General features: G+C 65.9%; 48 protein-coding genes. 24 read left to right on the top strand and 24 right to left on the bottom strand.

All coding sequences use genetic code 11. From position 1 onward, the window contains the following. Positions 1-99 precede the first annotated feature (99 nt). Positions 100-735, bottom strand: coding sequence for a YoaK family protein (locus tag SSA01S_RS07670; protein ID WP_061779913.1), 636 nt, complete (start codon positions 733-735; stop codon positions 100-102). Positions 736-852: 117 nt separating this feature from the next. Here SSA01S_RS07670 and SSA01S_RS07665 point away from each other — a divergent pair, with 117 nt between their 5' ends. Next, positions 853-1,020: a hypothetical protein gene (locus SSA01S_RS07665; RefSeq protein WP_156477708.1), complete on the top strand. Its 168-nt coding sequence runs from the start codon at positions 853-855 to the stop codon at positions 1,018-1,020. Between the two features lie 16 nt (positions 1,021-1,036). Here the strand turns inward: SSA01S_RS07665 and SSA01S_RS19470 are convergent, their stop codons facing one another. Further along, positions 1,037-1,192: a hypothetical protein gene (locus tag SSA01S_RS19470; protein WP_156477707.1), complete on the bottom strand. Its 156-nt coding sequence runs from the start codon at positions 1,190-1,192 to the stop codon at positions 1,037-1,039. A 277-nt stretch (positions 1,193-1,469) separates the two neighbouring features. Here SSA01S_RS19470 and SSA01S_RS07660 point away from each other — a divergent pair, with 277 nt between their 5' ends. The 4 genes from SSA01S_RS07660 to SSA01S_RS20270 are packed head-to-tail and all read left to right on the top strand — an operon-like array spanning position 1,470 to position 7,346. After that, positions 1,470-2,732: an efflux RND transporter periplasmic adaptor subunit gene (locus tag SSA01S_RS07660; protein ID WP_061779911.1), complete on the top strand. Its 1,263-nt coding sequence runs from the start codon at positions 1,470-1,472 to the stop codon at positions 2,730-2,732. Then, the gene (locus SSA01S_RS07655; protein WP_061779910.1) at positions 2,732-5,926 is read left to right on the top strand and encodes an efflux RND transporter permease subunit; all 3,195 of its coding nucleotides are present in this window, start codon (positions 2,732-2,734) and stop codon (positions 5,924-5,926) included. Before SSA01S_RS07660 ends, SSA01S_RS07655 begins: the two co-directional genes overlap by 1 nt. Continuing rightward, entirely contained in the window at positions 5,923-7,104 is a 1,182-nt protein-coding gene (locus tag SSA01S_RS07650) for an efflux transporter outer membrane subunit (protein ID WP_439951136.1), read from the top strand. Before SSA01S_RS07655 ends, SSA01S_RS07650 begins: the two co-directional genes overlap by 4 nt. Beyond that, positions 7,053-7,346, top strand: coding sequence for a TolC family protein (locus tag SSA01S_RS20270; protein WP_501193776.1), 294 nt, complete (start codon positions 7,053-7,055; stop codon positions 7,344-7,346). The genes SSA01S_RS07650 and SSA01S_RS20270 overlap by 52 nt, the downstream gene beginning before the upstream one ends. A 375-nt stretch (positions 7,347-7,721) precedes the next feature. Here the strand turns inward: SSA01S_RS20270 and SSA01S_RS07645 are convergent, their stop codons facing one another. The 3 genes from SSA01S_RS07645 to SSA01S_RS07635 all read right to left on the bottom strand — a co-directional run bounded on the left by SSA01S_RS07645 (position 7,722) and on the right by SSA01S_RS07635 (position 11,014). Continuing rightward, a complete protein-coding gene (locus SSA01S_RS07645) occupies positions 7,722-8,735 on the bottom strand; it encodes an inorganic phosphate transporter (RefSeq protein ID WP_061779909.1) in 1,014 nt (337 codons plus the stop codon). A gap of 11 nt (positions 8,736-8,746) precedes the next feature. Beyond that, a complete protein-coding gene (locus SSA01S_RS07640) occupies positions 8,747-9,430 on the bottom strand; it encodes a DUF47 domain-containing protein (protein ID WP_240954630.1) in 684 nt (227 codons plus the stop codon). 156 nt (positions 9,431-9,586) lie between these two features. Beyond that, positions 9,587-11,014 carry a short-chain fatty acid transporter gene (locus tag SSA01S_RS07635; protein WP_061779908.1) on the bottom strand — a complete coding sequence of 476 codons (1,428 nt, stop codon included), beginning with the start codon at positions 11,012-11,014 and terminating at the stop codon, positions 9,587-9,589. 222 nt (positions 11,015-11,236) lie between these two features. Between SSA01S_RS07635 and SSA01S_RS07630 the strand changes: the two genes are divergently transcribed. Continuing rightward, positions 11,237-13,555, top strand: coding sequence for a TonB-dependent receptor (locus SSA01S_RS07630; RefSeq protein WP_061779930.1), 2,319 nt, complete (start codon positions 11,237-11,239; stop codon positions 13,553-13,555). Positions 13,556-13,639: 84 nt separating this feature from the next. Here the strand turns inward: SSA01S_RS07630 and SSA01S_RS07625 are convergent, their stop codons facing one another. The 3 genes from SSA01S_RS07625 to SSA01S_RS07615 all read right to left on the bottom strand — a co-directional run bounded on the left by SSA01S_RS07625 (position 13,640) and on the right by SSA01S_RS07615 (position 18,055). Then, complete coding sequence (locus tag SSA01S_RS07625; protein ID WP_061779907.1) at positions 13,640-14,323, bottom strand: HPP family protein; 684 nt, start codon at positions 14,321-14,323, stop codon at positions 13,640-13,642. 74 nt (positions 14,324-14,397) lie between these two features. Then, positions 14,398-15,483 (bottom strand): lactonase family protein, encoded by a 1,086-nt coding sequence (locus tag SSA01S_RS07620; protein ID WP_061779906.1) that lies wholly within the window; start codon positions 15,481-15,483, stop codon positions 14,398-14,400. Positions 15,484-15,574: 91 nt separating this feature from the next. Beyond that, complete coding sequence (locus SSA01S_RS07615; protein ID WP_061779905.1) at positions 15,575-18,055, bottom strand: PhoX family protein; 2,481 nt, start codon at positions 18,053-18,055, stop codon at positions 15,575-15,577. A gap of 442 nt (positions 18,056-18,497) precedes the next feature. Between SSA01S_RS07615 and rplJ the strand changes: the two genes are divergently transcribed. Beyond that, entirely contained in the window at positions 18,498-19,019 is a 522-nt protein-coding gene (gene rplJ / locus SSA01S_RS07610; protein ID WP_042483938.1) for a 50S ribosomal protein L10, read from the top strand. 73 nt (positions 19,020-19,092) lie between these two features. After that, positions 19,093-19,467 (top strand): 50S ribosomal protein L7/L12, encoded by a 375-nt coding sequence (gene rplL / locus SSA01S_RS07605; RefSeq protein ID WP_007403895.1) that lies wholly within the window; start codon positions 19,093-19,095, stop codon positions 19,465-19,467. A 98-nt stretch (positions 19,468-19,565) separates the two neighbouring features. Here rplL and SSA01S_RS07600 read toward each other — a convergent pair whose 3' ends face one another. Both SSA01S_RS07600 and SSA01S_RS07595 read right to left on the bottom strand, forming a co-directional pair. Continuing rightward, positions 19,566-20,315: a hypothetical protein gene (locus SSA01S_RS07600; protein WP_061779904.1), complete on the bottom strand. Its 750-nt coding sequence runs from the start codon at positions 20,313-20,315 to the stop codon at positions 19,566-19,568. A gap of 88 nt (positions 20,316-20,403) precedes the next feature. After that, a complete protein-coding gene (locus tag SSA01S_RS07595; protein ID WP_244885614.1) occupies positions 20,404-22,146 on the bottom strand; it encodes a hypothetical protein in 1,743 nt (580 codons plus the stop codon). A gap of 177 nt (positions 22,147-22,323) precedes the next feature. Between SSA01S_RS07595 and SSA01S_RS07590 the strand changes: the two genes are divergently transcribed. Further along, positions 22,324-23,370, top strand: coding sequence for a hypothetical protein (locus SSA01S_RS07590; RefSeq protein WP_061779903.1), 1,047 nt, complete (start codon positions 22,324-22,326; stop codon positions 23,368-23,370). Positions 23,371-23,507: 137 nt separating this feature from the next. Here the strand turns inward: SSA01S_RS07590 and SSA01S_RS07585 are convergent, their stop codons facing one another. The 3 genes from SSA01S_RS07585 to rpoB all read right to left on the bottom strand — a co-directional run bounded on the left by SSA01S_RS07585 (position 23,508) and on the right by rpoB (position 32,509). After that, positions 23,508-23,687 carry a hypothetical protein gene (locus tag SSA01S_RS07585; protein WP_058717488.1) on the bottom strand — a complete coding sequence of 60 codons (180 nt, stop codon included), beginning with the start codon at positions 23,685-23,687 and terminating at the stop codon, positions 23,508-23,510. A 270-nt stretch (positions 23,688-23,957) separates the two neighbouring features. Next, on the bottom strand, positions 23,958-28,244 hold the full coding sequence (rpoC, locus tag SSA01S_RS07580; protein WP_061779902.1) for a DNA-directed RNA polymerase subunit beta': 4,287 nt from the start codon (positions 28,242-28,244) through the stop codon (positions 23,958-23,960). 86 nt (positions 28,245-28,330) lie between these two features. Then, entirely contained in the window at positions 28,331-32,509 is a 4,179-nt protein-coding gene (gene rpoB / locus SSA01S_RS07575) for a DNA-directed RNA polymerase subunit beta (RefSeq protein ID WP_061779901.1), read from the bottom strand. Between the two features lie 397 nt (positions 32,510-32,906). Between rpoB and SSA01S_RS19465 the strand changes: the two genes are divergently transcribed. Together SSA01S_RS19465 and SSA01S_RS19460 are read left to right on the top strand one after the other, a co-directional pair. Further along, positions 32,907-34,139: a hypothetical protein gene (locus SSA01S_RS19465; RefSeq protein ID WP_156477706.1), complete on the top strand. Its 1,233-nt coding sequence runs from the start codon at positions 32,907-32,909 to the stop codon at positions 34,137-34,139. A 23-nt stretch (positions 34,140-34,162) separates the two neighbouring features. Next, complete coding sequence (locus SSA01S_RS19460) at positions 34,163-34,438, top strand: hypothetical protein (RefSeq protein WP_156477705.1); 276 nt, start codon at positions 34,163-34,165, stop codon at positions 34,436-34,438. A 232-nt stretch (positions 34,439-34,670) separates the two neighbouring features. Here SSA01S_RS19460 and SSA01S_RS07565 read toward each other — a convergent pair whose 3' ends face one another. Then, positions 34,671-35,444 carry a metallophosphoesterase family protein gene (locus SSA01S_RS07565; protein WP_061779899.1) on the bottom strand — a complete coding sequence of 258 codons (774 nt, stop codon included), beginning with the start codon at positions 35,442-35,444 and terminating at the stop codon, positions 34,671-34,673. A 28-nt stretch (positions 35,445-35,472) separates the two neighbouring features. After that, positions 35,473-36,561: a catalase family protein gene (locus SSA01S_RS07560; RefSeq protein ID WP_082794989.1), complete on the bottom strand. Its 1,089-nt coding sequence runs from the start codon at positions 36,559-36,561 to the stop codon at positions 35,473-35,475. A 260-nt stretch (positions 36,562-36,821) separates the two neighbouring features. On the opposite strand from SSA01S_RS07560, the gene SSA01S_RS07555 reads away from it, so the two are divergent. The 7 genes from SSA01S_RS07555 (at position 36,822) to SSA01S_RS07530 (ending at position 43,067) form a co-directional block, all read left to right on the top strand. After that, positions 36,822-37,850 (top strand): quinone-dependent dihydroorotate dehydrogenase, encoded by a 1,029-nt coding sequence (locus SSA01S_RS07555; RefSeq protein WP_061779897.1) that lies wholly within the window; start codon positions 36,822-36,824, stop codon positions 37,848-37,850. Positions 37,851-37,896: 46 nt separating this feature from the next. Beyond that, positions 37,897-39,642, top strand: coding sequence for a gamma-glutamyltransferase (ggt, locus tag SSA01S_RS07550; RefSeq protein WP_170171851.1), 1,746 nt, complete (start codon positions 37,897-37,899; stop codon positions 39,640-39,642). Between the two features lie 72 nt (positions 39,643-39,714). After that, positions 39,715-41,502 carry an AMP-dependent synthetase/ligase gene (locus SSA01S_RS07545; RefSeq protein ID WP_061779896.1) on the top strand — a complete coding sequence of 596 codons (1,788 nt, stop codon included), beginning with the start codon at positions 39,715-39,717 and terminating at the stop codon, positions 41,500-41,502. A 197-nt stretch (positions 41,503-41,699) separates the two neighbouring features. Further along, positions 41,700-41,936 (top strand): helix-turn-helix transcriptional regulator, encoded by a 237-nt coding sequence (locus SSA01S_RS07540; RefSeq protein ID WP_061779895.1) that lies wholly within the window; start codon positions 41,700-41,702, stop codon positions 41,934-41,936. Continuing rightward, on the top strand, positions 41,936-42,067 hold the full coding sequence (locus SSA01S_RS20155) for a hypothetical protein (RefSeq protein WP_272867548.1): 132 nt from the start codon (positions 41,936-41,938) through the stop codon (positions 42,065-42,067). Before SSA01S_RS07540 ends, SSA01S_RS20155 begins: the two co-directional genes overlap by 1 nt. Continuing rightward, on the top strand, positions 42,064-42,552 hold the full coding sequence (locus tag SSA01S_RS07535; protein WP_061779894.1) for a hypothetical protein: 489 nt from the start codon (positions 42,064-42,066) through the stop codon (positions 42,550-42,552). Before SSA01S_RS20155 ends, SSA01S_RS07535 begins: the two co-directional genes overlap by 4 nt. Then, entirely contained in the window at positions 42,549-43,067 is a 519-nt protein-coding gene (locus SSA01S_RS07530; RefSeq protein ID WP_061779893.1) for a hypothetical protein, read from the top strand. Before SSA01S_RS07535 ends, SSA01S_RS07530 begins: the two co-directional genes overlap by 4 nt. 67 nt (positions 43,068-43,134) lie before the next feature. Here SSA01S_RS07530 and SSA01S_RS07525 read toward each other — a convergent pair whose 3' ends face one another. Further along, positions 43,135-44,658, bottom strand: coding sequence for a fumarate hydratase (locus tag SSA01S_RS07525; RefSeq protein ID WP_058746844.1), 1,524 nt, complete (start codon positions 44,656-44,658; stop codon positions 43,135-43,137). 144 nt (positions 44,659-44,802) lie between these two features. Here SSA01S_RS07525 and SSA01S_RS07520 point away from each other — a divergent pair, with 144 nt between their 5' ends. The 4 genes from SSA01S_RS07520 (at position 44,803) to SSA01S_RS07505 (ending at position 50,730) form a co-directional block, all read left to right on the top strand. Continuing rightward, complete coding sequence (locus SSA01S_RS07520) at positions 44,803-47,454, top strand: putative bifunctional diguanylate cyclase/phosphodiesterase (RefSeq protein WP_061779892.1); 2,652 nt, start codon at positions 44,803-44,805, stop codon at positions 47,452-47,454. 69 nt (positions 47,455-47,523) lie between these two features. Further along, on the top strand, positions 47,524-47,982 hold the full coding sequence (locus SSA01S_RS07515; RefSeq protein ID WP_061779891.1) for a DUF3429 family protein: 459 nt from the start codon (positions 47,524-47,526) through the stop codon (positions 47,980-47,982). A 338-nt stretch (positions 47,983-48,320) separates the two neighbouring features. Beyond that, entirely contained in the window at positions 48,321-50,237 is a 1,917-nt protein-coding gene (locus SSA01S_RS07510) for a ribonucleoside-diphosphate reductase subunit alpha (protein ID WP_061779927.1), read from the top strand. A 61-nt stretch (positions 50,238-50,298) separates the two neighbouring features. Further along, positions 50,299-50,730 carry an endonuclease domain-containing protein gene (locus SSA01S_RS07505; RefSeq protein WP_061779926.1) on the top strand — a complete coding sequence of 144 codons (432 nt, stop codon included), beginning with the start codon at positions 50,299-50,301 and terminating at the stop codon, positions 50,728-50,730. A 74-nt stretch (positions 50,731-50,804) separates the two neighbouring features. On the opposite strand, the gene SSA01S_RS07500 is transcribed toward SSA01S_RS07505, so the two are convergent. After that, a complete protein-coding gene (locus tag SSA01S_RS07500) occupies positions 50,805-51,056 on the bottom strand; it encodes a DUF2171 domain-containing protein (RefSeq protein WP_058716985.1) in 252 nt (83 codons plus the stop codon). A gap of 56 nt (positions 51,057-51,112) precedes the next feature. Between SSA01S_RS07500 and SSA01S_RS07495 the strand changes: the two genes are divergently transcribed. Together SSA01S_RS07495 and SSA01S_RS07490 are read left to right on the top strand one after the other, a co-directional pair. Continuing rightward, on the top strand, positions 51,113-51,310 hold the full coding sequence (locus tag SSA01S_RS07495) for a hypothetical protein (protein ID WP_061779890.1): 198 nt from the start codon (positions 51,113-51,115) through the stop codon (positions 51,308-51,310). 46 nt (positions 51,311-51,356) lie between these two features. Then, positions 51,357-52,412 (top strand): ribonucleotide-diphosphate reductase subunit beta, encoded by a 1,056-nt coding sequence (locus SSA01S_RS07490; protein ID WP_061779889.1) that lies wholly within the window; start codon positions 51,357-51,359, stop codon positions 52,410-52,412. A gap of 367 nt (positions 52,413-52,779) precedes the next feature. Here SSA01S_RS07490 and SSA01S_RS07485 read toward each other — a convergent pair whose 3' ends face one another. The 7 genes from SSA01S_RS07485 to SSA01S_RS19965 form a co-directional block, all read right to left on the bottom strand. Beyond that, positions 52,780-53,061, bottom strand: a complete 282-nt coding sequence (locus SSA01S_RS07485) for an HNH endonuclease signature motif containing protein (protein WP_061779925.1) — start codon at positions 53,059-53,061, stop codon at positions 52,780-52,782. 145 nt (positions 53,062-53,206) lie between these two features. After that, positions 53,207-53,839 carry an outer membrane protein gene (locus SSA01S_RS07480; protein WP_058753435.1) on the bottom strand — a complete coding sequence of 211 codons (633 nt, stop codon included), beginning with the start codon at positions 53,837-53,839 and terminating at the stop codon, positions 53,207-53,209. A 231-nt stretch (positions 53,840-54,070) separates the two neighbouring features. Beyond that, positions 54,071-54,397 (bottom strand): MliC family protein, encoded by a 327-nt coding sequence (locus SSA01S_RS07475; RefSeq protein ID WP_061779888.1) that lies wholly within the window; start codon positions 54,395-54,397, stop codon positions 54,071-54,073. Beyond that, complete coding sequence (locus SSA01S_RS07470) at positions 54,394-54,735, bottom strand: hypothetical protein (protein ID WP_058753437.1); 342 nt, start codon at positions 54,733-54,735, stop codon at positions 54,394-54,396. The genes SSA01S_RS07475 and SSA01S_RS07470 overlap by 4 nt, the downstream gene beginning before the upstream one ends. 78 nt (positions 54,736-54,813) lie before the next feature. Beyond that, positions 54,814-56,061 carry a multidrug effflux MFS transporter gene (locus SSA01S_RS07465; RefSeq protein ID WP_061779924.1) on the bottom strand — a complete coding sequence of 416 codons (1,248 nt, stop codon included), beginning with the start codon at positions 56,059-56,061 and terminating at the stop codon, positions 54,814-54,816. Positions 56,062-56,195: 134 nt separating this feature from the next. Next, positions 56,196-56,690, bottom strand: coding sequence for a hypothetical protein (locus tag SSA01S_RS19455; RefSeq protein ID WP_156477704.1), 495 nt, complete (start codon positions 56,688-56,690; stop codon positions 56,196-56,198). Continuing rightward, positions 56,690-57,671 (bottom strand): peptidoglycan-binding domain-containing protein (locus SSA01S_RS19965; protein WP_082794988.1); only part of this gene is annotated, 982 nt, incomplete at its 5' end. The genes SSA01S_RS19455 and SSA01S_RS19965, both read right to left, overlap by 1 nt.

The raw sequence follows: 57,671 nt of genomic DNA, 5'->3' as shown, positions 1-57,671 counted from the left end.
CCGGGTCTGATGCCCGACTCTTTCGCTTGTAATTATATTGCTCGGACGTGAAATCCAAGATGGGTCGGGCAAAAAGCGGCCAAGCCGCCCTGGCGCACGTCAGATCGCGGGGCGGAACCGCCATGCGACACCCGCCGCGACCAGCGCCGCCGCCGAGGCCGCGAACAGGGCCGCCGTGCCCCAGACGGGAAAGGCCCATGCGCCCAGCCCCGCGCCGATGAAGAAGCTGGTCCACAACAACAGATAGGGCACCCAGTCCCAGCGCCGCCGCCCGGCGATCATCTGCGCCAGATGCTGGCCGATCTTGACCAGCGTGCCCGTCATATAGGTGACGCCGATGCTGACCTCGCCGCCACGCTCGAAGGTCGCGTTGGCCGCCCCCATCGCCACCACCATGGCGGGCGCGGTCGCATCACCCCACCCAGCCACGCAGCCCAGCAGTAGCGCGACGAACAGCAGGACCAGCGCCTGCCCCGCCACCGGCCAGATCAGGCGGACGAGCGTGCCCACCACGACTCCACCGACGAATAGGATCAGCAAGGTGGCCAAGATGCCCGCCCCACCCGGCATGTCGCCGAAGGGAGATGCCAGCCGCACCGCCAGCATCGTTCCGTTTCCGCTCATGAACGAGACGAAATAGCCGCCCAGTTTCTGAAAACCGATGGCATCGACATAGCCCGCCAGCAGGGCAAGGCCTGCCGCCAGAGGCCAGCTACGTCGATCGGATCGGATCATGCCCGCCCCTTATCAGGGTCGCAGGCGGCATGACCACTGGTGATCGAGCGAATAAACCGATCCCGCATGGATCGGACCGACCGTCCGGGCGTTCAGGCGGCTCGTGGAGGGGATGTGATGGCAGGCGCTTTGGTGGAAATCTGGCTGACCGTCTCGGCGCTGTCATCACTGATAATCATCATGATCGCACTGGGTCACAGCGACATGCGGCGCGAACGCCGCCTGCGGCCCCGCCCCCTTCGCCGCCGCGCACCGATCGCGCGGTCACGACGCGCCCGGCTATAACGCCGCGTCGGTAATCTCAGAACAGATGAAGCAACCGGTCGAGCAGGCCGGGGCGCCGCGAGCGCATTGCCATGTACCGCGCCCGATCCTCTGCCGCACGGCGATACAGGGCATCCAGACGCTCTTCGCGCGGCATATCCGAAATACGCGGCGGCGGCATGTGACTGGCCATCGAACCTTACCCCCAAGGTATTGGTGAAACGTTCCAAATCAACGACGAATCGCTACTTTCGTTCCCAGCGCGTGACAAAGCGGTCATCCGTTCGTCGCAACCCTCATGCCCTCGTCACGACGGGCAATCGGGCCAAAAACAGGCGCATCGGTCAAACCGACGCCCTTCTTCGGCAGCGCAACATGAACGTCTCGTAAGATTTCCGTAAGCGGTGGGTCAGGCCACAGCCCCTATCGCCCGGTGCCAATATTCCAGCCTCTCGCGCCGAAAGAAGCCGATGCACGTCAATCCTGCCGACGAAACGCTGCCCGAAACCCGCCGTCTGTCCTCGGGCCAGCAATGGCGCTGGGTGGGAATCGCCGCCGCCGTGGTGATCGGCGTGCTGATCCTGATCACGGTCATCGGCAAGCTGACCCACAAGGAAGAGGTGCCGCCGCCCCCGCCGCCGCCCGGCACGCTGCGCCTGTCCAAGGACCAGCTGGATGCAATGCCGACGATGCGTGTCGGGCTGGGGGCCTCGGGCGACCAGACCATGGCGACGGGCGCGATCACCGTCGACGGCACCCGTTCGACCCCCGTGCTGATGCCCTATGCGGGCCAGGTGGTGCGCGTGCTGGCCGATGCTGGCCAGGTGGTGCGTCAGGGTCAGCCGCTGCTCCTCATCAAGACCAGCGATTTCGTCGACGCCCGCTCGGGCCTCTTCTCGGCGCGCGCGGCGTACCAGAACGCGCAGGCACAGCTGGTCGCGGCGCAGCGCAACGCCGACCGCCAGCAGCAAATCTATGAGACCGCCGGCGGCGCGCTGAAGGATTATCAGCAGGCCAAGGCCGACCTCGCCGCCGCACAGGCGACCGCGCGCACCGCCGCCGCCTCGCTGGGCGCCGCGCGCGACAAGCTGGCGATCCTCGGCAAGTCGCAGGGCGAGATCAACCGGCTGGAGCATGTCGGCGAAGTCTCCGGCATCCACGACATCACCACGCTGCATGCGCCGATCAGCGGCGTGATCGCCTCGCGCGATGTCGCTGCCGGGCAATATGTCTCGCAGGGCGGCGACAAGCCGGTGATGACCATCACCGACCCCTCGCGCGTCTGGCTGGTCGCGCAGGTGGCCGAGAGCGATGCCGAGAATGTCCGCGTCGGCGATCCGGTCGAGGTGACGACCCCCGCCGTGCCCGGCCGCGTCTTCCACGCCACCATCGATCTGGTCGGCGCCGCGCTCGACCCGCAGACCCACCGCCTGCCCGTCCGCGCCTCCATCCCCAACCCGGACAAGGCGCTGAAGCCGCAGATGTTCGCCAGCTTCGCGATCAAGCATCTGAACGCGGGCGAGGCGATCCGCGTGCCCGCCGCCGCCGTCATCCATGAAGGCGACACCGCGCGCGTCTGGATCATGCGGCCCGACGGCCTGCTGGTCGCGCGCGATGTGCAGACCGGCGACTCGGCGAACGGCCTGGTCACCATCACCTCGGGCCTGAAGCCGGGCGAGAAGATCGTCACGTCGGGCGCGCTGTTCGTCAACGAAGCGGGGATCGGCGAATAATGAACCGCATCGTCGACTTTGCGCTGCGTCAGCGACTGCTGATCGTCGGCCTGTTCTTTTCGATGATCGTCGCTGGCGTCATCGGCTTCATCAACCTGAATATCGAGGCCTATCCCGACCCGGTTCCGCCGATGGTCGAGGTCATCACCCAGACCCAAGGCCTGTCGGCCGAGGAGATGGAGCGCAACGTCACCATCCCGATCGAGGTACAGATGGCGGGCATCCCGCACCTGACCGCGATCCGCGCGATCAGCCTGTTCGGCCTGTCGGACATCAAGATCCAGTTCACCTACGACTATACCAACGAGCAGGCGCGCCAGCAGGTCATCAACCGCCTGTCGCAGCTACCGCCGCTGGCAGGTGGCGCGCAGCCGACGCTGTCGCCGACCTCGCCGGTGGGTGAAATCTATCGCTACCGCATCGCCGCGCCCAAGGGCTATTCGGTGATGGACCTGAAGACGCTGCAGGACTGGGTGCTCCAGCGCCGGTTCAAGCGGATTCCGGGCGTGATCGACGTGACCGGCTGGGGCGGCAAGCTGCGCGCCTATGACGTAGTGATCGACCAGAACCGGCTGAACGCCCACGGTGTCACCGTGGCGCAGGTGCTGGCGGCGCTGTCCAAGAGCGACGGCAATGTCGGCGGCCAGACGATCAACTTCGGCGAACAAGCCGCGATCGTGCGCGGCATCGGCCTGATCCAGTCGCCCGACGCGATCCAGAACGTGCTGGTCGGCCAGGCGGGCGGCGCGCCCGTGCTGATCAAGGACGTGGCGACCGTGAAGGTCGGCAACGCGCCCCGCATGGGCATCGCCGGGTATAATAACGACGACGACATCGTGCAGGGCATCGTCCTGATGCAACGCGGCGCCCAGTCGATGCCGACGATCAAGGCCGTGCAGGCCGAGGTCGCCAACATCAACGACAGCGGCGTGCTGCCCCCCGGCGTCCATCTGGAGCGGATCTATGACCGCTCCGACCTGATCAACCTGACCATCCACACCGTCATGGAAAACATGGTGGTCGGCATCCTCCTGATCTTCGCGCTGCAGTGGCTGTTCCTCGGCAATCTGCGCTCGGCGATCATCGTGGCGGCGACCATCCCCTTCGCGCTGGCCTTCGCGATCCTGATCCTGGTGTTGCAGGGGGAGAGTGCGAATCTGTTGTCGGTCGGTGCGCTGGACTTCGGCCTGGTGGTCGATGCCTGCGTCATCATGGTGGAGAATATCTTCCGCCACATGGTCGAACGCTCCGCCGCCGTGGAGAATGGCCAGGGCCGCTATACCCTGGCCAGCCGTTTCGGCGCGGTGCTGGGCGCCTCGTCGGAGGTCAGCCGCGGCATCTTCTTCGCCGCTGCCATCATCATCGCCAGCTTCCTGCCGCTGTTCACCCTGACCGGCGTGGAAGGCCACATCTTCGGCCCGATGGCCAAGACCTATGCCTATGCGATCAGCGGCGGCCTGCTCGCGACCTTCACGGTCGCGCCGGTGCTCGCCACGCTGCTGCTGCCGGACAAGCTGGCCGAGACCGAGACGTTCATCGTCGGCAAGCTGCGGGCCGTCTACGAACCCGCCGCGTCCTTCGCGCTGCGCAACAAGATCGTGACGATCGGCGGTGCGGTGCTGATGATGGGTCTGGCGGTCGTCGGCGTGCGCTCGCTGGGCATCGAGTTCCTGCCGCACCTCGAAGAAGGCAATATGTACATCCGCGCCACCCTCCCCTCCTCGATCAGCCTGGAGGCGGGCGAGAAGGTGACGAACGAGGTGCGCAAGATCATCGCGTCCTATCCGGAGACCACGGCGGTCCTGTCCGCCCATGGCCGCCCGGATGACGGCACCGACGCGACCGGCTTCTTCAACGTCGAGTTCTTCGTGCCGCTCAAGCCCTTCGACACCTGGCCGAGCGGCATGACCAAGGAGAAGCTGATCGACGAACTGTCGACCCGGCTCGCCAAGAAATACCCCGGCGTCGACTTCTCCTTCTCGCAGATCATCGAGGATAACGTCGAGGAAGCCGCCTCGGGCGTGAAGGGCGCCAATTCGATCAAGCTGTTCGGCCCCGACCTGGTCACGCTGGAAAAGCTGGCCAACCAGATCAAGGCGCAGATGGCCAAGGTGAAGGGCATCGAGGATCTCGGCGTGTTCGAGATCCTGGGCCAGCCGACCGTGCGGATCGACGTCGACCGCGCCAAGGCCGCCCGCTATGGCCTGACGCCCGACGACATCAACCAGACGGTCGCCGCCGCCATCGGTGGCCAGTCGTCCGCCGACCTGTACGAACCCGGCACCGACCGCCACTTCCCGATCATCGTGCGGTTGCAGCCGACCCAGCGCGACTCGCTGGAATCGGTGCGCAACATCACGATCGGCGCGCCCAGCCCCGACGGCAACGGCACGATCCAGGTGCCGCTGTCCGAGGTCGCCAACGTCAAGCTGACCACCGGTGCGTCGTTCATCTATCGCGAGCATCAGGAGCGGTACGTGCCGATCAAATTCTCGGTGCGCGGCCGCGACCTGGGCGGCGCGGTCGAGGAGGCGCGGGCGCGGATCAACCAGAATGTCCACCTGCCGCCGGGCTATCACCTGGAATGGGCGGGCGAGCTGGATAACCTGAAGAACGCCATCGCCCGTCTGGAGATCGTGGTGCCGATCAGCCTCGTGCTCATCCTGCTGCTGCTCTATGCGAATTTCGGCTCGATGCGCGACAGCCTGCTCGCCTTCTCGGCGATCCCGATGGCGATCGTGGGCGGCGTGCTGGCGCTGGCCCTGACCGGCACGGCGTTCAGCATCTCGGCGGCGATTGGCTTCGTCGCGCTGTTCGGCATTGCGGTGATGGACGGGATTCTGGTCGTCACCACCTTCAACAACGCGATCGACGAGGGTGCGCCGCGTGAGAATGCGCTGGCCACCACCGTCAAGAACAGCCTGCGCCCGGTCGTCATGACCTGTCTGGTCGCCGCGATCGGCCTGCTGCCCGCAGCTCTCTCGCACGGCATCGGCAGCCAGGTGCAGAAGCCGCTCGCGCTGGTCGTGGTCGGCGGCATGACGCTGGCTCCGCTGCTGATCCTGCTGGTCCTGCCGGTGCTCATCAGCCGCTATTCGACGCGCCTGCCGCTGTCGCAGCGCAAGAAGAAGCATGATCCGATGGTCGACGACCAGGACGATCCCACCACTCCTGAATCCGGGGTTCCGGCATGAAGCGTTTCCTGACCCTGCCGCTGCTGGCCTGCGTCTCGGCCTGTGCAGTCGGCCCACATGATCTGGACGCCCATGCCAGCCTGCCGCCCATGGCTCCCGCGCCGGTCATTGCCCCGGCGACCGGCCCGGCGCAGAGCATGTCGGCGAGCGTCACGCCCGAATGGTGGCACGCCTTCGGCAATGCCCAGCTCGACGCGCTGGTCTCCGAGGCGCTGGCGCATAACAACGATGTGGGCGTCGCCGAAGCCTCTCTGCGGCAGGCCCAGGAACAGGCGCGTTCGACACGCGGCTCGCTGCTCTTCCCGCAAGGCAGCCTGAACTATCAGGCGCAGCGTACCCGCGTGTCGAACGCGCTGTCCCCGGCGGTCGCGGATCAGAACCAGCAGCTCTATACGCTGCACACCGCGCAGGTCAGCGTGTCCTATGACGTCGATGCGTTCGGCGGCAACCGGGCGCAGGTCCGCTCCGCCGCCGCGCGGGCCGAGGTGCAGCGGCATCAGTTGGACGCCGCGCGGATGACGGTGGCGGCCAACCTCGTCACCGCCCTGATCGAACGGGCGAGCCTGGCCGAGCAGGTCGCCGCCGCGCAGACCGCGATCCAGGTCAACCGCGATATCCTGGGCGCGCTGCAACAGCGGCAGCGGCTGGGCGCGGTGGGGGCGTCCGACGTCGCGCAGCAACAGGCCGCGCTCGCCAATGCCGAAGGGGCCCTGCCCCCGCTCGTCCGCGCCGAAGCGGCGCAACGCACCGTCATCGCGACGCTGATCGGCCGCCCGGCGGGCTCGGCCCTTCCGCCGCTGCCCGAACTGTCACAGCTGACCCTGCCGACCGAGCTGCCCGCCATCGTCCCGTCCGAGCTGGTCCACCGCCGCCCCGACGTGCTGGCGGCGGAGGCACAGTTGCAGGGCGCAGGCGCGGATGTCGGCGCCGCCATCGCCGCGCGCCTGCCCAGCATCCAGCTATCGGCCAATGCCGGTGGCTCGGCGCAGAATTTCGGCGACATGTTCAAGAGCGGCAACCCCTTCTGGGCACTGCTCGGCGGCATCACCCAGCCGCTGTTCCACGCCAATGCGCTGCGCCATCAGCAAAAGGCGGCGGAAGCGGCGCTGGACGGGGCGAAGGCACAATATCGCCAGGCGGTGCTCCACAGGCGTTCGGCAATGTCGCGGACTCGCTGACCGGCCTGTCGACCGACGCCCAGGCGCTGGACGCGGCGCAGCGGGCCAGCAATGCGGCGGGCCAGGCGCTGACCTTCGCGCGGCGACAGCTGGCGCTGGGCGATGTGGGAACGCTGCAACTGCTGAACGCCACCGCGACGGACGCGCAGGCCCGGTCGCAGCTGATCCAGGCCAAGGCGGCGCGGATGACCGATACGGTCGCGCTGTTCCAGGCCGCCGGGGGGCCGGTTACGGGATCGTGAGGGTTTGGGGGGGCCTTGGATACCCGCCCCAAATCCGCCCCTATGTTTGGCCTGAGCGACATCGATGGCCACAGGATTTTCGTTCGCGCAGAGGCGCGGAGGACGCAGAGGTCGCGCTACGCCCTACGTATAAATACCCTTCTGTTCCCCGGCGAAGGCCGGGGCCCAGTTGCCATGTCGTTGAAAGCGCGCGGCGCAGTTGCGTGGGAGGCCATGGGGGCCCACGCTCGACGGCGCACCGCAACTGGACCCCGGCCTTCGCCGGGGTGGTCGTTCCGGTTTGGGAGCTGGGCCTTACGCCCCTTCGACACCGCTCAGGCCGAACGGCATATGGAACAAGAAAAAAGGGGAGGACGCGTCGCCCTCCCCCCTCGATCAGAACAACCGGGTCAGCAGGTAGAACCCCGCCCCCATCGCGGCCGAGGCCGGGATGGTGATGATCCAGGCGATCACCACATTGCCCGCCACGCCCCAGCGCACCGCCGAGGCGCGCCGCGCCACGCCCGCGCCGATGATCGATCCGGTGATGGTATGCGTCGTCGACACCGGGATACCCAAGGCCGAAGCGCAGAAGATCACGATCGAGCCGGCGGTCGAGGCGCTGAACCCCTGGTGCTGCGACAGCTTGGTGATGCGGCTGCCCATCGTCTCGATGATCTTCCAGCCGCCGGTCATCGTGCCCAGCGCCATGGCGACATAGCAGGAGATGGCGACCCAGTGCGGCACCTCGAACGGGCCGGTCAGGCGGCCGGTCGAATAGAGGAGGACGGTGATGATCCCCATCGTCTTCTGCGCGTCGTTCAGGCCGTGGCTGAGCGAATAGGCAGCCGAGGAAACGAGGTGCAGCGCACGGAAGCTGCGCTCCGCCTGCCCCGCCGTCGAGCGGCGTAAGCCCCAGCTGCTCAGCAGCATGACCAGCATCGCCAGCATCATGCCCAGCATCGGCGACAGCACGATGGCGAGCAGCGTCTTGTTGAGCCCCGCCCACTGCACCGCGCCCGTACCCGCATGGGCCACGCCCGCGCCGACCAACCCGCCGACCAGCGCATGGCTGCTCGACGACGGAATACCGCGCAGCCAGGTGATGACGTTCCACGCCATCGCCCCGCCCAGCGCGCCGAAGATGACGGCGGGCGTCACCACGTCCTGGGCGATCAGGCCCTTGCCGACCGTCTCCGCCACCTTGTGCAGGCTGGGAAAGGCGACGGTCAGGAAATAGGCGGCGAAGTTGAAGAAGGCGGCGAACAGCACCGCCGCGACCGGCGACAGCAGTCGCGTCGCCACCACGGTCGCGATCGAATTGGCCGCGTCATGCAGCCCGTTCAGATAGTCGAAGGCCAGCGCGACCAGGATCAGGCCGGCCAGTAACGGAAAGGCAAGTTCGTGCATGACCCCGCGCCTCAGGCGTGATCGATGACGATGCCGTCGATCTCGTCGGCGACATCCTCGAACGCGTCGAGGATGCGCTCCAGATGCTTGTACACTTCCTTTTCGATGACGAAGCGCAGCGTGTCGCGCTCGCCACATTCCTCCAGCGTGCGCTTCAGGCCCGCCGCATGGATCTCATCGGCGCGCCCTTCCAGCCGGACCAGCTCCTCGGTCAGCGCGTGGAGCCGGTCGCCGTTGCGCGCGACGTCGCGCATCAGCGGCATCGCCTCGACGGTCAGCTTGGCCGCCTCGACCGCGACCGCCGCCATCTCGCGCATCTCGGGCGCGAAGCTGGTCAGGCGGTACAGGCCGATCGCGGTGGCGGCGGCGTGCATCTCGTCGATCGTGTCGTCCATCGACCCGATCAGCGAGGTGATCGAGGCGCGGTCGAACGGCGTCAGGAAGGTCGAGCGGACCGAGGTCAGGACCTGGCGGGTGATCTCGTCGGCGTCATGCTCGCGCGCGGCGACGGCGGCGATCTCGTCGGCGGTGTTGCCCTGCGTGTCGAACAGCCGGACGGTGGCCTCGGCCCCCGCCAATATCGTGGCGGCTTGCGCCTCGAACAGCGCGAAGAAATTGCCGGTCTTCGGCAGGAGGCGTTGGAACCAGGCGAACATCAGTCGGTAACCCCGATAGTGATCCGAAACCGTGCGCATCTTTCGGCCATGACCGATCGGGCCACGACGAAACGCCGGACCGCGAAAAGGTCATGAAGCCAGGATGGCACGAACGTCGCCCCCCTGACCAGTCGCGGCCCCTCCGTCAAGCAAAACGCTGTTACACCAATGTGACACCCGGGTCATCAGCGGCGGTCACGGCAGGACGGGCGGCTGGTACGGCAGGGTGAAGGACAGGGCCCAGAGAAGGAACAGGACGACCGGCAGATGGACGATCAGCTGCAGGAAGCTGAACCCCACGATATCCCGTGCCTTCAACCCCAATATGCCGAGCAAAGGCAACATCCAGAAGGGGTTGATGAGATTGGGCAGCGCCTCCGCCGCATTGTAGATCTGCACCGCCCAGCCGAGATGGACGTGCAGTTCGTTGGCCGCCTGCATCACATAGGGCGCCTCCAGCAGCCACTTGCCGCCCCCCGACGGCACGAAGAATCCCAGGATCGCCGAACAGGCGCCCATGGTCAGCGGAAAGGAGCCGGGCGCGTTGAGCACGACAAAGGCGTGCGCGATCTGGTCGGCGACGCCAACTCCCGCCCCGTTCTTCGCCCCCGTCAGCATCGCGGCGATGGCGGCGTAGAAGGGATATTGGATCAGGATGCCCGCCGTCGCGGGCACCGCGCGGGCCAGCGCGATCAGGAAGCGCTTGGGCCGCCAGTGCAGCACCAGGCCGGCCATCAGGAACAGGAAATTATAGGTGTTGAGGTTGGAGATCGCGACCATCCAGTCCGCCTTCGCGAACTCCTGTACCAGCCAGCCCACCGCCAACAGGCCGATCAGGACGGTGACGAGCGGGGCATGTTCCAGCCACTCGCCCGGCTGGGTGCGCGGCGGCAGCGCATCGTCCTCGCGCGCCGGGTCGATGCCCATGTCCTCGGCCGTCACGGCGGCATCCCGGCCCGGGGCCGACGCCATGGCGATGACGGTCGAGAGGACGATCAGGACACCCGCGATCAGCATCGACTGCCACAGGAAGATAGTCTGGCTGAACGGGATGACGCCGGTGGTGGGCAGCAGCGCAGGCGGCAGGCTGGCCGGGTTCGCCTGAAGCTGCGCCGCCGAGGAGGACAGCCCCATCGCCCAGGTCGCGCCCAGCCCCAGATAGGCCGCCGCCCCCGCCGCCCGGTAATCCATGCGCAGGTCGCGCCGCCGTGCACAGGCGCGCGCCAGCAGTCCGCCGAAGATCAGGCTCAGTCCCCAGCTGAGCAGCGACGACACCATGGTCGCCAGCGCGATCATGCCGATCGCTCCCCGCGCACTGCGCGGCCGCCGGGCCAGCCAGTCGATCAGCCGCTGGACCGGCGCAGAGGTGGCGACGACGTACCCGCCGATCGTCACGAACGCCATCTGCATGGTGAAGGGGATCAGCGTCCAGAAGCCGTCGCCAAAGCTCTTGGCCACCGCTGGCGCCGATGCGCCATTGACCAAGGCCGCCACCGCCACGACGACGACCGCGATCGCTACGAAGATGAAGGCATCGGGAAACCAGCGTTCGGCCCAGCCCGTGAAGCGCAGGGCGAGCCGGGCCAGACGCCCGTCCCCTGCCGCTGTCCGCTCCCTCGCCATCCCGCTCCCCCCTTTGTTGCACCGTCGAAACGGCCGCTCGTCGCATCAATGCGGCGGCGGCCTTCATGTTGCACGGTCCCCGGTTGCAATTTCGGCGCAGTGTGGCGCGGGCGCATCAGCTCTGTCACGCGAGCGCCATAATGTGCCCCTAACCGCCCCGATTACCGGGAGAATAGCAATCAGTCGGGCGGCGTGAACCACCCGACGGAGCGTGGGGACTATATGAAATCCGTAATCAAGACCGCGGCGCTGCTGGGCGCGGCGTGGGGTGTGCTGGCGACCGTGCCGGCGATGGCGCAGACCGCCGACCAGGGCGCGGCCCCGACCGCTGCCGCCACCGATGAGCAACTGGGCCTGGGCGACGTCGTCGTCACCGCCGAGCGCCGCTCGGAAAGCCTGAACCGCGTGCCAGTGTCGGTGGGCGTGGTCAGCGGGTCGAACCTGCGCACCTTCCAGCAGGGCGGCGAAGACATCCTGGCGCTGTCGGGCCGCGTGCCCGGCCTGTATGCCGAGACGACCACCGGTCGCATCTTCCCGCGCTTCTACATTCGCGGCCTGGGCAATATCGACTTCTATCTGGGCGCGTCGCAGCCCGTGTCGATCATCCAGGACGATGTGGTCCTGGAGCATGTCGTGCTGAAGTCGAACCCGGTGTTCGACGTCGACCAGGTCGAAGTGCTGCGCGGCCCGCAGGGCTCGCTCTTCGGTCGCAACACGACCGCAGGCATCATCAAGTTCGACACGATCAAGCCGACGCAAAGCTTCCAGAGCCGCGCCACTGCCTCGATCGGCAGCTACAACACGATCAGCATGGACGCCGGTGTCGGCGGTCCGCTGATCCGCGACGTGCTGGCCTTCCGCCTGTCGGCGCTGGTCCAGCACCGCGACAACTGGGTCGACAATGTCTATGCGGGGCCCAGCGCCGACCGCACGCTGACCCCGAAGAACGACGCGATGGGCGGCTTTACCGAGCGCGACGTGCGCCTCCAGCTGCTGCTGACGCCGACCGATACGCTGTCGTTCAACCTGTCGGGCCATGCCCGCTGGTATGACGGCACCTCGACGCTGTTCCACCGCGGGGCGCTGAAGAAGGGTTCGCGCGATGTGTCGGCCGAGCCGCGCGACCGCGTCGCCTATGACGAGGGTCAGGGCAATCCGCAGTCCTATGACACGCAAGGGTCGTCGCTGCGCGCCGCCTGGGACATGGGCGGGGCCGAGCTGACCTCGATCACCGCCTATGAGACCACGGCCGGCTTCAGCAAGGGCGACACCGACGGCGGCGCGGCGGCGAACTTCCCGGTCAACGGCGTGGCCAATGGCTATGGCCTGAGCCAGGGCCAGGTCCGGGGTCTCGACCAGTGGACGCAGGAAGTCCGCCTGGCCTCGACCGGCACGGGCGCGTTCAAGTGGCAGGTCGGCGGCATCTATTTCGACAGCCGCGACATCACTGACTTCTATCAGCGTGCGTTCCTGATCGGTGCGAACCCCAACAACTGGGTCCGCCTGCACGACGTCAACACCTCGTGGGGCGTGTTCGGCCAGGTCAGCTACCGCGCGACCGATCGCCTGACCCTGACCGCCGGTGGCCGCATCAGCGAGGACACCAAGCGGACCCAGCTGCTGCGCACCGCCGACACCGCCGCTGGCGTGTCGACCTATCGCGGGCGCCGCGACGTGCGCCTGTCGGACACCCAGCCCAGCTGGGACCTGTCGGCGCTGTATGAAGTCAATCCGAACGTGAACGTCTATGTCCGCGCCGCGCGCGGCTTCCGCGGGCCGACCATCCAGGGTCGCTCGGCGGTGTTCAATTCGGACTTCACCACCGCGAACTCGGAAACCAACCTGTCGTTCGAGACCGGCTTCAAGTCGAAATTCTTCGACAACACGCTGCGCCTGAACGCCGCCGCCTTCGCGTACCGCGTGAAGGGCATCCAGCTGAACGGCAACGACTCGGACGGCAACGGCGTGCTGTTCAACGCCAACAAGGCGATCGCCTATGGCCTGGAAGCCGATGCGCAGTGGCTACCGGTACGCAATCTGGCCCTGTCGGCGGGTGTCAGCCTGCTGCACTCGGAAATCCGCGACAAGCGCGTCTTCGCCCAGACCTGCGGCCTGAACGGCGTCCAGGTATGCACCGTGCTCGACCCGTTCGTGACCCGCACGGTGTTCGGCGCCAACGCCTATTTCGCGCAGATCAACGGCAACCCGTTGCCCAACGCGCCGGAATATAACGTCAACGTCGCGGCCAAGTACGACATCCCGCTGGCGAACCAGGGCAAGGCGTTCATCTCGACCGACTGGAACCTGCAGGGCTACACCAACTTCGTCCTCTATCGGACCAAGGAGTTCACCTCGAACGGCAATTTCGAGGGCGGCCTGAGCATCGGCTATTCCGCGCCGAACGACGACTGGAGCCTGTCGGTCTTCGCCCGCAACATCACGAACGAGAAGAACCTGAAGGGCGTGATCGAAAACTATATGGCGGCGGTGTTCAACGAACCGCGCGTCATCGGCATCTCGTTCAGCGGCAAGTATCGCTGATCGGTGTGACCGGTTGAAGGAAGGCCCGTCCCTCTTTGTGAGGGGCGGGCCTTTTTCTTGAGGTGCGCCTCACGCCCCCCGCGCTTAGCGCTTCCCCCGGACCGGACCCGTCCTCGCCCGTGCATGGCGCTCGGCATGGGCGAGCAGCGTGTCGAGGTCCTCGCGCGCGATGTCGAAGCTCTCGTGCATCTCCTCCAGCGCGGCGTCGACATCCTCGGGGCCGATCAGCGCGGGGCTGGCGGCAGGCGGCATCACCGCCGGCTCGTGCGGATAGCTGCGCCCCGTCGCGCGGTGAAAGGCCATGCCGATCGCGACCAGCGCGATCGAGTTGATCGCCACCGGTGCGAAGGCGAAGGCGAAACCCGCCGCATGAATGCCCTGGCTGCCGATCACGGCGGTCAGTGCCGCCGCCCCGCCCGGCGGATGCAGGCAGCGCGCCAGCGACATGACCAGGATCGCACCGCCCACCGCGCAGCCCGCCGCCAACGGCAGCGAGGGGATCGCTTGAAAGGCCGCGACCCCGACCAGCGTCGACAGGACATTGCCACCGACCACCGACCAGGGCTGGGCCAGCGGACTGGCGGGCACCGCGAAGACCAGCACCGCCGACGCGCCCAGCGGCGCGACGATGATTGGCAGGTCGGGGCCAAGCGGCGGCAACCCGCCGCAGACGATGATGGTCAGCCCGATGCCGATCACCGCGCCGACACAGGCGATCAGGCGACCCGGCAGCGTGGCTCCGGCGAGCAGGGGTTTGAAGAAGGACATGGCCGCCTTTGGAGTTGGGATTCGATAAGCCCCTCCTCCCGAGGGGTGCGTTCTTGGCCGGGTTTGGTGCCCCCTTAAACCTCCGCCAGGAACACCACGCCGGGAATGGCGATGCTCCGCCCGGTCGCGGTCAGCCGCCCGTCCTTGCCGATGTGGAAGGCGTTGACCGTGCCCGACCGCTCGTTCGCGACCAGCATCTCGGCCCGCCCCTCGCGCAGCAGGAAGAAGCGCGGCCAGTTGCCGCCGGTCGGGACATGCTGCACCAGCCGGGGCTCGCCCTTCGCATCCAGCGCGAAGACGGTGATGCTGTTCGCCCCGCGATTGGAGACATAGAGCGTCCGCCCCGCGCGATCGATCACGATATGCGCGGCATAGGAGGCGGGACCGCCCTCCGGCACCAGCGCCTGCTCGCCCGCCGTGCGGAACCGGCCGTCGGGCAACGCATCGAGGACGAACAGCCGGGTCTGCAACTCGCAGGCGACATAGGCGCGTGGCAGGGTCGGGTGACGGACCATATGTCGCGGCCCCGCCCCCGCCTGGGCCTGCCAGCCCACCACCGGCTCGGCCAGCGTCCGCGCGACCGGATCGAAACGATAGGCGAAGATCGCATCCGCCCCCAGATCGACCGCGTGCAGCCAGCGCCGGTCGGGGCTGAACCCCACCCAATGCGCGTGCGGTCCGGCCTGACGCTCGGCATTGGGGCCGTTGCCGTGATGCTGGAATACCTTGGCCTCGCCCGGCGCCCCGGTCTTGCGGTCGAGCTGGTAGAAGGCGACCGAACCGCTCGAATAATTGGCGACCGCCAGACAGGCGGCGCTGCGGTCGAGCGCGACATGGCATGGGTCCGCGCCGCCGGTCGACGCCCCACCCCGGACCTTCCAGCCCGGACCATAGCCGGTCACCTGTCCCTGGCTTTCTTCGCGCAGGAGATAAAAGGCCCCGCCCGGCCCGTTGCCGACGCCATAGGACGCGTTGACGACCCCGTGCACCGGCGCGCCCAGGCGGCCGTCGACGATGGGGTACAGCCCCTTGCCGCCCTCATGGGCGTAGGTGCCCGCGATCAGCCGGTCGCGTCCCGGCATCCGCGCCACGGCCGGAAGAGCCGTGCCCAGCCCGATCGCCGTCGCACCTGCCAGTATCTCGCGCCGTGTCGTCGTCATGCCCAATCCCTTTCGCGGGCCCTTCAACGCCAAAGGGGGCGGGAAGGCAATCACCTTCCCGCCCCCCTCGGCTTACGATGCGATCAGGCGATCAGATCGCGACCACGCCGCCGTCGTTCTTGGTGATGACGATGGTGGCCGAACGCGGGCGGACGGTCGCCGCCGCGCTGCCCGACTGGCTGTCCGGCCAGTTGCTGGTCGGGGCCGACGGGCTGCTCGCGCCCTCGCCCGGATGCTGGATGTTGACGAAGACCGAGGTGCCGTCCGGCGTCGAGTGGATGCCGGTGATCTCGCACTGCTTCGGACCCACCAGGAAGCGCTTCAGCGTGACGCCGGGCGCCTTGCCGATGCGGGTGGTGACCGTCGCGGTCGCCCCGCCCGCGCTGCTCGTCACCGAACGGGTGCCGCCATCGCCGACCCGGCCGGGGATCGCGGCCAGCATCATGCAGTTGGTGACGTCGGTGAAGGCCCCGTCATCGGTCTGAATCCACATCACCGGCGTCGCTTGCCCGGCGACATTGCTCGGCAGGCTGAACCACAGGCCGTCGGGCGACGAGAAGTCGTTGGTCGCGTCCAGCCCCGACAGGTTGATATTGGTCGGGTCTAGGTCCGCGCCCGCGCCGAACGCATAGACGTCCCAGGTGAAGCTGGTCGCCTCGGTCGTGTCGTTCGCCTCGCGGATGCGGATGATATGGCCGTTGCGATTGCCGACCGAGGTCGAAGGCGCATCGACATAGGAGCGCGGGTTGGCCGCATCGACACCCGTATTGCTGCCCGACGCCACCGGCTTGCGCGAGGCATTGTTGGTCAGGGTGCAATACATCTCGCCGGTCGCAGGGTTGACGGCGGTCCATTCGGGACGGTCCATCTTGGTCGCGCCCAGCGCATCGCCCGCCAAACGGGTGTTGATCAGGACATCGGCCTGGTCGGCAAAGGGATAGATGCTGTTCGACGCGTTCAGCCCGTTCTGACCGAACACCAGGGGCATCCACATGCCGGTGCCATCGGCGTTGAACTTGGCGACATAAAGCGTGCCGTTGTCCAGATACTTGTCGCCCACCGCCAGACGGTCGGTCGCGCTGGCGTCCGAGGCGCTCCACGGCGTCGCCGACACGAACTTGTAGATATATTCGTTCTGCGCGTCATCGCCCATATAGAAGGCCGGACGGACGCCCGCGATCATCCGGCCGCTCTGGCAGCCTTCATGGTTCATGCGGCCCAGCGCGGTGCGCTTGCGCGGGGTCGAGGCCGGGTTGAACGGATCGATCTCGACCACCCAGCCGAACTGGAACGGCTCGTTCCGGAAATCGGCCGTGCCATCGGCGGCAAGCGCGGCATTGGCGGTCGCGTTCCAGCGGCGGAAGACGGTGCTCGACGCGTCCGATGGCGTGACCGTCGTCCAGCCATAATTGCCCGAGCGGCCTTCGCCGATGCCATAGCGGGCGAGCGAGGCATTCTGCTTTGCATTGGTCGTGGCGCGCACCGCCGCATCGCCCGAGCTACGACGGAAATAGCCCGCCCAATTCTCCTCGTTGGTCAGATAGGTGTTCCACGCCATCGTGCCATTGGCGCAGTTGTTGATCGTGCCGCGCCCGCCGGTGCCGTCGGTCGAATAGGCGGTCTTCAGCCAGCCATTGCCCTTGACCGGCCCGCTGAACGCCATCGGCGTGTTCGGCGTGATGCGGCGGTTCAGCCCAGAGGCCTGGACATAGCTCCACGCGCCATTGGTCCGCGTCACCTCGATCACCGAGACGCCGTGGCACTCGATCTCCTTGATCGCCTCGCTCTCCGGGCGGGGGGCGGGCGACTGGCCGTTCACGTGCAGATATTGCTCGCTGATATTCTCGTGGTTCAGGACCAGCAGGCCGCGCGTGCTGTTGCTCGGGTCCGGGCTGGTCCCCGATGCCGCGAGCCCGAAATAGCTCATGCCGTCATGATGATCGCCCGCACGCTGCGCGAAGTTCGTGTCAGTGCCGTTATTGGCATAGGCCGCGACGCCCGAAGCGATCGGATCGCCCAGCCGGTACAGCACGCTGACGCTATAGCCAGCAGGCACCGTCACCACGTCCGCCAGGCTGTGCGGCACGGCGGTGAAGTCGAGCGTGATCGGCGTGACGGTGATGGTCACCGTGTTGTTGGTGACGACGCCGTCGCGGCTGGTGATCTCCAGCTTGAAGGCCAGCTGCGTCGCGGTGGCGACGGCGGGCGCGCGGAACGAGGCGACCAGCTGGTTGGTGCCCGTCAGCGTGACCGACGGGCCCGCCGTCTGGCTCCAGTTGACATTGGCCACCTGCCCCGAGCCCACCGTGCCGGTCAGCGTGACCGGGCGGCCCGCCGCGACGCTGGCGGTGCTGCCCGCCGCCGTGGCGGTGACGCCCTGCGGAGTCTCGTCGTCGCAACCGGCCAGCAGCGCGCCACCGAACAGCGCGGTCGTCATCGCCGACACCCCGTGGCGCAGCGTCTGGCGGCGCGACAGGCGGGTGGCGATCAGGTCGCTCATATGGGTGTTGGTCGAGCGGTTGGTATCGATGTCGCCATCGTCATAGGCGACCAGACTGTTGATATCCGACATGAAAAATCCCCCGGCGCCGCGCGGGGACAGGACGCGCGGTCAGTGGCCTGGGCTTTGCCTCCCAACCAAGTCATGCAGGCTTCGTTTCCGCGTCATGGCCATGACGGACGAATGACTCTCGCATGACATTGCATTCATCTTGCCGCGGACCTTGACTCCCGCCTTCGATCCTGCGAAGGCGCGCCCGCATCCGATGGGTTTGCCCCACCGGATTCCGTCCAAGACAGCAGGTGCCGGGGAATATGCCCTGGCTTAATTGCCTGCCGAGACGGGGAAAAGGATTTTGCCGGTCGTGCCACTCGCTGGTCCCGCCCGGTCTGCCCCGCGTTTCTCACGCGTCGGTTGCCCATTCCCCATCGCTGGACACCCCGAGGGGTGGTCACACCCCCCGGTCAAGCAACCGGGATGGTCGTTCGCGGCCGTTCCAACCATGGAGAATGGCATGGATCGCGATCAAAAGAGCCAGGCCGTCGCCGAACTGAACCGCAACTTCAACGAGGTTGGCGTGGTGGTCATCACCCGCAACCACGGCATGACCGTCGCCCAGTCGACGGCCCTGCGCACGAAGATGCGGGAAGCTGGCGCGACCTACAAGGTCTCGAAGAACCGGCTTGCCAAGATCGCAGCCCAGGGCACCGACTATGCCGGTGTCGCTGACATGCTGACGGGTCCCGTCGGCATTGCCAGCTCGATCGATCCCGTGGCCGCCGCCAAGGTGGCCGTGGACTTCGCCAAGACGACCGACAAGTTCGAGATCGTCGGCGGATCGATGGGTGCGAATGTCCTTGATGTCGCAGGCGTGCAGGCGCTGGCGACTCTGCCCTCGCTGGACGAGCTCCGGGCGAAGATTGTCGGCCTCATCGTGGCGCCTGCCACGAAGCTGGCAACCATCACCCAGGCCCCCGCGGCGCAGATCGCCCGCGTCCTGGCGGCTTATGCCGACAAGGACAAGGAAGCCGCCTGATCTTCGGGCGAATACGACGATTTGAACTGACACACTCGGGCCATTTTACCCGGCCCGTATTGGAGATAAGAACATGGCAGACCTGAACGCGCTGGTTGACCAGCTGAGCGAGCTGACCGTCCTCGAAGCCGCTGAGCTCTCGAAGATGCTCGAAGAGAAGTGGGGCGTCTCGGCCGCCGCTGCTGTTGCCGCGGCTCCTGCTGCTGGCGGCGCTGCTGCTCCGGCCGCTGAAGAGAAGACCGAATTCGACGTGATCCTCACCGGCGACGGTGGCAAGAAGATCAACGTCATCAAGGAAGTCCGCGCGATCACCGGCCTGGGCCTGACCGAAGCCAAGGCGCTGGTCGAAGGCGCTCCGAAGCCCGTCAAGGAAGGCATTGCCAAGGACGAGGCCGAGAAGATCAAGAAGCAGCTCGAAGAAGCCGGCGCGACCGTCGAGCTCAAGTAATCGGACTGCGGCTGGGCAACCGGCCTCACCCGTTCGCTTGGCGAGCTAAAGTTAAGGGCGGCCCCTTCGGGGGTCGCCCTTTTCGTTTGGCGAGTCCTTCAGACGATACGCCAGGATGCGGGCGCTTCTCGGCAATCGCCGTCGAAGAGCCTGCCGCCATGGTGTGCCAGTTCCGCGTCCGCCAACGCGATCACGAGGCCAGGATCGCCTTCGGCGAACAGCGCGCGAAAGGCTGTGTCGAACCTACCCGCCAAGCCTGTATCCATTTTCGCCAGAAGACGGGGCGCCCATTTGCCAGCCCCATTCCAATGCCCCCTGCCCCGCAAGACAAGTTCGACCAGCTTGGGATGGAGCAAGGCTCCGATCGCCATTACTTCGTCTGCACGCCGATCCCCCAGAAGGTCGTCGATCGCGTCCGTGATCTCGTACCGCAGAGCATTCAACACCGCTGTCGAAAGCGGTGGCGGACCGCTAGCCAGACGTACGGATATATTCGCGCGCAAAGCTTCCGCCGAATCCGGATGGGCACCGATGACCGATCCCTCGACGATCATGTTCAGAATGCTCGGGCGGCCCCGCGCTATGTCCTCCTCGACGAACCAGGCCAGCGTCTCTGGATCGTGGACGAATGCCTCGACCGGCACCCCATCGACAAGGAAGGATTCCCGCCGTGCCGCGTCGAGGCGATCGAAGACGACAACCAGGTCGATATGCGACAGATACGTGCCTTCACCGCGCATGATGGCCCCGGCGACATAGGCAAAGGCCGCGCCACCGTACCGGGCATGAAATACGGCATCTGCAATCGTCAGCGCCTCGAGGGGCGTAGGACAGGTTCGGTTGACCATAGGCCGGACGCTACTGGCTTGGCACCGCCCTGCGCAATGATGGTTCCATAGTTGACGACCGGCCTATGCGGGTTCCGTCACGTGCCCGTTATATCCTAAACCGCGCCCAGGGCTGGGCCCGCCGCATGTCGAGACGGCAGACTCCCTGCAACCGGTGCCGCGCAACATAGCGCGCCACTCGCGCGTCGTAATCGGCGCGCAACGGATCGGCGAAGTTCCAGTCGGGCGGGTTGAAGGTCGAGAAGCCGTTGATCGTCGGCACCCGCCATTGTTCGGCCAGGAACATCGCATCGACATTGTGCGGATACAGAGCGTTGAGCTCGGCATTGATATAGATCGGCTCGTTCATCCGCGACGCGACGACGTAAAAGCTCTGGCAACCTGCGGGCGGCGACGGGATCGTATCGAGCGCGGCGCGCTGTTCGCGGCGGCTGAGCAGCGCGGCCGTTTCGGCACTCAGATTCTCGGCGAGCAATAGTATGACGATCGCCGCCGCCCATAGGGGCCGGGTGCACAGCAAGGTCGCCAGGCGCGCGCGCCAGGCGAACACGACGATCAGCAGGAACGGCAAGGTCAGCCAGAGCTGGTAGCGCGAGACGGTCCGCAAGCCCTTGGCTCCCGGCACCAGATAAAAGACCAGGTTCCACGGCGAGGCTTCCCAGAATTGCAGCGTCAGCGCCCAGGCCACGATCATCGCCAGGGTAAAGGCCCGCCACGTGACAGAGGGGATCAGCCCCTCGCCCACAGGACGGCGGCCGATGATCCGCCAGGCCGCGACGATCAGCAACAGGCAGAGGAACGGCGGATACCCCACCTCATGCTCGCCGCGCAGCACCCTCGCGGGCAGGGCCGGGTCGTCGGGCCGCAGATGGTGGAGCAGCGCAATCAGCGGCCGGAACAGCCAGCCCCAAAGGTAATTGTCCGGCCCGACATTGATCATGTCGATCGTCGGTGTGATGAGATAGCCGAGCATGTCGTAATAGCCCTCGCCCCCCGTCTCATGCAGCTTGGGCAGATAGACCGCGAGGAAGGGCAGGATCAGCACCGCAAAGGCGCCGAACCCACAGGCGATGGTCCCCGCATGGGTTCGCACCAGCCGCAGCGCCGCGATCGGCCGGGCATGACCGCTGAGGATCGCCCAGCACAGAACGAACAGACAGGCGGAGAAAAGCGTAAACCAGGCCATGTAATAGGAGGTCATCAGCCACGCCGCCATCAGCGCGGCCAGCGCCACGGCGCACAACCGGGCGCGGCCACGCTGCGCCGCCGTCTCGGCCTGCACGCAAGCGATCGCCAGCATCATCGCCAGCGGCAAAAGCGCCACGCTCTGCAACTGCGCATGGACCGCCTGGAGTTGGATGTTGCTGGCGATCGTGAAGCTGGCGGCGACGAACAGGGCCGCCCCCCGCCCCCAACCCAGGCTACGTGTCGCGAGCGCATAGGCGGCGACAAATCCGATCGTCTTGAACGTCAGGATGTTGAGCGTGTCGGCGTGAAAGGGATCGGCGAACAACCGCCAAAAGGAATAGGACAGGCCGTAGAGGAAATAACCGTCATTATAGCCCAGCGTGCCGTCATAGGGATGGAAGTAGAAGCCGCTATTCCACGCCGACACGCCCGCCCAGACATTGCGCCAATGTTCGAGGATAGTCATCTCGATCAGTGCATCGCCGCGATCGCCGAAACCCAGATCGAAACCGCTGGCGATGGGCACGCGCAGGAAGATCGCGACCGCCAGGACATAGGCGGCGAGCCAGATCAGCCCGAACGAAACAGGCGAAAGGGTCTGGACCGACCATCGCGCGGTCTGTTCGGAACGAAGGGCTGCCATGACCGCGCTCTAGGAGGCGTGGTGGAGACTGTCGACCCGCCGCCCGTCGACGGAATTCAGGCGCGAACTATCAAGGCTTTTCCTCAGCCGCTTGCCGCCCATGCCGCGATTGTCATTTGATCCGCGCCCCGGCGGCGGCGATGATATCCGTCACCATCCTTGCGAGGTTTGAACGCCATGATCGACGATCGCTGCTGGTCCGGCATGGGGCGTCTGGCCGTCCTGGCGGTGGCGCTTGCCCTGACGGCGGCGTCGGCACCGCGTTACGACTGGTCGACCGCCGACCTATCCTATCTCGGCGACTATGCCCAAACGCCGGTGGTCAAAGCTTCGCGCGCGCTGTGCGCTCGGCTGGTCCACCTGACACCTCCCCCAAGCGACACGCCCGATGCGATACAGGCCGGGCTCCAGAACTGCGACAGCGAGGCCTTGCTCTACGGCATCGGTCGTCCTGCCGATCCGGCGGCCGCCCGGCGCTGTGCGTGGGCGGACTATGAACGGTCGCGGGACGATAGCACGCTTCCTTATTTCGACGGCCCGGGCATCCTGGCCGTCGCCTATGCCAATGGCTGGGGCGGTCCACGCGACCTGGACATGGCGATCCATATGGCCTGCGGGATCGAGGATGCGGCGGACGCGACCCAGGCGCGGATCGAACATCTCCAGAAGCTTGCCGTCCAAGGCCCCGGATCGAAGCCGTTCACCCTATGCGACGATATCAGCAGCGGGATGAGCGGCGGGGTCTGCGCCGCCCACAACGCCCGCCTGGCCGACCGGGATCGCGGTCGCACCATCGCCTCGTGGAAGCGCGACTGGTCACCCGCCCGCCGCGTGGCCTTCGCGCGGGTCTATGCCAGCATGGCCGACTATGCCGATACGGCGCACCAGCTGGACTGCTATGGTGGCACGGCGGCGGCGCAATGTGCGATTGACGGCGCGCAAGCGGATATGGCGCACTTGATGACCAGGGTCGCGGCGCTGCTCGGCCACCATGGCCCGCCCGCACGGTCACCGCTGCTCATACGCAACAATGCCGCCACCCACAGCAGCGGGTGGGCCGATATGCTGCGCGACATGCCCGCGGATGAGCGTCCGGTCTATGAAGAGAATGGCCGCAAGACACGCGCCGCCCGAGCGCGGTTCGAGCGCGATCTTCTGATCTTTGCCGCAACGATCCCGGGCACGACGCCCCACCGCACGCGCACCCTGTTTGCGGATATCTGAGCTTCGGGACCGACGGGATTTGGGGGCGGCGATACGACCGTGCGAGGCCGCCCCGGATAGAAAGCTCGGCCAAGGGCTGATCGGGATTCATCCGTCCCCGGTTTCACCCTGTCTGCAATAAGGCAAGCTGGGTTCGATTACTCCGCCGCCTCGATCACTGTGCCGCCCTCGGGCTGGCTATAGACGCGGTCGAGATAGTGGTTCGCGATGATGTAATGCGCTCGGACGGCCGCGGGATGGGTCGCCTTCTGGGCCAGTTCGAGTTCGGTTTCGGCACGCTGGTAAAAATAGTCTTCGTCAATCTCAGGCGACGTCATTTCAGGTCTCCAGGGTCCCGGCGATGCACCAATAACCCGCGCATCTCCGGGATCTTCTCCAATATTCGTATATGGTTGGGAGGGCCTTTCGGTTCCTGCATCCGGCCTTGCGCGCCCTCCATTCGGCGCAAATCCGTCGGTTTTCCTGTTACAAATTATGGCCGGGAACCGGCGGCCTGCTTTCCGTCGAACGGTTGGTGACGCTGACGGTAAAAAGCCGCCGCCCGGTTTCCCGGACGGCGGCCCTTTGTTTCCAATCCGTTAGACGGATCAGTCGTTCAGATACTCACCGGCATCGGCGTCCGTGCCGTGGCCCGAGGGGGCAACCTCGGCCAGCGGATCGTTGCCGGTGCCGCCCGCGTCACGCGGCGAACGCGCCTGCTCGGCGGCCCGCTCTTCGGCGGCGCTGACCGGTGCGATGATCGCCTCGGCCAGCTTGCGCTGCTGCGCGCGGAGCGCCGCGTCGCGGCTGGAGGCCGCCACGCGCAGGCGGTTCATGCCCGCACCGGTGCCCGCCGGGATCAGGCGGCCGACGATGACGTTTTCCTTCAGGCCCATCAGCGTGTCCTGCTTGCCCTGGACCGCCGCCTCGGTGAGGACGCGGGTGGTCTCCTGGAACGACGCCGCCGAGATGAAGCTGCGGGTCTGCAAGCTAGCCTTGGTGATGCCGAGCAGGACGGGCTTGCCCTGCGCACGCACTTCATTGGCGCCGAGCTTTTCGTTGATCGCGTCCATTTCCTCGCGATCGACCTGCTCGCCCTTCAGCAGCGTGGTGTCGCCGCCGTCGGTGATCTCGACCTTCTGCAGCATCTGACGAACGATCGTCTCGATGTGCTTGTCGTTGATCTTCACGCCCTGGAGACGATAAACTTCCTGGATTTCACTGACCAGATATTCGGCCAGCGGCTCCACGCCCATCGTTTCCAGAATGTCGTGCGGATCGGGCGAACCGCCGATCAGGTTGTCGCCACGCTTGACGTAGTCGCCTTCCTGAACGTCGATCACCTTCGACTTCGGCACCAGATACTCGACGACATCGCCGCCATCCTCGGGCTGGATGCCGATTTTGCGCTTCGCCTTGTAATCCTTGCCGAACACGACACGGCCCGAGACCTTGGCGATGATCGCCGAGTCCTTCGGCACACGCGCCTCGAACAGCTCCGCGACGCGCGGCAGACCGCCGGTGATGTCGCGGGTCTTGGCCGACTCGCGGGCGACACGCGCCAGAACGTCACCGCCCTGCACCTGCGCCCCATCCTCGACCGAGAGCGTCGCACCCGGCGCCAGCATGTAGCGACCGGCCTCGCCCGAATTGTCGTCGAGCAGGGTCATGCGCGGCCGCAGATCCTCCTTCGACTTGGTCGAGGCGCGATATTCGGTGACGACGCGCTGGGCGATACCCGTGGCTTCGTCGACCTGCTCGGTCAGGGTCTTGCCCTCGATGAGGTCCTGGAACTTCACCGTACCGGGGTTTTCCGTGATCACCGGCATGGTGAACGGGTCCCACTCGGCCATGCGGTCGCCCTTCGACACGATGTGACCATCGTCGAACAGGACATAGGCACCGTAAGGGATACGGTCGACCGAGAGTTCGCGGCCGTCCATGTCGACGATCGCGATCTCACCCGAACGGCTCAGCACCACGCGACGACCACGCTGGTCGGTGATCAGGCGCAGGTCGCGGAACTGGACGGTGCCGTCCACCGCCGCTTCCAGGTTCGACTGCTCGTTCAGCTGCGCCGCACCACCGATGTGGAAGGTACGCATGGTCAGCTGCGTGCCCGGCTCACCGATCGACTGCGCCGCGATGACGCCGACCGCTTCGCCGATGTTCACCGGCGTACCGCGAGCGAGGTCACGGCCATAGCACTTGCCGCAGACACCGATCTTCGATTCGCAGACCAGCGGGCTGCGGATCTTGACCGACTGGGTGTTCGCCGCCTCGATCTTGGCCACCATCGGCTCGTCGAGCAGGACGCCCGATGCGATGATGACTTCGCCGGTCTTGGCGTTGACGATGTCCTCGGCCGTGGTGCGGCCCAGGATACGCTCGCCGAGCGAGGCGATGGTCGAACCGCCCTGCACGATCGCCTTCATCTCCAGGGCGCGGGTCGTGCCGCAATCCTCTTCGATGATGACGCAGTCCTGGCTGACGTCCACCAGACGACGGGTCAGGTAACCCGAGTTCGCCGTCTTCAGTGCCGTGTCGGCCAGGCCCTTACGCGCGCCGTGGGTCGAGTTGAAGTATTCAAGAACGGTCAGACCTTCCTTGAAGTTCGAGATGATCGGCGTTTCGATGATCTCGCCCGACGGCTTGGCCATCAGGCCGCGCATACCCGCCAGCTGCTTGATCTGGGCGGGGCTACCACGGGCACCCGAGTGGGCCATCATGTAGATCGAGTTGATCGGCTTCTCACGGCCTTCCATCGGGCCGTCCTCGTAATGACGGACCGCCTTGATCTCGTTCATCATCGAGTTCGCGACCTGGTCGCCGCAACGGCTCCAGGCGTCGATCACCTTGTTGTACTTCTCCTGCTGCGTGATCAGGCCGTCCTGATACTGCTGCTCGAAGTCCTTCACCTGCTCGCGCGTCTCGTCGACCAGACGATCCTTGTCCGGCGCGATGATCATGTCGTCCTTGCCGAACGAGATGCCGGCGCGGAACGCGTGACGGAAGCCCAGCGCCATGATCGCGTCGGCGAACAGCACGGTCTCCTTCTGGCCGGTGTGACGATACACCTCGTCGATGACCTCGCCGACGTCCTTCTTGGTCAGGACGCGGTTGACGATGTCGAAGGGCACCTTGTGGCTCTTCGGCAGCGTCTCGCCCAGCAGCATGCGGCCCGGGGTCGTCTCGAAGCGCTTCAAATACTGGTTGCCCTGCTCATCGGTCTGCGGAACGCGGCTGATGATCTTGGTGTGCAGCGTGACGGCACCGGCGAAGAGGGCCTGATGGACCTCCTCCATGTCCGCCAGCATCATGCCCTCGCCCGGCTCCTTCTGCTTTTCGAGCGACAGGTAATACAGGCCCAGCACCATGTCCTGCGACGGCACGATGATCGGCTTGCCGTTGGCGGGCGACAGGATGTTGTTGGTCGACATCATCAGGACGCGCGCTTCCAGCTGCGCTTCGAGCGACAGCGGAACGTGCACGGCCATCTGGTCGCCGTCGAAGTCGGCGTTGAACGCCGAGCAGACCAGCGGGTGGAGCTGGATCGCCTTGCCCTCGATCAGCACCGGCTCGAACGCCTGGATGCCCAGACGGTGAAGCGTCGGCGCACGGTTCAGCATGACCGGGTGCTCGCGGATCACCTCGTCCAGGATGTCCCAGACTTCCTTGCGCTCCTTCTCGACCCACTTCTTGGCCTGCTTCAGGGTCATCGACAGACCCTTGGCGTCCAGACGGGCGTAGATGAACGGCTTGAACAGCTCGAGCGCCATCTTCTTCGGCAGGCCGCACTGGTGCAGCTTGAGTTCCGGGCCGGTCACGATGACCGAACGACCCGAATAGTCGACGCGCTTACCCAAAAGGTTCTGACGGAAGCGGCCCTGCTTGCCCTTCAGCATGTCGGACAGCGACTTCAGCGGACGCTTGTTGGCACCCGTGATCGTGCGGCCGCGACGGCCATTGTCGAACAGCGCGTCGACCGCTTCCTGCAACATGCGCTTTTCGTTGCGGACGATGATGTCCGGCGCACGCAGCTCCATCAGGCGCTTCAGGCGGTTGTTGCGGTTGATGACGCGGCGATACAGGTCGTTCAGGTCCGAAGTCGCGAAACGACCGCCGTCCAGCGGCACCAGCGGACGCAGCTCGGGCGGGATGACCGGAATGACTTCCAGGATCATCCATTCGGGACGGTTGCCCGATTCCAAGAAGCTCTCAACGACCTTCAGGCGCTTGATGATCTTCTTGGGCTTCAGCTCCGACTTGGTCGTCGCCAGCTCTTCGAGCAGCGCGACCTTCTCGCCTTCCAGGTCGAGATTCTCGAGCATGATGCGGACCGCCTCGGCGCCGATCCCGGCCGAGAACGCGTCCTCGCCATATTCATCCTGCGCGTCGAGCAGTTCGTCCTCGGTGAGAAGCTGATACTTCTCCAGCGGGGTCAGGCCCGGCTCGATGACGATATAGGCCTCGAAGTACAGCACGCGCTCAAGCTGCTTGAGCTGCATGTCGAGCAGCAGGCCGATGCGGCTCGGCAGCGACTTCAGGAACCAGATGTGCGCGACCGGAGCGGCCAGTTCGATATGGCCCATCCGCTCGCGGCGGACCTTCGACACCGTGACTTCGACACCGCACTTTTCGCAGACGATGCCCTTGTACTTCATGCGCTTGTACTTGCCGCACAAGCATTCGTAATCCTTGATCGGACCGAAGATGCGCGCGCAGAACAGGCCGTCACGTTCCGGCTTGAACGTGCGGTAGTTGATCGTCTCGGGCTTCTTGATCTCGCCGAACGACCAGGAACGGATCTTGTCGGGCGACGCGATGCCGATCTGAATCTGGTCGAAGGTTTCCGGCTTGGCCACCGGATTGGCGAAGTTGGTCAGTTCGTTCATTTTGCTTTCCTCACAGGGAGGGAAAATTCATCGGGCGAGGTAGACAAGGCGCCGGTGGAGCATGTGCCCCACCGGCTTCCCTGATCTTACTCCGCCGCCTCGGCCAGACCGTCGTCTTGGGCGTCTTCCATCGTCTTGAGATCGACGTTGAGACCCAGCGAGCGCATTTCCTTGACCAGCACGTTGAAGCTCTCCGGGATGCCCGCCTCGAAGGTATCGTCGCCCTTGACGATCGCTTCGTAGACCTTGGTGCGGCCGACCACGTCGTCCGACTTCACCGTCAGCATTTCCTGGAGCGTGTACGCTGCGCCATAAGCCTGCAGCGCCCACACTTCCATCTCACCGAAGCGCTGGCCACCGAACTGCGCCTTACCACCCAGCGGCTGCTGGGTAACGAGCGAGTACGGCCCGATCGAACGTGCGTGGATCTTGTCGTCGACCAGGTGGTGCAGCTTCAGCATGTAGATGATGCCGACGGTCACCTTGCGGTCGAACTGATCGCCGGTGCGCCCGTCGAACAGGTCCGACTGGCCCGAGGTGTGCAGCCCGGCCAGCTCCAGCATCTCCGACACGTCGCTTTCGCGCGCGCCGTCGAACACCGGGGTCCCCATCGGCACGCCGGTGCGGATGTTCTGGACCAGCTCGGCCACTTCCTCGTCGTCCCGGTTCTGGATGTCTTCGGCATAGTGATCGCCGTAGATTTCCACGAGCCGCGACTTGACCGCTTCCGGCACCGCGCCCGGCTTGGCGTCGGGGTTGGCTTCGCGCCAATCCTCGAGCTGCGCCGCGACCTGCATACCCAGGTTGCGCGCCGCCCAGCCCAGGTGGGTCTCGAAGATCTGACCGACGTTCATGCGCGACGGCACGCCCAGCGGGTTCAGCACGAGATCGACCGGCGTACCGTCCGCGAGGAAGGGCATATCCTCCTGCGGCAGGATGCGGCTGATGACGCCCTTGTTGCCGTGACGGCCGGCCATCTTGTCGCCCGGCTGCAGCTTGCGCTTCACCGCGACGAAGACCTTGACCATCTTCAGCACGCCCGGCGGCAGCTCGTCACCACGCTCCAGCTTGTCGCGGCGGTCATGGAACTTGTCCGTGATCCGCTTGGCGGCTTCGTCATACTGCGCCTTGACCGCTTCCAGATCGCTCTGGCGCGCGTCGTCGGCGACGGCGAACTTCCACCATTCGTGACGATCGACCGATTCCAGCACCTCGGCATCGATGACGATGCCCTTCTTCACGCCCTTGGGCGCGGCGGTGGCGGTCTGGTCGAGCAGCATCTCGCGCAGGCGGCTCCAGGTCGCCCGGTTGAGGATCGTGCGCTCGTCGTCGGCGTCCTTCTTCAGACGCTCGATCTCCTCGCGCTCGATCGCCATCGCGCGCTCGTCCTTGTCGATGCCGTGACGATTGAAGACGCGCACGTCGACGATCGTACCGGCCACGCCCGGCGGCAGACGCAAGCTAGTGTCGCGCACGTCGCTGGCCTTTTCACCGAAGATCGCGCGGAGAAGCTTTTCCTCCGGCGTCATCGGCGATTCGCCCTTCGGCGTGATCTTGCCGACCAGGATGTCGCCCGGCTCCACCTCGGCCCCGACATAGACGATGCCCGCCTCGTCGAGGTTGCGCAGCGCTTCCTCGCCGACGTTGGGGATGTCGCGGGTGATGTCTTCCGGCCCGAGCTTGGTGTCGCGCGCCATCACCTCGAACTCGTCGATATGGATCGACGTGAACACGTCGTCCTTCACGATCCGCTCGGAGATGAGGATCGAGTCCTCATAGTTATAGCCGTTCCAGGGCATGAACGCGACGAGCGCGTTGCGGCCCAGCGCCAGTTCGCCGAACTCGGTCGAAGGGCCGTCGGCGATCACGTCGCCCGCCTTCACGACGTCGCCCACCTTCACCAGCGGACGCTGGTTGATGCAGGTCGACTGGTTCGAGCGCTGGAACTTCATCAGCGTGTAGATGTCGACGCCCGACTTGCCCGCATCGACCTCTCCGGTCGCGCGGACCACGATACGCGCCGCATCGACCTGGTCGACGATACCGGCGCGCTTCGCCGCGATCGCCGCACCCGAATCGCGCGCGACGGTCTCTTCCATGCCGGTGCCAACGAAGGGCGCTTCCGCCTTCACCAGCGGCACGGCCTGACGCTGCATGTTCGAGCCCATGAGTGCGCGGTTGGCGTCGTCGTTTTCCAGGAACGGAATGAGCGAGGCGGCGACCGAGACGAGCTGCTTGGGGCTGACGTCCATCAGGGTGATCTGATCGGGCAGCGCCATCAGGAATTCGCCCGCCTGACGCGCCGACACCAGATCCTCGGTGAAGCGGTTGTCGGCGTCCGTCGCGGCCGAGGCCTGGGCGACGGTGTGCTTCTGCTCTTCCATCGCCGACAGGTACACGACCTCGTCGGTGACGCGGCCGTCGATCACCTTGCGGTACGGCGTCTCGATGAAGCCGTACTTGTTGACGCGGGCGAAGGTCGACAGCGAGTTGATCAGACCGATGTTCGGGCCTTCCGGCGTCTCAATCGGGCAGATACGACCATAGTGGGTCGGGTGAACGTCGCGAACCTCGAAGCCCGCACGCTCACGCGTCAGACCACCCGGCCCGAGCGCCGAGACGCGACGCTTGTGCGTCACTTCGGACAGCGGGTTGGTCTGGTCCATGAACTGCGACAGCTGCGACGAACCGAAGAACTCACGCACCGCGGCAACCGCAGGCTTGGCGTTGATCAGGTCGTTCGGCATCACGGTCGACACGTCGACCGACGACATGCGCTCCTTGACCGCACGCTCCATGCGCAGCAGGCCGACGCGATACTGGTTCTCCAGCAGCTCGCCCACCGAACGCACGCGACGGTTGCCGAGATTGTCGATGTCGTCGATTTCGCCCTTGCCGTCCTTCAGGTCAACCAGCGTCTTGACGACCGCCAGGATATCCTCGGTGCGCAGCGTCGTCACCGTGTCCGGGCAGTCGAGGTCGAGGCGCATGTTCAGCTTGACGCGACCCACGGCCGACAGGTCGTAGCGATCGGGATCGAAGAACAGGCCCGCGAACAGCGACTCCGCCGTCTCCAGCGTCGGCGGCTCGCCGGGGCGCATCACGCGGTAGATGTCGGACAGCGCCTGCTCGCGCTCTTCGGCCTTGTCGGCCTTCAGCGTGTTGCGAATCCACGGACCTGTCGCGACATGGTCGATGTCGAGCAGCTCGATCGTGTCGACGCCCGCCTTGTCCAGCGCTTCGAGGTTTTCGGCGCTGATCTCGTCACCGGCTTCGACGTAGATTTCGCCGGTCTGCTCGTTGATGAGGTCATAGGCCGAATAGCGACCGAAGATTTCCTCGGTCGGGATCAGCAACTGCGACAGGCCGTCCTTGGCCGCCTTGTTGGCGGCGCGGGGCGAAATCTTCTGACCGGCCGGGAACACGACCTCGCCCGAGCTGGCATCGACGATGTCGAACATCGGCTTGGCACCGCGCCAGTTCTCGGCCTGGAACGGGATCTTCCAGCCGCCGTCGCCGCGAACGAAGGTCAGACGGTTGTAGAAATAGTTGAGGATCTCTTCCGAGTTCATGCCCAGCGCATAGAGCAGCGCCGTCACCGGCAGCTTGCGCTTGCGGTCGATACGGACATTGACGATGTCCTTGGCGTCGAACTCGAAGTCCAGCCACGAGCCGCGATACGGGATCACCCGCGCGGCGAAGAGGTACTTGCCCGAGGCATGGGTCTTGCCGCGGTCATGGTCGAACAACACGCCCGGCGAACGGTGCATCTGGCTGACGATGACGCGCTCGGTGCCGTTGATGAAGAAGGTGCCGTTCTCCGTCATCAGGGGCATGTCGCCCATGTAGACGTCCTGCTCCTTGATATCGATGACCGACTTGGCTTCGGTATCGGGATCGACCTCGAACGCGGTCAGGCGCAGGGTGACGCGCATCGGCGCGGCATAGGTGATGCCCCGCTGGCGGCACTCTTCCACGTCGAACTTCGGGTCCTCGAGGACATAATCGTCGAAGTCGAGATAGGCGGTGCCCGCGAAATCCTGGATCGGGAAGACGCTGCGCAGCGTCTTTTCCAGCCCCGAGACATGGCCCGTGGACTTGTCCGAGCGCAGGAACTGCTCGTAGCTTTCGCGCTGAACCTCGATCAGGTTCGGCATCTGCACCACTTCGTGGATGTCGCCGAACACCTTGCGGATACGCCGCTTGGCGGTGCCGCCATCGCCCTTGCGCGGGGCGGAGCCGCTGTCGATCGCCTTGGTTGCCATGGGTCTGTCTGCCTCGTCAGCCGTAAATCACTGCCCGGATGCCTCCGGACCAGACGCAACGACAGACGCCGAAAGGCCGCGCGCAAGTATCTGCGGCGGCATCCGGCGTCTGCTAAACCAGCAATCTCCCATTCGACCGACACGCTGCGCGAAGGCGCATCATTTCCCGAAGATTGTGGTGGATGCCCCGGATATAGGCGCTCGCCCCCAAAGTGTCAAACACGGGCACGCGTTGCGGGGCGGAAAGTTCCGCCTTGGCGGGTGTCTGCCATATATTGGCCGCATATCGCGCTACACAAGGGGGTTGCATCCGTCGGGTCGACCGGGCACGGCTTGGGTGCTCGGGCCGGTGGCTCGAACGGCCGGAAGAGTATAGTTACCGCGAGGAATGGATTTCATGACATCGTCCGGGCCGCGTCGCGTCGCGCGCCTTCTTGCCCTGACGCTGGCCCCGGTGCTCGCTCCGATGCCGATCGCCGCCGCGCCGCTTCAGACCACGTCGCAGGACAATGATGCCGCCCGTCCCTCGACAGGCGGGCTGGACGGATTCAGCCTGACCCCGCGCGGCACCACGCCGCAGGGCACGCAGACGCCGGTGCCGACGCCGCCCGCGCCGCGCATCGTCCTGCCGGGCCAGACGTCGGGCCAGGCCACACCGGCTCCCGCTCCCTCCCCGACGCCCCGTGCCACCCCGACCCCGCGCGCCACGCCACGCCCGACTCCGTCGCCCACGCCCAGCGCGACGCCCGAGGCCGAGCCGTCGCCCGTCGCCTCGCCCGAGCCGCCCGCAACCCGCCTGCCCGATCGCGAATCGCGATTGGCCCCGCCCGTGGAGCCCGGCATGGACGGCATGACGGTGACCAACGGCCAGGGCACTCCCGCCATCGCCGAGCCCGGCACCTCCTCGCCCGAGCAGCAGGGCGAGATGGCGAGCGCCCTGCCCTTCTGGGCATGGCTGGTCGGTGTCGGCGTCGTCGCGCTGGGCATCGGCATCTGGCTGGGCCGCCGGGGTCGCCCCGTGCGGTCGCTGCCCGCCCCGACGCCCAGGGCCGAGGAAGAACGCCCCGAGCCGCTTGCTCCCGCCGCCGCCATGCCCGCGCCGGTCCCGCCCGCGCCGCGCCAGCCCGCCGCCCCCCCGCTGCCGCCCGAACCCAGCTTCCTGGCGGTCGAGGCACGGCCCGTCCGCGTCGGGCTAAACATGCTGTCGGCGACGATCGAGGCCGAAGTCACCGTGCATAATAGCGGCGCGACCCCGATCGGCCGGGTCGCGGTCGACCTGCGACTGCTGAGCGCCCATGCGGGCCTCGACGCGCAACTGGTCGAGCTGGCCCGCCAGCCCCAGGGCCGCCCCATCGTCCCGCCCTTCGCGCTGGGCCCCGGCGAGAGCCGCACGGTGCGCGGCGTCACCGCCCTGCCGCGCGAGGCGATTCATGTCATCGACGCGGCAGGCCGCCCGATGTTCGTGCCGATCCTGTCCGCCGCCGCCCACACCGACTGGGGCGTAGCCCGCTGCGCCTATGCGGTCGGGCTGGAGCGGGTCGATTCGGCCAAGCTGTCGCCCATCTGGCTCGACCAGCCGGGCCGCATGTACGACCAGGTCGCCGCACGTCCGCATGTGATGAAGGCGTAAAGCGGACAATCTACGCGAACGGGATGATCCGCCTAACCCATGCCGCTGCCGCTTTCGGCATCATGCTGACCCTGGGAAGTGCTGGCGCCTGTTCGGCCGATGGCGACGCGAAGCCCCCAGCCGCACAGAACTCGTGTCGCGTAACCATCCCGGCCGATCTCTCCCAGCGTCCCGCTCGCTGGCTGGGCCCATGCGCCCAAGGAATGGCCGAAGGACTGGGCGTCCTGCGCCTCGGCACCGGCGAGCCCTATCAGTTCTTTCTAGGACGGATGGCGGGCGTGCGAGCCAAGGCGTGCTGAAGGTCAATGGGTCGCAAGTCATCGCCGCCTAGCGGTTCGACGCAGAGGGACGCGGCGTGAATCCCGATGGCAACCGCCCCGAGCAACTGACTCAGGTCTTCCGAACCGGATCGTCCGGGGCCAGCGCGGTGGCGGCACGCTTCGCCACAGCCAGAAACATGGGCTCAGCCGCCTATTACCGCAAATTCGCCCGGGACTATTGCTCTCCCCTTTGAGTAGAGGGGAGAGCGGCTCACCCCGCCCGCATATCCTCGGTAATCACATGCGGTGAACGTTCGCCGAAGGTGCGGACGAGCGTTTCGAAGCCACGCCCCTCCACCCGGATTTCGTTAAAGGCGGGGGGCGTCTTGCGAGTGCGCTTGGACAGGGTGCCTGCGCCGATCATGCGGATGATCCGACCGTCGCGCTCGACCGGCACGTCGAACGGGTCATGGACATGGCCCGACAGCACCGCATGGGCGCCCGCCGCCGCCAGCTGACTCAGCGCTACGTCGCCGTTGCGGGTCTTCGCGGTGCCCTTGGTCGGCCCCTCGATCAGCGGGTGGTGCGCGGCGACCAGGATCAGATGATCCTTCGGCGCCTGCTCGATCAGCGCCAGCGCGCGGCGGAGGGAACCGCTGCTCACCCGCCCCTTGGACCAGTTCCACCGCCACTGCGCGCGCGCGGTGGTCTTTAGCGGCACCACGGTCACGCCGGGCAGGTCGAGCGGCTTCTCGATCATCCGTTCGATCGCGGCATAGCGCTGATAGGGGGCGAATAGCCGCCGGAACGGGTCCCAATAATAGGGGATGTCGTGATTGCCGACCTCGACCGTCACCGGCACGCCCAGCGATTGCAGCCAGGCGCCGCCCGCCTGGAACTCGCGCTTCGTAGCGCGCATGGTCAGGTCGCCGGTCATGATGACGGCATCGGGCTTTCCCACCGCCACCCGCTCGGCGAACCAGGCGAGCGCGGCGGGGTCCTCGGCACCGAAATGCACGTCGCTGACATGAAACAGGCGGATCATGCCGCCCGTCCTAGCCGCTGCGGCCGCGTCACGGCAACTCGGCCATCGCGCGCGGCTCGTGCATCGGGCAACCATTCACCCGACCGCGATAGTCGGCCGAGAAACGATAGGTATCCTTGCGCGCCCGGTTGATATTGCCCAGCGGCTGGTGCGCGGCCAGGCCGTGCCAGATGCTGTACGACAGCGCATCGTCGATCGCGTTGGTCTGGCCGTCCTGCCAACTGATCTGCGGTTCTGCCGTGAAGGTCGCCACGGTGATGTACGGGCTATCCTCCTCGCTCCACTCGGCGGTGGCATCCTCGATCGGCATGGCGTCGAGGTCGCGGTTGAGCTGAACGCGCAGCTCCCATTGGCCACCCTGCTCGATCATCACCTCGCGCACCACTTCGCGAAGGGCATCGGGACGGTCATGCGTGCTGACGGTATCGCCAGTCAGCTGGGTCAGCGCGGGGCTGACCGGGAATAGGCCGAACTTGGCGATATGGTCGCCGTAGCGGAACGGCGTCTGGCTGTAATAGGTCTCGCCCAGCGGGTGCACCTGCTTGGCCCCGCCCAGCGTCTGGAGCGTCGCGCTCTCCAGGCCGACCGTCTCCAGCGTCGCCTCGATGCCGCGCAGGATGCCCGACAGCAGCTTCTTGCCGCCCTCGAACTTGTCGGTGGTGGAGGCGAGCATCTTCAAATTCTTGGCGAAGGCATCCGCCGTCGGCGCGGTGAAGACCGGCGCATTGGCCATGACGAAATCCTGCGTCGCATCGCCCTCCGAACCCGGCAGCCGCTCGCCCTCGACCCCGATGACCTTGAGCGCTAGCCCGCGCGGCAGGCCGATGGCGTCGTCCAAGATATCGCCCGGATTGGTCGAGATACGCGCCACCGCATCATATTCGCCCGGCTTGGCGAAAAGCCCCTGTGCCAGTTCGGGGGGGAGGTTATCGTGAACCTTCAGCTTGCCCCGGATGATGCCATGCGCCTTGGCATGGACGGCGCGGACGCCATGGCCATAATCCTTGGACGTGGTGTCTAGGATATGTTCGAACGACTGCTTCATCTGGTCGACGGTTTCGCCCTCTTCGGGCTTCACGTCTTCGACCTGGGGGGTGAAAGTGACGGGGGTCTTCATCGGGGCTCTCCCAGTAGGTCCCCACCAACCCATGTTGGGTGATAGCGTTCCGTTGGGGAAGATAACGTCCGCCCGCTGATCTTGCCGCTCCCCTCCCGCAGGCGGGAGGGGGATGGGGGAGGGAAAGGCCACAGGCGATGGACTCTGCGAGGCTCGCAGCCCTCCCCCCGCCCCCCTCCCGCCTGCGGAAGGGGGAGTAGTGAAGGCGAGAGGGATGCCGCTGCTTCCCCCTCCCCCATCAATCCGCTAACCGGGCCGACATGGCCTTTTATCACCCGCTCCTCTTCGCGCTCGATGCCGAACGCGCCCATGGTCTGACGGTCGCGATGCTGTCGCGCTGGGGCACACTCGGCGCGCCGATGGGGGCCGATCCGGCACGCTATCCGCGCCTTGCGACCACGGTGGCGGGGATCGACTTCGCCAATCCGCTGGGGCTGGCGGCGGGCGTCGACAAGAATGGCGAGGCGATCGACGGCTTTTTCGGCCTGGGCTTCGGCCTGGTCGAGATCGGCACGCTGACCCCGAAACCCCAGCCCGGCAATCCCAAGCCCCGCCTGTTCCGGCTGGTCGAGGACCAGGGCGTGGTCAACCGTTATGGCTTCAACAATGGCGGGCTGGACGCAGGACTGGCGCGGGCGAAGGCCGCCAAGCGCAAGGGCGTGCTGGGCATCAATGTCGGCGCGAACAAGGACGCCGCGGACCGCATTGCCGATTATCGCCACGGCGTGACCCAGGCGGCACCGATCGCCGACTATGTCACGATCAACATCTCCAGCCCCAACACGCCGGGCCTGCGCGACCTGCAACATGGCGCCGCGCTCGCCGAACTGCTGGCCGCGTCGCGCGCGGCGGCGGGCCGGGTGCCGCTGTTCCTGAAGGTCGCCCCCGATCTCGAGCCCGCCCAGATCGACGAGATTGCGCGCGCCGCGATCGACAACCGGCTGGACGCGATCATCATCGGCAACACCACCATCACCCGGCCGGACGTAAAGAGCCGCAACGCCGCCGAGACCGGCGGGCTGTCGGGCCGTCCGCTCGCCCCGCTCGCCCGCGCGCGGCTGACCGATTTCCGCAAGGCGACCGGGGCGGCGATGACGCTGATCGCGGCGGGTGGGATCGACTCCGGCGCGGAGGCCTATGCCCGCATCCGGGCCGGGGCCAGCCTGGTCCAGCTCTATTCGGCGCTGGTCTATGAAGGGCCGGGCCTCGCCGCCCGCATCCTTGCCGATCTCGATGGACTGCTCGCCCGCGACGGGTTCACCAACGTGGCGGAGGCCGTCGGCGCCTGACGTTACGGCTTGGCGTGGGGCGAGGCTTGCCGCTAGGGTCGCGGCCATGAAGCACTGGCTCTTGTCCGTCGCGGCGCTCGCGCTGCCGCTCGCCGCGCCCGTCGAAGCGCGCCAGCCCGCCGCCAAGGCTCCCGCCACCGGGATGGTCAGCGCCGCCGATCCGCGCGCGGCCGCCGCCGGGGTGGAAATCCTGCGCGCAGGGGGCAGCGCGACCGACGCCGCGATCGCGACGATGCTGGCACTGAACGTGGTCGAGCCGCAAAGCTCCGGTATCGGCGGCGGCAGCTATTGGGTGCGCCATGACGCACGCGGCACCAATACGATCGACGCGCGCGAAACCGCGCCGATGGCCGCGACGCCCGACTGGTTCTACGGCCCCGATGGCCGCCCGCTCAGCCATGCCGATGCGGTGCCCGGCGGGCGTAGCGTCGGCGTCCCCGGCGCGCTGCGCGGCATGGCGCTGGCTCATGCGCAGGGCGGCAAGCTGCCCTGGGCGCGGCTGTTCCAGCCCGCCATCCGGCTGGCGCGCGACGGATTCAAGCTGACCCCGCGCCTCCAGACCGCGCTGACCCGCTATGGCGGCCATGTCGATGCCACCACCCGCGCGCGGCTGACCGGTCCCGACGGGCAGGTGCTCCCGCTCGGCAGCATCATCCGCAATCCCGAACAGGCCGCCCTGCTGGAGCGGATCGCCAAGCTCGGCCCCGACAGCTTCTATGTCGGGCCCCAGGCCCAGAAGCTGGTGACGACGGTGAACACCGCGACGCGCAATCCGTCGAAGATGACGACCGGCGACCTGGCCAGCTACGCCGCCAAGCCACGCCCGCCGCTTTGCGCCACCTATCGCGGCTATCGGATTTGCAGCATGGGCCCGTCCTCGGGCGGCGGTTCGACCATGTTGTCGATCCTGAAGCTGCTCGAACGCTTCGACATGGCCAAGCTGGGCAAGGATTCTCCGCAAGCCTGGCATCTGTTCGCCGAAGCCTCGCGCCTCGCCTATGCGGACCGCGACATGTATCTGGGCGATCCCGATTATGTCCGGGTGCCGATCAAGGGGTTGTTCGACCCGGCTTATATCGCCAGCCGCTCCGCGCTGATTGCGCCGGACCGCACCATGGCGTCGGTGTCGCCCGGTACGCCGCCAGGTGCCCCGCCCCGCGTGCGTGCGCCGGTCAGCGAGGTGCCCGGCACCACCGATCTCGTCACCGTTGACGCCGCCGGTAACGTTGCCGAGGTGACGACCACGGTCGAGGGTTCGTTCGGCTCCGGCCTGTCGGTCGACGGCACGATGTTGAACAACGAGCTGACCGATTTCGACATCGTGCCAGTCAAGGACGGCGATCTGGTCGCCAACCGGGTCGAAGGGGGCAAGCGCCCGCGCAGCTCGATGTCGCCGACCATCGTCTATGGCCCCGACGGCAAGGTCCGGCTGGCGGTGGGTGCTGCGGGCGGGGCGACCATCATCACTCAGGTCGCCAAGGCGATCATCGGCGTCATCGACTGGAAGCTGAGCGCGCAGGACGCGATCGCGCAAGGGTTGCTCTTTGCGCCCTATAAGGTTGCCACGGTCGAACAGGGCACATCGCTGGAGGCGCTGGTCCCCGGCCTGCAAGCGCTGGGCGAGACGGTGGTCGTCGCGCCGATGGGGCTGAAGGCCAATGCCATCGAGCGGATCGGCGGCCGCTGGGTCGGTGCCGCCGATCCGCGCAGCGAAGGCGTCGCGATCGATGTGACCGGACGGACCAGCGCGATCACCCGCGTCGGCGACAAGCCCGGTCGCCCGGCGGAATAACCCTTACGACATTACAACAAAGAGCCCGCTCGCGCGTTACGTCCAGCGATACGGGCCGGTGGGAGAGACACCATGCGTACGCTCGAATATTTCCCCAATCTCGTCACCATGTTCTTCGCGCGCGCCGCCGAGAAGGGGGACGCTCCCTTCCTGTGGCGCAAGGACGCCGGGGCCTGGCAGTCGATCAGCTGGGCCGAGGCCGCGCGCCGGGTGGCCAGCCTGGCCGCGGGATTGAAGGCGACCGGTCTCCAGCGCGGCGACCGGGTGATGCTGGTGTCGGAAAACCGCCCCGAATGGTGCATCGCCGACCTCGCCATCATGGCGGCGGGCTGTGTCACCGTGCCGACCTACACCACCAATACCGAGCGTGATCACACCCATATCATCGAGAATTCGGGCGCGCGCGCGATCATCGTGTCGACCCAGAAGCTGGCGGCGACGCTGATGCCCGCCGCGCTCCGCTCCAACCATGTCCAGACGGTCATCGGGTTCGAGCCGCTGAAGCTCGGGCCGTCGCATATCGACTGCCACCAATATGACGCGATGATCGCCGCGCATCCGACCGATCCGGCAAAGGCGGCGACGCAGGCCGACTTCACCCGCGAGGACCTGGCCTGCATCATCTATACCTCGGGCACCGGCGGTGCGCCGCGCGGGGTGATGCAGCATCACGGCGCGATCCTGCACAATTGCGCCGGATGCAGCGCGATCATCGAGGAGGATTTCGGCTGGGGGGACGAGGTGTTCCTGTCCTTCCTCCCCCTCTCCCACGCCTATGAACATACCGGCGGCCAGCATTTCCCCATCTCGCTGGGCGGCCAGATCTATTATGCCGAAGGGCTCGACAAGCTGGCCGCCAATATGGAGGAGGTCGGACCGACGATCATGTTCGTCGTCCCCCGCCTGTTCGAGGTGCTGCACACCCGCATCGCCAAGGCGATCGAGAAGAAGGGCGGGATGGGTGCCAAGCTGCTCGACCAGGCGCAGACGCTCGGTCGCCGCAGCTATGACGGCCGCCTGCGCCTGATCGACCGCCCCGCGCAGTTGGCGGTCAACACGCTGTTCAAGCCCAAGATCGCCAAGCGCTTCGGCGGGCGGCTGAAGGCAATGGTATCGGGCGGCGCGCCGCTCAACCCCGAGATCGGGCTGTTCTTCCACTCGATCGGCCTTACCCTGCTCCAGGGCTATGGCCAAACCGAAGCCGCGCCGGTCATCGCCTGCAACCGCCCCAAGTCGGGCGTGCGCATGGACACGGTCGGCCCCCCTCTGCTCGACACCGAGGTGCGGATTGCCGAGGATGGCGAGATCCTGGTGCGCGGCGAGCTGGTCATGCACGGCTATTGGCGCAACCCGGTCGAGACCGAGCGGGTGCTCAAGGACGGCTGGCTCCATACCGGCGATATCGGCGAGTTCGACGCGGCCGGGCGCCTGCGCATCACCGACCGCAAGAAGGACCTGATCATCAACGACAAGGGCGAGAATGTCGCCCCCCAGAAGGTCGAGGGCATGCTCACCCTCCAGCCCGAGATCGGCCAGGCCATGATCGCGGGCGATCGGCGGCCCTATATGGTCGCGCTGATCGTGCCCGATGCGGAATGGACCGCCGAATGGTGCGCCAAGTCGGGCACGGGCTGCAACCGCGCCGCGCTGGACGACGATCTGGACTTTCGCGCGGCGATCTCGTCGGCGATCGACCGGGTGAACCGCGACCTGTCGGTGACCGAGCGCATCCGCCGCTTCATCATCGCCGACGAACCCTTCGCGATCGAGAACGAGCAGCTCACCCCGTCGCTGAAAATCCGCCGCCACGTCCTGCGCGAGGTGTATGGCGAGCGCCTGGACGCGCTCTACAAGAATTGAAGCTCCCCCATTCCTCCCCTGTAAGGGGAGGGGGACCATGCGAAGCATGGTGGAGGGGGGTCGCCCCTATCGAGAGCGTGACACCCCTCCGTCAAGGCTGACGCCTTGCCACCTCCCCTTGCAGGGAAGGAATGATAGACCGCGCTCACCCGAAACGAATCGTTGTGTAAACACAACGCCTCGTATAGCTTGCCTATATGCACAACCGCATCGCCCTGTTCCGCAACGACCGCAACGTATCGCGGCGCGAGCTGGCGGAGGCGGTCGGCGTCAATCCACAGACGATCGGCTATCTCGAACGCGGCGACTATAAGCCCAGCCTGGAACTCGGCCTGAAGATCGCCGCCTATTTCGACGCGCCGATCGAGCTGGTCTTCTCCCTCTCCCCCTTCCCCTCGCTGACCGACGCCCTGCGCCGGGATGGAGACGCCTGATGCGCTATGACGCCCGCTTCGAGCCGCTGGAGCCAGCACTCCCCACGACGGCGCTGACGTCACTGTTCACGACGCTGCCCGCCCTGTTCGCCGAATTCGCCATTCCTTTGCCACAGGAGGACGCCGCATGACCGGTTATCGCGACGGATATGATATCCGCAAATGGTATGCCGCCAGCCTGAAGGAGCGGCCGCGTCGCTACTGGGTCCGCTGGGCATTGGCCGGGGCGACCATGGTCGCGCTGACGGCGACGGCACTGTACGGGACGGACGGACATCCGCCGCTGTTCCTTTCGTTCCTGCCCGGCTTCGTCATCGGCTTTTCGCCTTTCGCGCGGGACAGCTGGGCCGCCGACAAGGGCCTGGGCGTGTATGACGAGTTCGAGCATACCGCGCTGCTGCGCGCCACCGCCCGCGCCTTTGCCGCCTATATCGCCCTCGTCGCCCTGCTCGTCAGCTGGATGATCACCGCCCCCGGCCTGGGCTGGCCGGTGCCGACCCGGCCGATGCAGTGGACCGGGTGGCTCGTCACGCTCTTGGTCATCGGCATCAGCCTGCCCGCGACCTTTGCCGAGTTCATGGTCCCCATGCCCGATGCCGAGGACGAGACGCTATGACCAACCAGCGGTTTTTCGCGCGGCTCGATACCATGGTCGAGTGGACGGGCATCCCGGCGCTCGCCAAGGGCACGCCGAAGCGTCGTCCGCTGCGCTGGCCCGCGACACTCGCGCTGGCGCTGGCCTTTGGCGGCTATGGCTTTTCGGTACTCCACGCGATGGGCTTCCCCGCCGCTTCGCTGGGCTATGGCATCGAGATGCTGGGGTTCGCGATCGGCTGTTTCGTCCAGATCTGGGGGCCGCTGAAGCCCTTTGGCAGCATGGAGCGGGCCGACGAATGGGACCGGGCGGTTCGGGCGCGGGCCTATCTGGTGACCTTCGCGGTCTTTGCGGTCACGACGATGGTCGCGCTGGCGCTGATGATGGCCGCGCTCGCCTTCGACTATTCCCGAGAGGCGGTGATGCAGGGCGGTGCGCAGACCCTGTTCCTGCTGTTCGCCATCCTCAACGCCATGCCGACCGCCCATGCGAGCTGGTCGGTGCGATGGCAGCGGGACGGCGATCAGCCCGACTGAGCCTATCCGCCGTGTCATCTGAACGGCGGCGAAGCCCTCCCTATCACCGACAGGGAGGGCAAATGGATCACGCCGGGGTCAACAGGCCTTCCTTGGCAATCTTGTCGCGCCACACCAGCGGGGCCAGGGTGTGGACGTTCTGGCCCTCGGAATCGACCGCGACGGTGACGGGGAAGTTCTCCACGTCGAATTCGTAGATCGCCTCCATGCCTAGATCCTCGAAGCCGACGACCTTCGATCCCTTGATCGCGCGGGCGACCAGATAGGCCGCGCCGCCGACCGCCATCAGATAGGCGGACTGATATTCGCGGATCGCGTCCGTGGCGGCGGGACCACGCTCGGCCTTGCCGACCATCGCCAGCAGGCCCTGGTCGAGCATCATGCGGGTGAACTTGTCCATGCGAGTCGCCGTCGTCGGGCCCGCCGGGCCGACCACTTCCTCACCGACCGGATCGACCGGGCCGACATAATAGATCACCCGGCCCTTGAACTCGACCGGCAGCTCCTCGCCGCGATCGAGCATGTCCTTGATCCGCTTGTGCGCGGCGTCACGACCGGTCAGCATCTTGCCGTTGAGAAGTAGCCGATCGCCATGCTTCCAGCTCTTCACCTCTTCCGGCGTCAGCGTGTTCAGGTCTACGCGGCGAGCCGCCTGGAGGTCCGGCTTCCAGTCGACTTTGGGCCATTCCTCCAGCTTGGGCGCCTCCAGATAGACCGGCCCGGAGCCGTCCAGCGTGAAGTGCGCGTGACGGGTTGCGGCGCAGTTGGGGATCATCGCCACCGGCTTGGACGCGGCGTGGGTCGGCCAGTCGAGGATCTTGACGTCGAGGATGGTGGACAGGCCGCCCAGACCCTGCGCGCCGATGCCCAGCGCATTGACCTTGTCGAACAGCTCGATACGCAGCGCCTCGATATCGTTGCGGGGACCGCGTTCCTTGAGCTGGCCCATGTCGATCGCGCCCATCAGCGATTCCTTGGCGAGCAGCACGGCCTTTTCGGCGGTGCCGCCGATGCCGATGCCCAGCATGCCGGGCGGACACCAGCCCGCACCCATTTGCGGCACCATCTCCAGCACCCAGTCGACGATCGAGTCGGACGGGTTCATCATCTTGAACTTCGACTTGTTCTCCGACCCGCCGCCCTTGGCCGCGACGTCGACCGTCACCTTGTTGCCCGGCACCATTTCGACATGGAGAACGCTCGGCGTGTTGTCCTTGGTATTGCGGCGGGTGAAGGCGGGGTCGGCGAGGATCGAAGCGCGCAGCTTGTTCTCGGGGTGGAGATAGGCGCGGCGCACGCCCTCATCGACGACTTCCTGCAAGCTGCGGTCGCCCGACAGGCGGCAGTCCTGGCCCCATTTCACGAAGACCGTGACGATGCCGGTGTCCTGGCAGATCGGGCGATGCCCCTCCGCGCACATACGGCTGTTGGTCAGGATCTGCGCGATGGCATCCTTGGCCGCCGGGCTCTTCTCGGCCTCATAGGCCTTACCCAGCGCACGGATATAATCCATCGGGTGATAGTAACTGATGAACTGGAGCGCGTCGGCCACGCTCTCGATCAGGTCGGTGTCGCGGATCAGGGTCGTCATGGAGTGGCCTTTTGCGACAGCGGGGCCGCGCGCGCAACGCCCGTCGTTCACCGGTCCGGCGATTCGCGATGATGCCGCGCTTCAATCAATCTTAACCTCGATTCGCGAGGGTCGGTCGAACCCCAGTGGAACCGCGATATCCCCATGCCGTCCGCCACCGACCGAATCCCCTTTCTGGCCCTGATCGGTCTCGTCGAGGACAATGACGAGCTGCTGATCTCGTTGCACCTCGATCGGTTGAAGAGGCTGTGTCGGACATGGCCGCTGGCGATCCTGCAGAATCTCGTCACGGTGGCGATCATCGCGGGCTTCGGCGCGCTGAGCGATCCCCGGTCGGTGCTGATCGAAAAGGGTATCGGCTGCGCGGCCATGATGCTGGGCACGGTGGCGTTCGGCATCGTCCTGTGGCGGGGCCGATCGCGGCAATGGCCCTTCTACCGGTTCAAGCAATGGCTGAGCGTGATGGGTCTGGTCCTTTCGCTCACCACCGCGCCGCTGCTGCTGATCCTCACCCGGTCGCAGACCGGCAGCCATGACTGGGCCTCGGCGCTGACGCTGATCTGTGCGATGTGGGCGATGGCGGCGATGCTGAACCCGGTGCGCGGCGCGCTGCTCGGCTATTCCTTCGGCTTCGCGTTCCTGGCGCCGATCGCCGCGCTGGCGTGGGGCGTACCCGTCCTGCCCGTGCTGGCCGCCGTGGTGCCGCCGTTGCTGTTCCTGGTGCTGAAGGCGCAGCGCCTGGGCCGGATGGACTATGATGCGGCACGCGCGCGGGCCCGCGAGTTCGGCCAGGGGCAACAGGCGGTCAAGATGATCGCCGAGTTCGAGGAACATGGCACCGGCTGGTTCTGGGAAACCGATCGCCAGGGACGGCTGACCTATCTGTCGAAGAAGGTCGCCGACGATCTGGTCGGTCCGGACGGCGACTATCACGGTCATGCGCTGACCGAGCTGTTCCACATGGATTCCACCGCGCCGGGCAGCGAACGCACCCTGTCCTTCCACATGGCATCACGCACCAGCTTTTCCGACTATACGGTCTGCGCGGTGGCGGGCGGCCCCGCCGTCGCCGATCGCTGGTGGTCGATTTCGGGGCGGCCGATCATCGACAGCATCGGCCGGTTCCGCGGCTTTATCGGATCGGGGTCCGACCTTACCGAAAAGCGCCGGTCGGAGGCCGAGATTACCCGTCTGGCCCTGTTCGACAGCCTGACCGGCCTGGCCAATCGCCAGCGCATGAAGCTGTCGCTCGACAAGACGTTGAAACAGTCGGTCAGCCCCTATCGCCCGACCGCCTTGTTCCTGATGGACCTGGACCGGTTCAAGGCGGTCAACGACACGCTGGGCCATCCGGCCGGCGACCTGCTGCTGCAACTGGTTGCGCGGCGGCTGGAACAGGTGGTCGGCGATGTCGGGCTGGTCGGGCGCCTGGGCGGCGACGAGTTCCAGATCCTGCTGCCCGGCATCGACTCGCGCGACCGGCTGGCCAGCCTTGCGAAGGAAATCATCGTCACCCTGTCGCGCCCCTATGACGTGCACGGCAACGAGGTCACGATCGGCTGTTCGATCGGCATCGCCATCGCGCCGGAGGACGGCGCGGATTCGCAGACGCTGATCCGCAACGCCGACCTTGGCCTCTATGCCGCCAAGGGCGATGGGCGCGGCGTCCACCGTTTCTATGCCGAGGCGATGCTCGAGGGCGCGCGCAGCCGCAAGCGGATGGAGGAGGATTTGCGCGTCGCCATCACGCAAGGGCAGTTCCACCTCGCCTATCAGCCCGTCGTGTCGACCCGCGATGCGATGATCGTCGGCTATGAGGCGCTGCTGCGCTGGCGTCACCCGACCCAGGGCGATATCTCGCCCGCGCAGTTCGTGCCGATCGCCGAGGAATGCGGGCTGATCGAGCAGATCGGCGAATGGGTGATGCGTACCGCCTGCCTGGAGGCGGCGAGCTGGCCCCGCCCCGCGCGGGTCGCGGTCAACGTCTCGTCGATCCAGTTCGCCAAGCCGCATCTGCCCGCTCTCGTTTCTCAGGCGCTGGCGCAATCGGGGCTGGAGCCGTCGCGGCTGGAGCTGGAGATCACCGAAAGCGTGTTCCTGAACGACAATCAGGAGTCGGACCGCAAATTCGCTGCGCTCAAGGCGCTGGGCGTCCGCCTGGCGCTCGACGATTTCGGCACCGGCTATTCCTCGCTCGGCTATCTGCGCCGCGCGCCGTTCGACAAGATCAAGATTGACCAGTCCTTCGTCCACGGCGCGATCCGCGCCGGCAGCCGCAACGCCGCGATCATCCGTGCGATCGTGACGCTGGCCGACACGCTGGGCATGGAGACGACCGCCGAGGGCGTAGAAATCCAGGATGAGATCGAGCTGATCCGCGACCTGGGGTGCAGCCACATCCAGGGCTATGTCTATGGCAAGCCCGCCGGATCTGACGAAGTGCACCGGATGCTGCGCGACCGCGAGGGCCGCGCCGAGCCGGTCGGCCTGAAATCCAATCGCCGCCCGCGCATGAAGATCCTGCGCACCGCCCAGATCATGTCGGGCACCGCGACGATCGATGTGCGCATCCGCGACATGTCGACGACCGGCGTGATGATCGAGGGGCTGCCCCCCGCCTATATCGTATGCGGCGCGGCGATCGGTATCCGCCTGGGCGCGGACCGCCCCTTGCGCGGCTATATACGCTGGGAGCGCGAAGGGCGGGTCGGCATCGCCTTCGCCACGCCGCTGGCCGAGGATCACCCCTGGCTGGAAGGCGACGATAGCCACGACCATCACCGCCAGTCTGCGTGATGCCGCTCCCGCGGCAAGGGTAGGATTTACATCGGGATAGGAAACTGCCTCCCGCACGTTCGCGGCGTCATGACTGTTTCCGCCCCGACGCCCGAAGGCGCTTCGCCCCGCATCCCTGCGCTCAGTATCGTCTTCGGCTATGGCCCAGTGCTCGTCCTGCCGCTGGCCGCGCTGGCGGCCTGGGCGGGGGCGCCGCTGGCCCTGCTGATCGGGCAGATATGGGGCGCGGCCATCCTGATCTTTCTGGCGGGCGTGGCGCGGGGGCTCAGCTTCTTCACGCCGGGCGGGCCGCACCGGTCGCAGATGCTGGTCATGGGGCTGCGCTTCACCTTGGGGCTGCTCGCCCTGATCGCCGGGCCGTTGACGGCGTTCGTGCTGCTGATCCTGGGCTATGCGTCGATCGCGGTGACCGATCCCTGGACGGCCCGCTGGGGCGGAGCGCCCGAGCATTTCGCACGGCTGCGGCCACCGCAAATGGCGGTCGCGCTGGTCGGCCTGATCGCGCTGCTCCTATTGTCATTCGGTTAATCGCAAGCCCCTAAAAAAAATTTTAGGGGCTTGCGCTTCGCGAACCCCGCAGACATCCGTGCGTCGCGGCTTTTCGAGCGCCTGACGCCAGCGTCATTCGTCGCAACCAACCCGCTCTCCATGCTTTAGGCTCTTGCGGTCCCGCCCGGGATTTTCCACTATGGATTGTGGAAGAGGTCGGGGGCGGCCCCAAGCACTGGTAGGACAGGGACAAAGACCGGACACCGGAAACGGCGTCTTGTCCGACCCCCTGCCCGGATCGCGACGTACGCGGCGCGGGGTGTTACGGGGCATGATGCCGATTCGAACGGAACAAGAACAAAGGAGCGGCATCGATGATGGATTTCAGGGATAGCCGGGATAGCGACATGACGACTGATATGCTTGAGAAAATGGCCGCCGACACGGTAGCCGCGCCTGCCCCGACGCCCGCCGATACCAAGTCGGTGCGCCCGCAACCCTATCCGGTCGAGGTCGACCATGCGCGCGATGCGCGGCTCACCGATTTCGGCAAGGAAACGCTGAACGACCGCTACCTCCTGCCCGGCGAAAGCTATCAGGACCTGTTCGTGCGCGTCGCCTCGGCCTATGCCGACAATGCCGAGCACGCCCAGCGGCTGTACGACTATATCTCGAAGCTGTGGTTCATGCCCGCGACGCCGGTCCTGTCGAACGGCGGCACGGGTCGCGGCCTGCCGATCAGCTGCTACCTGAACTCGGTGCCCGACAGCCTGGACGGCATCGTCACCACCTGGAACGAGAATGTATGGCTGGCCTCGCGCGGCGGGGGCATCGGCACCTATTGGGGCCATGTGCGCGGTATCGGCGAGCCGGTCGGCCTGAACGGCAAGACCAGCGGCATCATCCCCTTCGTCCGCGTGATGGACTCGCTGACGCTGGCGATCAGCCAGGGTTCGCTGCGTCGCGGCTCGGCCGCCTGCTATCTCGACATCTCGCATCCCGAGATCGAGGAGTTCCTGGAAATCCGGAAGCCCAGCGGCGACTTCAACCGCAAGGCGTTGAACCTCCACCACGGCGTGCTGATCCCCGACGCCTTCATGGAAGCGGTGCGCGACGGTGCCGAATGGCATCTCAAGAGCCCCAAGACCGGCGAGGTCCGCGCGACCGTCGATGCGCGCGCGCTGTTCCAGAAGCTGGTTGAGACCCGCCTGGCGACCGGCGAGCCGTACATCGTGTTCGCCGACCATGTGAACAAGAACATGCCCAAGCATCATCGCGAGCTGGGGCTGAAGGTGTCGACCTCGAACCTGTGTTCGGAAATCACCCTGCCGACCGGCATCGACCATAAGGGCAAGGACCGCACCGCGGTGTGCTGTCTGTCCTCGCTCAACCTGGAAACCTGGGACGAGTGGAAGGACGACAAGCAGTTCATCGAGGACGTGATGCGCTTCCTCGACAATGTCCTGCAGGATTATATCGAGCGCCACGAGCCGGGCATGGAGCGCGCCGCCTATTCCGCCAGCCGCGAGCGGTCGGTCGGCCTGGGCGTGATGGGCTTCCACAGCTTCCTCCAGGCGCGCGGCATCCCCTTCGAGGGGGCGATGGCCAAGTCCTGGAACCTGCGCATGTTCAAGCATGTCAGCGCCCAGGTGAACCAGGCGTCGATGACGCTGGCGGTCGAACGCGGGCCCTGCCCCGATGCGGCCGATGTCGGTGTGATGGAACGCTTCAGCTGCAAGATGGCGATCGCGCCGACCGCGTCGATCTCGATCATCTGCGGCGGCACCAGCGCGTGCATCGAGCCGATCCCGGCGAACATCTACACCCACAAGACGCTGTCGGGTTCGTTCGTCGTGAAGAACCCCTATCTCGAAAAGCTGCTGATCGAGAAGGCGAAGAACGCCGAGTCCGTGTGGAACTCGATCCTCGAGCATGGCGGCTCGGTCCAGCATCTCGACTTCCTGAGCCAGGAAGAGAAGGACACGTTCAAGACCTCGTTCGAGATCGACCAGCGCTGGCTGCTCGAACTGGCCGGCGACCGCACGCCCTATATCGACCAGGCGCAGTCGCTGAACCTGTTCATCCCGGCCGATGTGGAGAAGTGGGACCTCCTCATGCTCCACTTCCGCGCGTGGGAGCTGGGCATCAAGTCGCTCTATTATCTCCGCTCGAAGTCGGTGCAGCGCGCCGGTTTCGCCGGGTCGGGCGGCGTCGAGGCGGACAACACGATCAGCGCACCGAAGTTCGAGATCGGGGAAACGACCGATTACGACGAATGCCTGGCGTGCCAGTGAGGTGATTTCCCTCTCCCCCCGGGAGAGGGAGGGAGCCGCGCAGCGGCGGAAGGGTGAGGGTGTGCGTCAATACGACAATCATCACTCCGGCACGGTGCAACGCGCCCGCCAGCTCCGCCGCGACGCGTCCGAACCCGAACGCCGTCTGCTTCGCGCGCTGCGTGAAACCTATCCGTATTTGAAATGGCGTCATCAGACGCCTCTTGGACCCTTCTTCGCCGACATGCTGTGCTTTTCCAAAAAGCTGGTCATCGAGGTCGACGGCGATACGCACGCCGCCGCGGAAGGGTATGACGCGTCGCGCGAAGATTTCATGATGCGCGAGGGGTATCGGACGGTTCGCGTGACGAACGCCGACGTGATGCAAAATCTCGAGGGGGTCCTCACCCAAATCTCCTTCTCCCTCCGGGAGAAGGAAGGGGCCCGCGCGGCAATGCCGCGTGGGAAGGATGAGGGTGTCGCACTCACGAAGAAAAAGGGCGGCGTCGCATGAACGACACCACCCTCACCCTTCCGCGCCCTGACGGGCGCTCCCTCCCTCTCCCGGTGGGAGAGGGAAAGTATGGCTCACTCCGCCTCTTCGAACTCGTCGACGGCGTTCTGTGCGGTCGCCGACAGGCGCACCGTGTTGCCTTCGACCTCGGCGACCAGGCCGATCGGCAGGTAGTGATGCTTGGCGCCCTGCCCGTCCTGAGTCTGGGGGCTGTCGTTCTTGGTCAGCTTGATGCGGTCGCCCTCGACATGGTCGACGGTCCCGACATGGACGCCATCCGCACCGACGACTTCCGCATGTTCCTTGATCTGGCTGACATCGACCATTGTTCGTCTCCTGTGTTGGGTTCGGGTTGGGAACGCGCCAGCCCGGAATTGGTCGCATGACAGGGGCGACGATCATGTACGGCGTTGCCGCCCTGTTAACCGGGATCGGTGCAACGCTGCTGCTGCAACTCCGCCGCCCGCAGTCGGACGAGGGCCGTTATGCCCGGCTGATCGCGGGCACCATGTTCGCCACGGGCGGGATCATTCTCGCCGGTTTCGCTACCGCTCTGCGCTCCTGGGCGAGCAGCGGCTGAACCGGCCTTCACCCTCTTCATCTCATTCGTACCCGGAGTAACCCCCATGTCCCTCCTTCAAGCCTCCAAGCAGTACAAGCCCTTCGAATATCCCTGGGCGTTCGAGTTCTGGAAGCGTCAGCAACAGCTCCACTGGCTGCCCGAAGAGGTGCCGCTGGGCGAGGATTGCCGCGACTGGGCGCAGAAGCTGACCGATCACGAGCGCAACCTGCTGACCCAGATATTCCGTTTCTTCACCCAGGCGGATGTCGAGGTGCAGGACTGCTATCACGAGAAATATGGCCGGGTGTTCAAGCCGACCGAGGTCAAGATGATGCTGACCGCCTTCTCCAACATGGAGACGGTGCACATCGCGGCGTACAGCCATCTGCTCGACACGATCGGCATGCCCGAGAGCGAATATGGCGCCTTCCTCGAATATGCCGAGATGAAGGACAAGCACGACTATCTGCAGAAGTTCGGCGTCGACAATGACGAGGATATCGCGCGCACGCTGGCCATGTTCGGCGGCTTCACCGAGGGCGTGCAGCTGTTCGCGTCCTTCGCGATGCTGATGAACTTCCCGCGCTTCAACAAGATGAAGGGTATGGGCCAGATCGTCACCTGGTCGGTGCGCGACGAGTCGCTGCACTGCGAGGGGATCATCCAGCTGTTCCACGCCTTCACCAAGGAGCGCGGCTGCCTGACCAAGGCGGTGAAGGACGACATCGCCGACCAGTGCCAGACGACGGTGCGGCTGGAGGACAACTTCATCGACCTGGCGTTCGAGATGGGCCCGGTCAGCGGCATGACGGCCAAGGATATCAAGAAGTATATCCGCTTCATTGCCGACTGGCGCCTGGGGCAGCTGGGCCTGAAGCCGATCTACATGATCGACGAGCATCCCCTGCCCTGGCTGACCCCGCTGCTCAACGGCGTCGAGCACGCCAACTTCTTCGAGACGCGCGCGACGGAATATTCCAAGGCGGCGACGCGCGGCCAGTGGAACGACGTCTGGGACGCGTTCGACACCCGCCAGAAGGCGAAGACCGCGAAGGCCGCCAACGAAGAGCCGAGCGAAACCGGCGACATGTTCTCGGCCGCGGGCGTCGCGGCGGAGTGATCCTCGAAAGGGCGGGCTTCGGTCCGCCCTTTTTTCGTTCGCGCGAAGCCGCGAAGAAATTTGGTTCGCGCAGAGGCGCGGAGGACGCAGAAAGGGCACGTGGCAGTCCTCGACTTGCCCCCCCCTCATCCTGAGAGTCGAAGACCGAAGGAAGGGCGTCGTCACATCCCTTATTTTCGGGCCAAAGGCCCAAATTGTTTGCCGCAAGCGCTCGCCTGACCGGCGATCCTCATGGCTTGGTCTTCAACGACACTCCCGCTGAAACGGATTGGGAGTGTAACACGCCAAAAAAACTTCTTCTCTGCGCCCCCCGCGCCTCTGCGCGAACCGACCTCTTCGCGTCATCGCGGCTTCGCGTGAACCGAAATCACCGACCAGCCCGCGTCGGCGCATGGAAATCCGCCGGTTTCCCGGCGATCCAACGCAGGAACCGCACCATATCCGGGTGCCCGCGCAGCACCGTAAAGTCGGAATAGCCCCGCGCCAGGTCCGCGTTGCTCAACGTCGCATGAATCGTCCGGTGGCAGATCGGATGCACCGGCACTGTCTCGCGGCCACCCTCGCTCTTGGGCACCGGGTGGTGCCATTCCACCTTCACGCCCAGCGGCCGCTCGCACATTGCACAGACCGGCGTCTCGCCAACCGCCATCCGTTCGGCGGCGGCCAGCAAACCCGCCTTGCGTTTCACCCGTCCGACCATCGCCACGATATGGGCATCGACGGCGCATAAGAAAACGGGGTCCGGCATCGCTGCCGAACCCCATTCCTTTACGCCAACTGGACCCCGAAAGGGATCAGAAGTGTGCGACGACACCCGCCATCGGGCGGAACGAATGCGCGTCGTCGAAGGTCGAAACTTCCATGCGCAGGCGCAGACCCGAGTTGCCGGTCAGGCCGCCCAGACCGATGTCCTTCGGGCCGACTTCGGCGCCGACGCCGTACACGGTGCCGTGATAGTCACGCTTCAGGTCGCCAGCGACGCCCGGAGCGAAGTTATGGAAGTTGTTCCAGCGATAGCCGACCTTGCCATAGAACAGGCCGCTCTCACCGGCGCGGAAGCCCGCGCGGCCATAGGCGCCATACTGCCAGTCGATGTCACCCGACACGCCCTTGGCGACCGAGCCCTCGGCACCGACGAACACGGGGCCCAGCGGGATGTTGGCACCGACGATGCCCTCGACCAGCGCGCCGTCCAGGTTGTAGCCCTTGGGCTGAGCGGGGATGCCAGCGACCGACTGGCGATCGAACTGCTCCCAACCACCCATGATCGCGACATAAGGCTCGATACCGAAGGCGCGGGTGCCGTCGGGAGCGGTCGCTGCGGGCGCCGGAGCCGCCGCGGTGTCGGTGGTGTTCATGTCCTGCGCCATGGCAGGCACGGCAACGAACGCAGCCGCCGCAGCGGCGACGATGGAAAGCTTACGCATACGAGATACCCTTCTTTTTTCTATGTGGGGCGGCGGATCGAACCGCTCAGCCCAGGCCCGCTTAACCGGTAAAATCGCCATGGGTTGCACGACAATCGACTTTTTTGGTCGCCTTGTCGGGACCTGTGTCAGGAAAACCACAGTTCCTGTCACCAACATGAACTAAATGGGGGCGGAATGCGGCAATGGCGGTTTTCCGCCACTTTTCGGCCGCTATTCCGCCCCGGCCGGTCAACCCATCGCGGTGCAGCGCAGAGAATCGCCGGTGGGGCGTGTCAAAACAACCTCACCCCCCTTGCCGCGCAGGTCATGGCCGAAGCCGGTGTAATGGATACCCGAGGCCACGGGCTGGCCCGCCAAGCGGATCTCCAGATCGTCGTCGAGGCGCATCAACGCGCTGTCATTGCGATTGTCGAAGCGCACCCAGAAACGGCTGCCATTGTCGCACTGGAAATTCCGGGACACCATCGATGGCAGACCCGCGCGCATGTCGGGCAGCGTCGAACAGCCCATCAGCACCAACCCTCCCGCCGACAAGGCAACGGGCAAGCGCATCATGGCCGCAGCGCGGCGTCATCGGCCTCGTCGATATCGCCGTCCGCGACTGTATCGTCCTCGAAATCCTCCTGGAGATCGTCCTCGTCGACGTCCTCGGCGTCCATGTCGACCGAGGCGTCGCTCGTCCCGACCTCTTCGGAGTCCATGTCGAGCTCGCCGATCGGCTCGTCCTCCACGCTGTCATCGCCCAGATCGGGTTCGAGATCGGTCAGCAGCACGCCGTCGCTGGGGCCGTCACGCGTCACCTCCAGGATTTCGGCACGCTGGCTCTCGTCATAACCTTCCTCGTCCCAGCCATCGTCGCCGGGTCCATGACTGGGAACCTGATGTCCGCCCATCGCTGCCTCCTCTTGAACTATGGAGGGTGGAACGGTGGGGTTGGCCGGGCGGTTCCCCGGCCGCGTTTCAGGCCCGCCTCAGGCGGGGCGGAACATCCGCCCGCGCTCGGTCACGAAGACGAAGGCAAAGGCCGCGATCCCGGCGATCAGAAAGCCCAGGGTCAGCGGCTGGGTGGTCCCGTCGAACGCCTGGCCGATGCCGGCCCCGACCAGCGAGCCGATGGTCACGCTGGCAAAGCCCTGTACGCTGGAGGCGGTTCCGGCGATCCGCCCCATATTCTCCATCGCCATCGCCGAGAAGTTGGAGGTCGCCAGGCCGAAACACGCCATGGTGATCGCCTGCAGCACCGCAAAGACGATCAGCGATTCCCCGCCGAAGCGCGCAATCACCAGATGAACCGCCGCCACCGCGATCAGGATAGCAACCGAGCTATGGCTGATCAGCCGCGTACCCAGTCGCATGACGATCCGCGAGTTGAGCAGGTTGGCCGCCGCCATGGTGACCGACGTCGTCGCAAAGATCAGCGCGAGCAACTTTTCGCGCCCGAAGGTCACCGCCATGATCGGCTGGATCGAATTGAGATAACCGTACAACGCCGCCATCAGCGCCGTCGCCGCCAGCGTATAGCCCAGCGACAGCCGATCGCTCAGCGTCTCGCGCCACCCGCTGGCGATGCGCGACAGCGAGATGGGCAGTTGCGCCTCGGCCGCCAGCGTCTCGGGCATCCGCAGCGCGAACCACCCCAGCACCAGCGTGGCGAGCCCCGCGATCACCCAGAAGATCAGCCGCCAATTGCCGAACAGCAGCACCAGCTCGCCGAACGCAGGCGCCAGGATCGGCACGATCATGAACACCATGAAGGCGATCGACATGACCTGCGCCATCGCGCGCCCGTGATAACAGTCGCGAACCAGCGCCACCGTCGCCACCCGCGTCGCCGCGATCGCCGCCCCGGCACAGATCCGTGCGGCGAGCAGCAGCGGAAAACTCGCCGCGACCGCCGCCAAACCGTTGGTGACGATATAGATGACCAGCGCGACGATCAGCACCCGCCGCCGCCCATAACGATCGGCCAGCGGCCCATGGATCAGCTGCGCCACCCCGAACCCGATCAGGAAGGCGGTAACGACGAACGGCCGCGCGGCGGGCGAGGCCCCCAGCGCCTCCCCGATGGCGGGCAGCGCCGGAAGCATCGAATCGATGCCGAGCGCGGTCAACGCCATCAGCGCGGCGATCAGCAGGACGAACTCGACAAAACCGATCGGCGCGCCCAGGGGTTCGGCGGTGACGGGCGTCACCGGATCAGCGGAACGGGATTCGGACATGATGCCTGTCACATAGGGATGATTGGCGGGCAGGGAAACCAACAAAGCGGAGTGCCTGCCCACAGCGCCGCAGCATTAAGCGCGCATCTCAACGAGGACTTCGGTATCCTAATGACGGCACATCCAAACCTCGATCAAGCGCATTCGGTAGCAAGTTGTCCGAACGCACCGCTGGAACGATTGGCGACATTGCCTGCTGGCTCAGGCCATTCACCAAGCGGAACAGACATCTCATGCCATCCGGACGCAGACGGCAACCGGCTTATTTCTCGCCCATTTCCATCGCGCGGAGCAAGGTTGCCAGCCTTGGTCCAATCGATGTTCGTTTCGCCTTTCGCCGTTACGAACGTCGTGTGACATTTGTCGATCGCTCGGACCCCCGTCACGGCCGCATTGTCCAGGGTCGCATGTCCTACCAACAAGCTCTCGAGCTGATGCGCAAAAATCTGATCAGCAGCCGTGGCAGACGAGGCTGGCCGCGTCGATTGGCTCGGCCGCATCGACGATGCGCCGGCCACCACCCCGGAGGGCCGCTCAACTGGCGTGGTATTTCCGGGCTGATCAGAAGCCGAACTACACCCTGCCAAAATCAGTACAGCGGAAGCACCGCAGGCCAAGAACATGGTCATCAATGATATTCCCCATATAATAGCATCTGTGTTTCAGCAGCCCGGCGCACTACCAGACTCTTGATCCTCTGCCCGCGGGAATAGACGTGCTTTGACAGTTCGACCGCAGCATCTTTCGGACGATGTTGGTTGATCAAAGCAGTAGTCCTTTTCCATCCACCGCCGGGATTATAGGCATAAGAAACCAGCGCATCGAATTCATATTGGTGCAGAGGGATTTTGATCGCGCGCCGCACCATGGCTTCATAGTGCCCGACAATGTTGGCCAGTAGGGCGGCCTGTTGCGTGTCGGACAGATTGATCGCGTCCTTGTTGACGCGAACGAAATCACCCGCCGCACGGCCACTTTTCCCTGCCCCTTCCGCAACGCGTTCAGCGGCAGCGGGATCGACCCCAAAGATGGATTTCAGATCATTGGCGACCTGCGCCCGACTACGGTCTTTCATATCGTATCCCGGACCGAGTGTAACACCACTCCCCATACTGGGGTGATGAAGGCGATTGCTGACCCCAGGCTGCGTTTCATGGCGGACAATGAAGAGTCGCCCCTGCGCCGACATCCGCATGCCCGCCACAGGCGCGACCGTGCCCGGCTGAACGGGCTGATACTCCGCTCGCCGCAAAGCGGGTTGCACGGCGGGTCGAATGGAGACTGGAACGATCTGGGGTCCAGCGAACTGCTTCTTGACCCAGGCCAAAATGGCATCCTCCGCAGCCTTTAGCGTGCCCATCATCTGGGTTAAGGCAGAAGGCTGACCGGTCGCATTGGCTTTTACAGACTTTTGGGCAAACAGCGCGCCCAATGTCTTTGGCCCTGCTATGCCGTCTGGCGGAAATAACCCAAGCCGACGCTGGGCTATGCGCACGGCGCGCTCTGTTCGAGGACCAAAGCGTCCATCAACTTCGACCTCAGGTACGAAGACCTTCAGCTTATTTTGAAGGGCGCGAACATCATCTCCGTGCTGACCAAGCTTTAGGTAA

This window comes from Sphingomonas sanguinis NBRC 13937 (genome assembly GCF_001591005.1).
Taxonomy (GTDB): domain Bacteria; phylum Pseudomonadota; class Alphaproteobacteria; order Sphingomonadales; family Sphingomonadaceae; genus Sphingomonas; species Sphingomonas sanguinis.
The sequence above is the reverse complement of the archived record's forward strand: the minus strand, read 5'-3'. Positions and strand labels throughout refer to the sequence as shown.

Bases quoted from the DNA above. Each gene is read 5' to 3' on its own strand.
- SSA01S_RS07555 (WP_061779897.1), top strand. From the start codon at position 36,822: ATGGCCTTTTATCACCCGCTCCTCTTCGCGCTCGATGCCGAACGCGCC.
- SSA01S_RS07625 (WP_061779907.1), bottom strand. From the start codon at position 14,323: ATGTCCTTCTTCAAACCCCTGCTCGCCGGAGCCACGCTGCCGGGTCGC.
- SSA01S_RS07600 (WP_061779904.1), bottom strand. From the start codon at position 20,315: ATGGTCAACCGAACCTGTCCTACGCCCCTCGAGGCGCTGACGATTGCA.
- SSA01S_RS07520 (WP_061779892.1), top strand. From the start codon at position 44,803: ATGCCGTCCGCCACCGACCGAATCCCCTTTCTGGCCCTGATCGGTCTC.
- SSA01S_RS07630 (WP_061779930.1), top strand. From the start codon at position 11,237: ATGAAATCCGTAATCAAGACCGCGGCGCTGCTGGGCGCGGCGTGGGGT.
- SSA01S_RS07665 (WP_156477708.1), top strand. From the start codon at position 853: ATGGCAGGCGCTTTGGTGGAAATCTGGCTGACCGTCTCGGCGCTGTCA.
- SSA01S_RS07540 (WP_061779895.1), top strand. From the start codon at position 41,700: ATGCACAACCGCATCGCCCTGTTCCGCAACGACCGCAACGTATCGCGG.
- SSA01S_RS07615 (WP_061779905.1), bottom strand. From the start codon at position 18,055: ATGTCGGATATCAACAGTCTGGTCGCCTATGACGATGGCGACATCGAT.
- SSA01S_RS07495 (WP_061779890.1), top strand. From the start codon at position 51,113: ATGACAGGGGCGACGATCATGTACGGCGTTGCCGCCCTGTTAACCGGG.
- SSA01S_RS07595 (WP_244885614.1), bottom strand. From the start codon at position 22,146: ATGGCAGCCCTTCGTTCCGAACAGACCGCGCGATGGTCGGTCCAGACC.
- SSA01S_RS07500 (WP_058716985.1), bottom strand. From the start codon at position 51,056: ATGGTCGATGTCAGCCAGATCAAGGAACATGCGGAAGTCGTCGGTGCG.
- SSA01S_RS07590 (WP_061779903.1), top strand. From the start codon at position 22,324: ATGATCGACGATCGCTGCTGGTCCGGCATGGGGCGTCTGGCCGTCCTG.
- SSA01S_RS07650 (WP_439951136.1), top strand. From the start codon at position 5,923: ATGAAGCGTTTCCTGACCCTGCCGCTGCTGGCCTGCGTCTCGGCCTGT.
- SSA01S_RS07620 (WP_061779906.1), bottom strand. From the start codon at position 15,483: ATGACGACGACACGGCGCGAGATACTGGCAGGTGCGACGGCGATCGGG.
- SSA01S_RS07645 (WP_061779909.1), bottom strand. From the start codon at position 8,735: ATGCACGAACTTGCCTTTCCGTTACTGGCCGGCCTGATCCTGGTCGCG.
- rpoB (WP_061779901.1), bottom strand. From the start codon at position 32,509: ATGGCAACCAAGGCGATCGACAGCGGCTCCGCCCCGCGCAAGGGCGAT.
- SSA01S_RS19460 (WP_156477705.1), top strand. From the start codon at position 34,163: ATGATCCGCCTAACCCATGCCGCTGCCGCTTTCGGCATCATGCTGACC.
- SSA01S_RS07635 (WP_061779908.1), bottom strand. From the start codon at position 11,014: ATGGCGAGGGAGCGGACAGCGGCAGGGGACGGGCGTCTGGCCCGGCTC.
- SSA01S_RS07545 (WP_061779896.1), top strand. From the start codon at position 39,715: ATGCGTACGCTCGAATATTTCCCCAATCTCGTCACCATGTTCTTCGCG.
- SSA01S_RS20155 (WP_272867548.1), top strand. From the start codon at position 41,936: ATGCGCTATGACGCCCGCTTCGAGCCGCTGGAGCCAGCACTCCCCACG.
- SSA01S_RS07470 (WP_058753437.1), bottom strand. From the start codon at position 54,735: ATGGGCGGACATCAGGTTCCCAGTCATGGACCCGGCGACGATGGCTGG.
- rplL (WP_007403895.1), top strand. From the start codon at position 19,093: ATGGCAGACCTGAACGCGCTGGTTGACCAGCTGAGCGAGCTGACCGTC.
- SSA01S_RS07515 (WP_061779891.1), top strand. From the start codon at position 47,524: ATGACTGTTTCCGCCCCGACGCCCGAAGGCGCTTCGCCCCGCATCCCT.
- rplJ (WP_042483938.1), top strand. From the start codon at position 18,498: ATGGATCGCGATCAAAAGAGCCAGGCCGTCGCCGAACTGAACCGCAAC.
- SSA01S_RS07660 (WP_061779911.1), top strand. From the start codon at position 1,470: ATGCACGTCAATCCTGCCGACGAAACGCTGCCCGAAACCCGCCGTCTG.
- SSA01S_RS07480 (WP_058753435.1), bottom strand. From the start codon at position 53,839: ATGCGTAAGCTTTCCATCGTCGCCGCTGCGGCGGCTGCGTTCGTTGCC.
- SSA01S_RS07535 (WP_061779894.1), top strand. From the start codon at position 42,064: ATGACCGGTTATCGCGACGGATATGATATCCGCAAATGGTATGCCGCC.
- SSA01S_RS07560 (WP_082794989.1), bottom strand. From the start codon at position 36,561: ATGAAGACCCCCGTCACTTTCACCCCCCAGGTCGAAGACGTGAAGCCC.
- SSA01S_RS07670 (WP_061779913.1), bottom strand. From the start codon at position 735: ATGATCCGATCCGATCGACGTAGCTGGCCTCTGGCGGCAGGCCTTGCC.
- SSA01S_RS07525 (WP_058746844.1), bottom strand. From the start codon at position 44,658: ATGACGACCCTGATCCGCGACACCGACCTGATCGAGAGCGTGGCCGAC.
- ggt (WP_170171851.1), top strand. From the start codon at position 37,897: ATGAAGCACTGGCTCTTGTCCGTCGCGGCGCTCGCGCTGCCGCTCGCC.
- SSA01S_RS07640 (WP_240954630.1), bottom strand. From the start codon at position 9,430: ATGCGCACGGTTTCGGATCACTATCGGGGTTACCGACTGATGTTCGCC.
- rpoC (WP_061779902.1), bottom strand. From the start codon at position 28,244: ATGAACGAACTGACCAACTTCGCCAATCCGGTGGCCAAGCCGGAAACC.
- SSA01S_RS07485 (WP_061779925.1), bottom strand. From the start codon at position 53,061: ATGGCGGTTGGCGAGACGCCGGTCTGTGCAATGTGCGAGCGGCCGCTG.
- SSA01S_RS07475 (WP_061779888.1), bottom strand. From the start codon at position 54,397: ATGATGCGCTTGCCCGTTGCCTTGTCGGCGGGAGGGTTGGTGCTGATG.
- SSA01S_RS07510 (WP_061779927.1), top strand. From the start codon at position 48,321: ATGGATTTCAGGGATAGCCGGGATAGCGACATGACGACTGATATGCTT.
- SSA01S_RS19470 (WP_156477707.1), bottom strand. From the start codon at position 1,192: ATGGCCAGTCACATGCCGCCGCCGCGTATTTCGGATATGCCGCGCGAA.
- SSA01S_RS07465 (WP_061779924.1), bottom strand. From the start codon at position 56,061: ATGTCCGAATCCCGTTCCGCTGATCCGGTGACGCCCGTCACCGCCGAA.
- SSA01S_RS07530 (WP_061779893.1), top strand. From the start codon at position 42,549: ATGACCAACCAGCGGTTTTTCGCGCGGCTCGATACCATGGTCGAGTGG.
- SSA01S_RS07655 (WP_061779910.1), top strand. From the start codon at position 2,732: ATGAACCGCATCGTCGACTTTGCGCTGCGTCAGCGACTGCTGATCGTC.
- SSA01S_RS19465 (WP_156477706.1), top strand. From the start codon at position 32,907: ATGACATCGTCCGGGCCGCGTCGCGTCGCGCGCCTTCTTGCCCTGACG.
- SSA01S_RS19455 (WP_156477704.1), bottom strand. From the start codon at position 56,690: ATGACCATGTTCTTGGCCTGCGGTGCTTCCGCTGTACTGATTTTGGCA.
- SSA01S_RS07585 (WP_058717488.1), bottom strand. From the start codon at position 23,687: ATGACGTCGCCTGAGATTGACGAAGACTATTTTTACCAGCGTGCCGAA.
- SSA01S_RS07490 (WP_061779889.1), top strand. From the start codon at position 51,357: ATGTCCCTCCTTCAAGCCTCCAAGCAGTACAAGCCCTTCGAATATCCC.
- SSA01S_RS07565 (WP_061779899.1), bottom strand. From the start codon at position 35,444: ATGATCCGCCTGTTTCATGTCAGCGACGTGCATTTCGGTGCCGAGGAC.